This window comes from Pseudoalteromonas sp. DL2-H2.2 (assembly GCF_021532535.1).
GTDB classification, from domain to species: domain Bacteria; phylum Pseudomonadota; class Gammaproteobacteria; order Enterobacterales; family Alteromonadaceae; genus Pseudoalteromonas; species Pseudoalteromonas rubra_A.
This window is the reverse complement of record NZ_JAKGBD010000005.1, coordinates 115,343-173,013: the sequence shown is the minus strand read 5'-3', so window position 1 is coordinate 173,013 and position 57,671 is coordinate 115,343. Positions and strand designations below refer to the sequence as shown.

Below are 57,671 nucleotides of genomic sequence, written 5' to 3'. Positions count from 1 at the left end.
ATTTAACGATGTATTTGACTTTAAATATGCCCAGGGTCGGGTCCTGTCAGAAGACGGACGCTTTGTTGCCCTGAGTGCGCAGCCTTACCGGGGAGACAGCACGGGCCAGCTGTATAACCTCATCACCCAGAAATTGATAGCCAGTGTAGAGCGCGGCACCAAAGCCCAGCTCAACCGGGCAGCCAACTGGGCCGCCTTTACTCAGGTGCCTAGCCTGCTGACATCAGAAACCACAGACAAAAAAGCCCGTAAAGAGCTCAAGCGCGCTCTGGTTTTGGTGAATACACAAACGGGTGAACAGCGCACCTTTGAGGCCGTCAAGGATTACCAACTCAGCGACGATGGTCGCTGGCTGACCTATCGCCAGGATGTTGAAGCCAGTAAATCAGACAAAGCCGAAAACAAGGCAGACGCTGCCATTCCAGCCGATAAAAAAGACAAAGCATATCCACTGGTCATTGTAGACTTAACCTCTGACCAACAACACAAGTTTGAACAGGTTGGCCGTTACGCACTGAGCCCGGCGGAATATGGCGTACTGATGAGCACGCAGAGCGAAGATGGCGCCGACAACCAAATTCAGTATTTTGATCTGAGCCGGTCTCAGCTCAGCGTATTAATAGACGAGCCTGGCGTGACCCTATCCACTATCGCCTGGCACCCCTATTCCTCACTGGTGGCCTTTACGCAGGGCAATTATGTCAATAGCGATACACGCCGCCGCGACTACCAGGTACGTTTATGGGATGCCAAAGTAGACCGCTTCACCGATGTGGCACAACCACAGGGCTGGTATAGCGCTAAATCTGCAACACTAAGCTGGTCAGAACAAGGTGAGCGACTGTATTTTGAGAACCGTCCGCGCCTTGCGCCTAAGCCCGTCGAGAAAAAATACCAGGATCAGCCATCGCTGACCGACCTGGATACCATTATGGCCCAGTCAGGTCTGAAGGTCTGGCATAACAACGATGCGCAGATCAAACCACGCGAGATCAATACCTGGGAAAAAACCAACCGGGATCGTGACTATCAGGCGGTCTACCATTTAGGCAGTGAACGTGTGGCTCAGCTGAGTGACGAAACGGCACGGGATCTGACCCTCAATCGTGAAGCCCGCTTCCTGCTGGCCAGCAATGATCAGCCTTATCTGCATCAGATCATGTATAAAGGCTTCTATGCCGACTACTATGCCGTGCAGGTTGCAACGGGTGCACGCAGCTTTATCGTTAAAGAAGCACCGAATCGCCCCACGCTGTCGCCAACGGGTCAGCATGCCGCTTATTTCCTGAACGATCAGCTGTGGCTTAAAGATTTACATGCACAAAAAGAAACAGCCGTCAGTCAGGCCGTTCGCGACGCACTGTTTGCTGATGACCGTCACGATTACCCCCAGCCGAATCCGGGATACGGATTTGCGGGCTGGCAACGCGATGGCAGCACGCTGTATGCCTACAGTAAATTTGATATCTGGGCCTTTGATAGCCAAACCGCCCAGGCTAAACGCCTGACACAAGGGAAAGAAACCCAGACACAATACCGGGTGATCAAACTGGACAAAGACTTTGTTGGTTTTGACGCCGATGATCAGGTGTACCTGTCGGCACACAACCTGGCAAACAAGCAAACACACATAGCCAGGCTCAACCTGGCTACGGGCAAGCTCACCACCCTGACCTCAGGGGAAGCAAAATACAGCTTGCTGGAAAAAGCCAAACAGGCGGATACCCTGCTGTTTACCAGACAGAGCTACCATGAGTATCCGGATCTGTGGCAAACCGACAGCGCCTTTAGCCAGCGCAACCGGATCACTAACCTGAACCCTCAGCTCAGCACCTTTGCCTGGGGACAAAAGCCCGAGCTGGTGCAATATCAGGGATACAATGGCGAGCCGTTGCAGGGCGTGCTGATCAAACCTGCCAACTATAAGCCAGGTAAAAAGGTGCCGGTGATCTTCTATTTCTATCGCTATATGAGCCAGCGCATGTATGATTTCCCGCACATGGTGCTGAACCACAGACCGAATTTGCCAATGTTTACCTCGAACGGTTATGCCATTTTCCTGCCCGACATTCGCTTTGAAATTGGTTACCCGGGGCGCTCATCAACGCAAACCCTGGTTAATGCCGCACAAAAGCTGATTGACCTGGGCGTTGCCGATCCGGATAAGATAGGCCTTCAGGGGCACTCCTGGGCAGGTTATCAAAGTGCTTTTGCTGTCACCCAAACCGATATGTTCAAAGCCGTGGTATCCGGTGCGCCCGTATCTAATATGACCTCGGCCTATAGTGGTATTCGCCTGAAATCGGGTCTGGCACGTCAGTTCCAGTATGAGACCGGACAAAGCCGGATTGGTAAAACACTCACCGAAGCGCCTGAGTTGTATATTGAAAACTCACCGGTATTCTATGCCGACAAGGTCAATACACCCATTCTGTTGATGTTTGGTGATAAAGATGGTGCGGTACCGTGGCAAGAAGGGATCCAGTACTATCTTGCACTGCGCCGTCACAACAAAGATGCCATCTTCTTACAGTACGAGGGCGAACCGCATCATCTAAAACAGTTCCCGAACCAGGTGGATTACTCTGTTCGCATGAAGGAATACTTTGACCATTACCTGATGGGTAAACCCGCTGCGAACTGGATCAAGTCCGGGATCCCTTATCGTAAAGAGCCCGAAAACTAAGCCCAAAAAAAGCCGCTATCCAGCGGCTTTTTCTTTGCTCCGCGCTAGCGTTTAGCAGCGCGCCCTGCGGGTTTATTCTTACCTACTCTGGGCTTGGTATTGGCCTGATTAAACTGGCCAAAGCCACTGTGACGCGTCAGCGCTTTGCTGCCCGGCTTACGTCGGGTAGTGCTCTTACCTTCGTTGCGCCCGGCTTCCGGCACCAGGCACTGTGGCCCGCGTCCAATCAGGTTTGCCTTACCCATTTTCTTCAGCGCTTCGCGGATCATCGGCCAGCCAGCCGGATCATGATAACGCAAAATGGCTTTGTGCAGACGGCGTTGTTTGGCCCCCTTAGGGACCGCAACCACTTCTTTGTTGTTTTTGATGTTACGCAGCGAATTCATCTCGGTATGATAAATGGTGGTTGCGTTGGCCATCGGTGACGGATAGAAGTTCTGCACCTGATCCAGCTTAAAGTCATGGGCTTTAAGCCACAGCGCCATATTGACCATGTCCTCATCCGTGGTGCCCGGATGCGCAGAGATGAAATAAGGGATCAGATACTGCTTTTTGCCCGCTTCTTTGGAGTATTTATCAAATAGCTCTTTGAATTTGTCATAGGTACCCATGCCCGGCTTCATCATCTTAGACAATGGCCCCTGCTCGGTATGCTCGGGCGCAATCTTAAGATAACCGCCAACGTGATGAGTAACCAACTCTTTGACATAGCGCGGATCTTCAATGGCCAGGTCGTAACGCACGCCAGACGCAATCAGGATTTTTTTCACCCCTTCGACATCACGCGCCTTGCGGTACAGCTCTATGGTTGGCGTATGATCTGTGTCCATATGCTTACAAATATCCGGATACACGCACGACAGACGGCGACAGGTACTCTCTGCTTTTTTACTCTTACAGCGCAGCTTATACATGTTGGCCGTCGGGCCGCCCAGGTCTGAAATCACCCCGGTAAACCCCGGTACCTTATCGCGGATCTGTTCAATCTCATCAATGATCGACTGCTCAGAGCGGCTCTGAATAATGCGCCCTTCGTGCTCTGTGATTGAGCAGAAGCTGCACCCGCCAAAACAGCCCCGCATGATGTTCACGGATGTTTTGATCATGTCATAGGCGGGGATTTTTTCATTGCCATAGCTGGGGTGCGGCACACGCTGATAAGGCAAACCAAAAACTTCGTCCATCTCATCGGTTTCCAGCGGAAAGGCGGGAGGGTTCACCCATACGCTACGATCGCCATGACGCTGAAACAGCGCTCGCGCACAGCCCGGGTTGGTTTCCTGATGCAGAATCCGTGACGCATGGGCATACAAAGGTTTGTTTACACTCACCTGCTCGTAAGCCGGCAGCTTCACATAGACTTTTTCCCAGGGTTTCAGTTTTGGGGGTTGCACCACAATAGGCTGGGCCTGAGTTGCATCCTGTGCCTGCTCAGCCTGTACAAACTCCGACTTACTACAGCCAACATCGTCGGCCCCATAAGGATTAGGGATAGGATCAATTCTGCCAATTTTATCTATGGCGGTTGAATCGCTGCCGCGCCATTCTGGTAACGGCTCCTTACGGATCACGGCGGTGCCGCGCACATCCTGTATGGTATCAATGGACTCGCCATTGGCGATACGGTGCGCCACTTCAACCAACGGGCGTTCGGCATTACCGTAAATCAGCAAGTCTGCTTTGGCATCGAAAATGATGCTGCGACGTACTTTTTCCTGCCAGTAATCATAATGTGCAATACGACGTAAGCTGGCTTCAATACCACCGATCACCAGTGGCACCTCTTTATAGGCCTCACGACAACGCTGGCTATACACCACCACGGCGCGATCCGGGCGCTTACCACCCACATTACCCGGCGTATAGGCGTCATCGTGACGAATGCGTTTTTCCGCGGTGTAGCGGTTGATCATGGAATCCATATTGCCGGCCGTCACGCCGAAAAACAGGTTCGGCTTACCCAGGCTCATAAAGGCGTCTTTGCTCGACCAGTCAGGCTGTGCGATGATCCCAACTCGAAAACCTTGCGCCTCTAACACCCGGCCTATGACTGCCATCCCAAAGCTGGGGTGGTCGACATACGCATCTCCCGTGACTATGATGATGTCGCAGCTATCCCAGCCCAGCGCATCCATTTCGGCGCGACTGGTCGGTAAAAAAGGGGCAGGACCATAACATTCGGCCCAATACTTGGGATAAGAAAAAAGCGGGCGCTCGGCCTGTAACGCATTCATGATGACGGCTCAATGCTGAAAAAAGAAGCGGATTATACTAAAAAGCGTGATGGCTTCCCAGCCCTAGCTTTTTAAATACGCCAGCAAATCGGCTTCGGCCATGGGTTTGGCGAAGAAAAACCCTTGTACTTCATCGCATCCCAGGGCACGTAAAATATCTGCCTGCTCCTGCGTCTCAACCCCCTCAGCAATGGTTTTAAGCCCAAGGTGGCGGCCTAAAGAGATCACCAGCTCAGCAATGGCGCCGGAATCTTCATGGGGGATCCCTTTAACAAACGCGCGGTCTATTTTGAGTCTGGCCAGTGGTAGCTTTTGTAAATAGCTCAATGAAGAGAAGCCAGTACCAAAGTCATCGATAGCCACTTCAACACCAAAGGATTTCAGTTCGCTGAGGGTGTGCACTACGGTATTAATTTCATCCATCACCACACTTTCTGTGACTTCCAGCTCAATTTTTTGTGGCTCAACATCGTGATCCAGAATGGTCTGCTTGACCTGCTGGGCATAATTAGACACCTTAAACTGCGGCACAGACACATTAACGGCAACACTGATGTCATGGCCCAGCGAGCTCAGTTGCTTTTGCATCACACAGGCCTGCTCCAGCACCCACTGGCCGATTTCCACAATTAAACCGGCGTCTTCTGCCAGCGGCACAAACACCGCCGGCGAAATGTAGTCACCCTTTCCGGTTGGCCACCTTAGCAGGGCCTCACAGCCAATCACGGCACTGGACTCAGACTGTAAACACAGCTGCGGCTGATACCAGACTTCCAGCTTGCCCTGTTCAAAGTCTTGCCTAAGCTGGCGAATAAGGCCCAGTCGCCAGGCCATTTTCTCTTCAAGATCTGAGCTATACCAGTTCAGTGTTTGGCGCGCCTGTTTTGCCTGGTTCAGGGCAATGTAGGCCAGTTTCAGCGTTTCCAGCCCTTGCGATGAAAAGTCGCTCTGGCAGCACACGCCGATATGAAAGTGCATGGTAAGTACATGCTCACCAACCTGATAAGGCACGGTGAGCGCATCTAAAAACAGGGTTTCATCAAAACTTTGCTTTGGCAGCAAGACCCCGAATACATCCGCCCCGATACGTGACAGTAGCTCGCCTTGCGGACACTCCTGTTGCAGGCGCTCTTTCACCGCCAACAGCAGCAAATTGCCCACTTCCTGACCTAAGCCGTTGTTGATATCCGAAAACTGCGCAATATCAATCAGCACAAACACCAGACTATCTTGCCCAGACTTATAATATTGCGCTATCTGATCAACAAAGTTGGCCCGGTTTGGTAATCGGGTCAGGGCATCTTTATAGGCAACATCGCGCAGCTCGTTGATCAGTTTTATGTTATCAAGGCCGACACTGACATTGGTCAAAAAGATTTCCGCAAATTGCATCTGCGCCGCATTAGGTGGCTCTGCCACTTCCAGATAAATGGCTGCGCGACGATTTTTACCTTGCAGTAAAAAGGTCACGTCGTGATCGGTTTGCTGATGGGCATCCATATCAAAGCAGTTTTGCACCTGCATGATCACCCGGCCATTGTCGATTTGCTCCAGCCCCTGGCCAATGTGCGTTAAGTAAGGCTCTGTGCCACCAAACACCAGCACCTTAGCGTCTTTCTCAATTGCGCCAGCCACCAGACCATGGGGTTCGGAGCCGAGAATTTTAGCCAGCTGATTGACGACAGACAAACCAAAAGACGGCATATCTGTGTGGCCTAAGATGGCATGGGAGGCTTCGAGGATGTTGGTCAGTGCCAGGCTTTGTTGTTCAAGTTCGCAGATCTGTTGGTATGAGCGAATGGCAGTCAGTAAAGAGGTGACCAGCTTACCGCGGGTCAGCTCAGTTTTCATTTTGTAGTCATTGATGTCGTATTCCCGAATGACTTTTTCTTCCGGCGCATAGCCTGGCTGCCCGGTGCGCAAAATGATCCGCACGGCGTAATTGCCAAATTCATCTCGTACTTTCTTTACAACGGACAGGCCCGCGTCATCGCTTTCCATCACCACATCGAGCAACAGGATGCAAATTTCGGGATGTTGAGACAACACCTCCAGTGCTTCTTTACCCGAATAAGCATGATGAAATTTGAGCGCACGCCCCCAGAACTCAACCCCGGACAGGGCCAACTTAGTAACCGAGTGGATCTCCGGATCGTCGTCCACAACCAGTACATCCCAATACGCGCTGACTGTTTCTTGTGAGTCATGCGTTGAGTCTTGATCCGCAAACAAAAACTCTTCTTGTTCTGACGCCATCATCAACCTTATGTTCAACTACTTAGTTTCTGCCCACATGACATATTTGCCTATGTGTTATCTTATAAATTATGATAGGTTTTTACTATCAAGATCCATACCCGTTAACACTCAAGTAATATTATAGTCGATGTTCAACAACTTGTGCTCGTTAACTAAATAATATAGCGGCTCTTAGCAGGTTATGACAGCATCAATTTTTCGGGCTTTTACGTTCAGCATTGTTTTGATATTCGGCCTGATTGTGGCCACCGCTTTGCTTCCCTCTGACTATCAGGCCCACACAGCGCAGCGGGTAGCCAATCATGACCTGCCAGTCTTACAAAAGTATTTAAATGCCGAACACTGGCAAGGGCTATTGACGCCCCAACCAGATCTGCAGCTGGTGTTTCTGACGCAGGCTGAGCACGTAGGCGGCTATGGTGAATTGGCCCATCCCTGGGGGTTGGCAGAGGTAACAGTGCTGAGCCTGGAACAACAGCGCGTAGCCATTCAACTGCGATTCAATGCCGAGCACGTCGCCCATATCGAGCTTTTGCTACAACCCCAGGCCGACACCTTACTGGTCCAGTTCAGTGCCAGAGGGGAAAACCACACGCCTTTGGTGGGCGGACTGTATGCCCGCTTTGCGGCTTACTATATAGAACAACAACTCAAAATGATGCTGAACCAGTTGATCAGCCAGTTAAAATTTCACACGCAGGGAGTGGTATGACAATAAAAAATGCCCAGGCACGCTCCAGTTTAGCGCTTCTTATCGAAGAGAAGCTGGGCTACGCCATGATCAAACAGCCAAAAGCCGCGATACACTCCGAAGACCGACGCTTTGCGCAGACCCCCGATGCGAACCAAAATCAATTTATTGTGCGCAGCGAACACGGCGTACTGAAAAGAGCACTCAAGCGCAGTCAGTTGCAGCGGATTGCCCAGCAACGCAATATCGAGTCAATTATGGGCATGTCACTGACTTTATGCCCCGATGTCACCAGCCGGGGGCGCCCCGACCCGGACTGGCTGGAGCACTTTATCGCCCTGGCCGAGGACATTGCCAACAGTGCCATGCAAAAACTCTGGGCTAAAATTTTAGTCGGTGAATCAATCGCGCCGGGCACCTTTTCAATCAAAAGCCTGCAAACGCTAAAACAAATGACACAAAAAGAGGCCGATGCGCTGCAGCGTTGTGCGTCTTTATGCGGCTATCTGGAAAAAGAAGACAGCTATCTTATTTTGCTGGGGTTTTATAAAAAGCCATCGCTGTTCGATTTACTCCGCAAAGGCGCAAAAGAATCTCTGAACCTGGCGCAGGCCGGATTGAGCTTTCCACATATTCTGACCCTGATGGACATTAATTTAATCTATCGCCAGGAGATTGAATCAGCCAACTTGCAAAAAGGTCAGTCGCTGACACTGGCCTATCAGGGCAAACACCTGTCAATTGAAGCAAACAGCAACGATCTGGTCTTGAGCTATTACAAGCTAACCCAAACCGGTGATGAACTGAAAAAGCTCATCAATACCCCTGTGAACAAAACCTACAGGCAACTGCTTGGTAAGGCGTTTGAAGAAGAATTTACCTTGCACTGGAACTAGGCTCCCCTAAGGGAGCCTAAATAGGGAGAAAAGATCTTGCCCCAATTTTGGAGCAAGAGGGTCGGGTTTACAGTTCGTACTTCACCTTAAAGAAGACGCTGCGCCCCGTTACATCATAGGTGTTGCCTTCAATGCCTGAAGGAACAGTCGATATATGTGGAGGCTCTTCATCCAACAGGTTGTCGACCCCCATTGAGAAGGTCCAGTTTTCCTGATACTTATACGCAGCGGTCACATCAAAGCGGGTATAAGAATCGATCATGGTATCCGCTTTAGCCAGATCTTCCACTTCATCCATCCACTGAGTACGCAAGTCAATGGTCAAGTCATCCTGTTTCCAGGTCACAAAACCCGATAGCTTGTATTCAGGTAACAACCCGGCGTTTGAGCCGTTATCGTAAGTACCAACCCGGTCTATAACTTCTGCTTCCGGGTGTGCCTGGTCGTTGTACTTTTCGTACCAGGACAGCTCAGCGCCAAAGTTAAATCCACCTATGCTGGTGTCCAGGGCATAGTTTATCCCCAGATCAAAACCGGACACTTCACGTTCAGAGAGGTTCAGATAAGTGACGTCGACACGATTAATGTTACCATTGGCACTTCGGATGACACGATTGCCCAGCTCAGTATCGCCCGCCGCATTCTTGTCGATAAAGTACTGCTTGGGGTTATCGATGGCGTTTTCTAAGGTAATGCTGAAATAATCCAGACGGATGTTGAAGTCATTATCCACCGCCGGGCTCCACACCACCCCGGCAGTAAAGCTCTCGGACTCTTCTGCTTCAAGCTTAGCCGAATTACCCGCGGTGATTGTCAGAAACTGGAGGATATTAGGATCTGATTGCGTAACACATCCCTGGGTTGCCGGGGTAGACCCGGCATTGTCGGCGCTACAGGGGTCTGTCAACCAATCAAATGCCTCCGAGTCGCCAAGATAAAGCTCCTGCAAGGACGGCGCACGGAACCCGGTAGAGTATGTCGCACGCAGCTTGACGGACTCAACCGGATTAAAGTCAAAACCGATTTTGGGGTTCAGCGTATCACCAAAGTCACTGAAGTCGGAATAACGCAGCGCCAGGTTGATATCAAAATTTTCCGTTACCGGAATTAATGCCTCGGCATAGGCCTCACTAACATCCCGGCTGCCCTCTGTGGCTTTGAGGTTAACCCCGCCTATAGTGCCAAAGTTTTCAATCAGGCCATCCGGTTGCTTGTCGAAACGCTCGTTTCTAAACTCCACCCCGGCAGCAAAGCCAACCGCCCCGGCACTCAGTTCGAATAAATCGCCATTAACGTCGAAGTGATAAGACTCCACATTGGCTTTACCAGCCATCTGTACGTCGGTCAGCACATAACGCCATTGTTCTTCGTTCATGGCACCGGCCGGTGCCAGCGGATCCATCTGCACACACCCTTCAATTTGGGCACAGACGTCTTTATCGCCCACGGCCAGTTTCAGGCGCTCTTTGTTGATCACATTAACATAGATCTGGTGATAGCGGCTCTGTGAGCCCAGTGCCTTCGCACTCCACTGCCAGTTGTCGTTAAAACTGCCCTGCAGTGACAGTACAATGCGGTCAAACTGGGTGTCGTGGGCAAAGAAACGCGGCTCGCCGGAGTCAGTCATACGGCGACGCCAGTCAGCCACATCCTGACCAAAAATATTATACTGGCTGGTGGCCTTCCACGACACATCACCCACCTCTAAAGCAGAGAAGATCGGGGCATAAGCCCAGGTCTCAAACACTTCGGTGTCTGAATGGATAAATTCACCTTTTACAATCAGCTCATCGCTCAGTTCATAGGTGCCACTGCCATAAATAGAGAAACGCTTGTTATCGGGGACTTCTGAAGTGACTTGCTGGTAGTTGTACAGGTCAAACTTACTGCTATAACCGGACAGATCCGTTGCTGAATTGATCCGGGTGACGGTTGATGCATCCTCCTCATTGCCGGTAAATACCACGCTGCCATCGTCATTGGTTTTATAACCTGAAATTGCCGCCAACCCGGAAGGGATAGCTGAGCTTAGCCGCGGCGTGACCCGGGTCGCATCACGGTCCCGAGAATATACCGCGTCCTGCTTATAAATATTGGCCCCGATCACAAATGAGCCTTTATCCGATGCGCCACCAAACAGCAGGTTCATACTGGTAGAGTCGCCACCATCTTCTTCTGATACCGATTTGTTCACGTCGACCGAAAAGCCGTCATAACGCTCTTTAAGGATAATATTCACTACCCCGGCAACGGCATCGGAACCATAAATGGCCGACGCACCGTCTTTGAGCACCTCAATGCGTGCAATCGCGGAAGGGGGAATGCTGTTAATGTCGACAGTTTCGCCATCCGAGGCATTATTGGCAGCGCGCTGGCCGTTGATCAAAACCAGAGTCGCCGTACCGGGCAGACCCCGCAGGTTAATACTCGATGTGGCGCTACCGGCCTGGGTAGTGTTGGTGATCCCGGTAATGGCTGGTAGGCGGTTGATAAGATCGGCCACGTTTTCAACGCCGGAAATCTCAATCTGAGCGGCATCAACAATCGACACCGGGGCGGATTTTTCCAGATCATGGCGTTTGATCCGCGATCCGGTTACTTCAATGCGCTCAACCTCAGCGCTGCTTTCTTCACTCAGTGCGGGCAGGGCCACCACACTACTGGCCAGAACAGAGCCACCAATGGCATACTGCACGGCGCGCAACAGTTTATTCTTATTCATTTCCTTACTCCTGAATACTAACTTTCGTTGTGTTTTTTTAAGTTGTCCGTACTACTTAACCGGCAAAGTGCGCAGGCTGATCCCAAAGTTAGGGTCAACACACATTTAGTAACACAAATGTACACAATTCACAAACAAAGAGTGTGAGTATTGAAAATTTACAACGAAACGTTCACGTGTTAACTGGATAGCACCGACGGATCTCCAGGGCAGCAACATAAATGCGTTGAACATCAATAAGAAATCACTATAAAAAAGTGAGCTATTTAAATAACTTGGGGGGTTATGCTCTGCTGCTGGATTGCAGCGCTTAGGCGAGGCGGAGTGTAGAGCCATTGTTACAGGCTATCTAAGTAAACCCGGACCAGGGCGTTTGCCAGCGGTGGGCAGGATAATGAAATCACCCAAACGTATAAAATCAGTTGTTTAAATAAGCCACACCGTTGTTACACGGAGCATTAGGCAGTAACAACCAGAGCGGGGACACCCGCTCTGGTTTTATTGATTTAGAAATGAACCTGTACGCCTGCAAACGGGCCCGATGCATCTAAATCGGTAGTGATATCATCGACATCGTCCAGTTCAACCACCATAGAGCGATAACCCGCGCGAACTGCCACATCCACAGCCATATTATCGATAAACTCCCAGGCAACGCCAATCTGGAAGTCCTGGATTTTACTGTCATCAATGGCCAGTAAGCTGCCTTCGGCAAACACACTCAACCCGGTCAGTGGTAAGCCTACTTCGCCTCTGAGGTAACCCAGCGGGATAAAGCCTGAAAAGTCCACCGTTTCTGTGGTTGATTCGCCGTTAGCAAAACCGGTCACGCTGATATCGCCATCAAAGTGTTTGGCATTCAGACCGAAATCAAACGACACCAAATCGTTGTCGAACAGCTCATAATACAGGATGTAATCCATGTGGTTCAGATCGCCCACTGTATTCACTGTACCGCCCACGGTGAAGCTTTTGTCACCGAAGTCGAAGGTTTCATTCAGTACTGCTGAACCTTCCAGTTTTAACTCGGTATACTTGAGCTTGACGTTCGGCACTAAAGGCACCGGATGCTCGAGCGCTGCATAGAAGCTCGAGAAGTTTTTATCAACAAAGTCAAAGTCTTGCTGATTGCCCTTGTTCGCAAAGCTACCTTCTGGCTCTGCGCCCCATGCTTCACCACCCAAATATAACCCTAACAGGGTGTCTGCTTGTGCTGCAGGTGCGAGGCAGGCCAGAGATAAGGCTGCCGCTAAACAGTACTTTTTCATTTATTTATCCTTGCGCTAAAAGTTCACTGAGTTCAATAAGAGCCGCATTGGCCCGGGAAATATAGTTCGCCATCACCAGCGAGTGATTGGCGACCAATCCAAAACCACTACCATTTAAAATCATCGGGCTCCACACGGTTTCCTGCGTGGCTTCTAATTCCCGGATGATCTGTTGCAGGCTCACTTTTGCATTTTTCTTCTCGAGCACATCCGCAAAGTCGTATTCTACCGCTCTTAAAAAGTGTAACAGAGCCCAGGTGGCACCGCGGGACTCATAAAATACATCGTCAATCTTCCACCAGGATGTTTTCACTTCATGGTGATTGGCGGCAGAGGTTGCCTGATTCGCTGCGCTGTCGCCAGCCAGGTCAGTGTTCAGCCTGTCCTGGCCAACACTGGCACTCAGCCGCTGACTTAGGCTACCCAGGCGTTTTTCAGCCTCTTTCAGCCAGCCCCTGAGGTTATCTGCCCGGGCGTAAAATTGACTGCCCTGATCGGCGGGATTAGAAATTTGCAGCAAATAGTCATTCAGATGCGCAATACCGGTGCGATACTCGCCTTCGGCGCTGGGCCATAACCAGGCCGTTGAGCTGATATTAAACTGCGGCTGGGCCTTTTTCAGACTGGGGTGCTCGGTTGATTGCGACTGAGAACGACTAAAATCTTTGCGCATAGACAAGGCCATGTCACGTACCATTTCCAGCGCGCCATATTCCCAGGCCGGCATATTGTCCATGATCACACTAGGTGGTAGCACATCATTAGATAAATAGCCGCCCGGTTTATCAAGCAAGGTTTGCGATACGGTAATAAGCGTGTGGGTAGTGACGTAACCGGTCACCAGCTGAGTGTTAGTCTGCTCGGCGTGGCGCTGCGCACTGCCCACCACATCAAACTGCTCAGGCTCCGCACTCCAGTAAATTGCCAGGCCATAACCGAGCAACAGGATTGCTGCCAGTGCAGCCCAGACTTTCCCCACATGACTGTGTGTTTTGTGATCCATCAAGACTCCTAGTGATGCTGATGTCCATTTTTCGCGTTATGCATCTGCGCCTTTAGTGACACCACTTCAATCAACCCATAGACGCGATTGCCATCAGCAAAATATAGTGTAAGTTTACGATTTTCGCCCACTTTTAATGGTTTTGTCGGCTCAAAGGCCATCAGGTGGTAGCCGCCGGGCTTAAATTCAACCTGGCTAGCTGGCGCTATCTCAAGTTTGTCTATCTTTTGCATGCGCATCATGCCATTGACGTGGGTGTGTTCGTGGATCTCAACTCGCCCCAGCCCTTCTATTTCGGCCTTAACTAAGGTCATAGCCTGCTGGCTGGTATTGGTCAGGGTAAAATAGCCGGCGGTCGAGCTGGCTGTAGGCAGAAAGTCTCGCAGCCTGGCGTGCATCAACTGCATCGAGCCCGGTTCAGCATGGGCATGGTGTGCCGCCTCGTGGGTATGGTCCGGATGTGCCTGTGACACCCAGGGCAAAGTACACAGTAAAAAGAAGGCTAAATTTTTGATCATAAGCGCTTTCCTTGTTGAGTATAGTCCATTGACTATACCACATTAGCCTTAGTTTAACGCGCTTTCATCACCATTTCTTTACAGCCTGCTGCTGCGTTCAATTTAGCGCATAATGCCAAAAAGAGCGCAAAACAGGCGCCTTAGCACAGCGCCTGTTTATCACTCACCAACCAGCCGATTGCAACCAAAAATAACAACGGAATGGCAATCAGTACCGAGTTAAATAGCAGTGCCAATACTAGCCCAATGAGCACAACTAACATAACGCCAAGCAACCCTATGCTCAGCAAAGCCAATAAAGCAAAAACGGCGATCATAGCCACAAACAGGCTCAGCATTTCGATCCCAACCCAGCTAATATCCAGGACAATCTCAGGGACACTGAACCAGGCCAGTGGCGATGACACCCAGGACAAAGCGGATAGCATCACTAAACCAATCAGTAAGATAAATGCCGCTTTCATAGTGCCTCCTCAGGTGCGCTCCGAGAGCACAATCCAGGCGATAAAGTACGCCATCACGACCAATACCGGTGCTTTTAGTGCCAGTAAGACGGTGATCACACGGACCAGCCAGGTTGGCATATCCAGCCTGTTTGCGACATTGACACATACCCCGGCCACTTTTTTGCGCGGTTGCTGCGCTCGTGTTGTACTGTAATAAGTATCATGTTCTGTCATCAGATCTCTCCTCACTATAACTACCTTGCGGGGCCTGCGGGCACCGATATTGTTTTCACCTAAGCGGGTTGCGTTTTTTGTTTCAACTCGGCCAGGGCTTTATCTACTTGCTCTTCACGTGCCAGTGTCTCCAGCGCCTGCCATTGCGCTTGCTCTTTGCTGACCAGCTCATAACTGTCAACTTCGGCTTCGACCCGCTCAACCTTACGTTCAAGGTGTTCAAATCGACTTAAAGCGTCTGCTATCGACTGCTGACTTGCTACACTGCGTGCTTTCAGCTGGGTGGTGGCTGTGTCTTCACGGCGTGCCAGCTGCGCTTCTTTGTGGCGTAGCTGATTAAGCTTTTCAGTCAGGGTTTGCGCGTCCTGCTCCAGCTTGTCATAAGCCTGCTGTAACTGCGCCGCCTCATCTTCAATATGCTGCTGGGCTTGCTGACATTTTTGCTTTTCCAGCAACGCAGCGCGGGCCAGATCTTCGCGGTCTTTTTGCAGCGCATACTCAGCCTGCTGTTGCCACTGCTCGGCTTTTTTAGCCAGCGTCTGATTGCGGCGCGCCAGCGCTTTTTGCTCACAGATCACCTGTACCACAGTGCTGCGACATTCACTGAGCGCCTCCTCAAGCTGAGTCAGAATCTGACGCTGGTTTTTTTTCGGGTCATCTGCTTTGTCGAGCAACGCATTAAACTCGGCTTTGATTAAATCTTCGATTCGGTCGATTAAGGCCATGACAGGCTCCTTGAGTAAGCTAATGTTGATTAACTTATTCCAAGGTTTATGCCAAAAAACATTTATGAATAAAAATCAGATGGTTAAATAAAAGTATTGATTGTAGAGACAAGAGATAAAGAAAGGGGTGTGGTCAAAAAAGCACATTGTTAGCTTTTTTGACCAAAATTAGAACTACAGTTCCGGTACAAAGCTCAGCGCTTTTTCCATCACGCTGATATCGGCGCTTTTACCATGGCCATTTTCCGACAAATGACGACGGAAACCACGGGCACCCGGCTGGTTTTGGAAAATCCCCAGCATATGGCGAGCGATATGCCAAAAGTTCGCACCCTTAGACATTTCAGCCTCAATGTAGTCGTACATGCTACGGACAACCTGATGACGGGTCTGGGTAAAGGCCGGCGCACCATACAGGGCACTGTCAACCTCAGAGAGCATAAACGGATTACTGTAAGCTTCTCGGCCTATCATCACGCCATCCAGGTGTGCCAGGTGATGCTGACATTCCTCAATGGTTTTAACGCCACCATTAATACTGATATGAAGATCCGAATAATCCTGCTTGAGCTTATAGACACGAGGGTAATCCAGCGGAGGAATTTCGCGGTTTTCCTTAGGACTCAGGCCCTGCAACCAGGCCTTGCGGGCATGAATGATAAAGTCATCACAGCCGACGGCTTTTGAGGCTTCAATCAGTCGGGTCAGGAATTCATAGGAGTCCTGCTCATCAATCCCGATCCGGGTTTTCACCGTCACCGGGATAGAGACTTCGCTTTTCATCGCTGCGACACACTCAGCCACCAGCTCAGGTTCTGCCATCAGACATGCACCAAAACGACCATTTTGCACCCGATCCGACGGACAACCTACGTTGAGGTTCACTTCGTTATAGCCGTATTGCTCAGCGCGCTTTGCACATTCAGCCAGGGCTTTGGGGTCTGAGCCGCCAAGCTGCAATGCCACCGGCATTTCGTGCTCACCAAAATGCAGATAATCACCCTTACCAAAGATAATCGCGCCTGTGGTGATCATCTCAGTGTAAAGCACCGCGTGCTGAGTCAACTTACGGTGAAAAGTCCGGCAATGGCGATCAGTCCAATCCAGCATGGGCGCAACGGAAAAGCGGCGAAACGCCGGATTGCTTGTGTCTAGAGGGCTTGCGCCTGAATTATCTGTGTTTGTCATACTACCTCTGAACGCTCAAATTAACAGCTCGAAACTGCCAACAAGACTAATACCAAACTACATGCGGGCCCGTCTGTCGCAAATAGTGGGTCGCGAGTGGCCATCAATATAATACCAATTTGCTTAATTAAGTGTTCTATTTTGAGGCGAGAAAATAGGGTCGATAACAAGACAAAAATTTTGCTATTTAGTTGTTCTAAATGAGAAATTTTTAACATAGTTAGCGTCATATTTGCTCAGTCAAATTGAACAGGTATTAAGTGAAATTGGTATAGCTAAGGGGGGAATTATACACGCTGTTGTGATGAGTTTCATCCAGCGTTGACAGGGGGTGGGGTAAGCGGCCACGCCGGGCCGCTTATTGAGGGTTAACCTTCATACCCGTTCGGGTTTTGGCTTTGCCAGCGCCAGGTGTCCTGCATCATCTCATCGATGCCACGTTTCGCGCGCCAGCCTAGTTCATTCAGGGCTTTTTCAGGGGCGGCATAACACGCGGCAATGTCGCCATCGCGTCGCGGTTTTATTTCGTAATTGATTGGTTTACCTGCGGCTTTTTCAAAGGCTTTGACCATGTCCATTACCGAGTAGCCGTTGCCTGTGCCGAGGTTATAGACATGCGCGCCGGATTGCGCTGCTATCTTGTCCAGCGCTTTCAGGTGACCAATGGCCAGGTCAACAACATGAATATAGTCGCGTACACCGGTACCATCATGGGTGTCATAGTCATTGCCAAACACGCCCAGCTTTTCTAGTTTGCCCACTGCAACCTGTGCAATATAAGGCAGCAGATTGTTTGGAATACCATTAGGGTCTTCACCTATCTGGCCTGAGATATGTGCGCCAACCGGATTAAAGTAACGCAAAATCGCAAACGCCCAGCGCGTATCTGATTTAGCCAGGTCTTGCAGGATCATCTCTACCATCAGTTTAGAGGTACCGTACGGGTTTGTTGTGCCACCCACAGGAAACTCTTCACGGATCGGTAAACTGGCGGGGTCGCCATAAACGGTTGCAGAAGAGCTAAACACCAACTGAAATACACCGGCATCGCGCATTGCATCGAGTAAAGTCAGCGTGCCCTGCACATTGTTTTGATAATACTCGACTGGCTTTTGCACTGACTCGCCGACCGCCTTTAATCCGGCAAAGTGGATCACCTGCTCTACCTGATGTTTTGCAAAAACCCCGTCGAGAAATGCTTTGTCGCAGATATCACCCTGATAAAAGGTCGCAGCGCGACCTGTCAGCGACTCTACGCGCTGCAAAGATTGCTGCGAGGCGTTACTCAAGTTATCGACAACAACCACATCCTTGCCTTCATTTAGCAACTCCAGCACAGTATGCGAACCAATATACCCGGCACCACCGGTAACTAAGACGGTCATAGTTCTTTTCCTAAAAATATAACTGTGCTCATTGTAAACGATCACGTCGGATGTGTCAGTGCTTTGCCGATAATGACCGCGCCTGTTTAGGCCCTGTCACACACAAACACCAGTCGTCGTCCTTGCTTACTCAGGCGCGAAATATTCCCGGCACAATAAGCCGACAGGTTGCGCCATAATTGCACTTTATTTGGATTATCCAGCTGACGGGTATAAATACGACCATCAATGGCATAGGCAAGGGTGTTGTTATCAAACCAGGTGTAATACTGAACACTGTTTGGCAGCGCAAAGTGTTGCGTCACCAGCTGTGTTTTCGCATTGAAACTGGCAAACCACTGCTGGCCTTGGGTGGTATAGGTGAAGCTGTATATCGCTCGCGCAGGATTATAAGCCAGGGTCCGGCCGATATCACTGGCCACTACTTTAGGTAAATGCCCTTTTAAATCGGTGAATTGCAAAGTGTGTGGCGCGCCAAGAATGAACATTACCAGTTGCTCGTCTTCGCCCCAGGCGTGGTAACCCACAGGGGCAATATGCTCAAAAAGCCGCCTCGGTGAGTGTGCTTCAGAAAATGGATAAAACCACAATTTTTGCGAGCCATCGGCTTCAACGACCACCGCAGAAAGCCCGTCATCATAGGGGTATAGAGTAGGTGAATATTCAGACACCGGAGTATTGGTGAGATTACGGGCCTCTTGAGTGGTAAAATCATAAAAAAACAGGTCGGTTTGGGCCCCTTCAGGACTTTGAACCTGCTGCGTAAAATAGACGCCATTGTCGACAACCAAAGGCTGGTTGTGATAGCCATCCGCTGCGCTAATCGGTTTGACCGAGAGCGTACCGGCGTGTTCTTCCGCCAGCCACAGCTGGGAGGCTGGCATCGCATTGAGCGCGCCCGTTACGCCCCATAGCAACCCGATTGTGATGATCTTTTTCAGCAGTGTCATTGTGTTATATCCCTTGTTTTTTTCGCTATCATACCGGGCGAGCGTAGGAACTCAATCATCGCCATGCAAGTCGCCGCGAAATGCCTTGCGAATTTTCCCTTATCGAGTAACATCGAGAGGTGTTAATCGGAAGTTACGCTCAGGCCAGCTGAGCCAGGTAAGGGGACAAAATGTCTGCAAAGCATCCAATCATCGCGATCACGGGCAGTTCTGGTGCCGGGACCACCACCACCACAGCCGCGATTAAGCACATTTTTCGCAGCCTGGACGCCAAAGCTGAATTTGTCGAAGGCGACAGCTTCCACCGTTATACCCGCCCGGAAATGGATAAGTTAAAACGCGAGGCCCTGCAAGAAGGTAAACACCTGAGCTATTTTGGTCAGGAAGCCAATGACTTTGCCGCACTCGAAGCCCTGTTTGAAAGCTATGGCCAGACCGGCACCGGCCAGGTCCGACGCTACCTGCATACCTTTGATGACGCAGTGCCTTACAACCAGCTACCTGGTACCTTTACGCCTTATCAGGAACTGGACAGCAACAGCGACATGCTGTTTTATGAAGGCCTGCATGGCGGCATAGTGACCGAAGAGCATGATGTGGCCCATCATGTCGACCTGCTGATTGGCATGGTGCCGATCATCAACCTGGAGTGGATCCAAAAACTGATCCGCGACACCCATGAGCGTGGCCACTCCCGCGAAGCCGTTATGACCTCAATCGTGCGCAGTATGGATGACTACATAAACCATATCACGCCTCAGTTCTCACGCACTCATATAAACTTTCAGCGTGTTCCAACGGTCGATACTTCCAACCCCTTTAGCGCCAAAGATATTCCTTCACTGGATGAGAGCTTTGTGGTGATCCGCTTTCGCGACATCAAAGACGTTGACTTCCCCTATTATTTGCAGATGATCCAGGGCAGCTTTATGTCGCGCGTGAACACTTTAGTGGTCCCGGGTGGTAAAATGGGGCTGGCAATGGAGCTGGTGTTAACACCGCTTATCAAAGACTTACTTACCAAGAAGCGGGCACTGGAGCAAATTGTACCGCTGGATTTACCCGTTTAACGCACAGTTACACTTCACCGCTTGCGACCTGCCCGGCGAAGCCGTTACACTAGCGCTTTTTCAGGGCATCGCACATGGCAGTTATTAAGGTACTCGTCGGGTCAAAGAACCCGGTTAAGATCAATGCCGCAAGGCAGATATTCACGCAATATTACCCAGACAGTGACATCCAATGTGAAGGCTTAGATGCGCCAAGCGGGGTTGCCAACCAACCACTGGGCGAAGCCGACACACTACTGGGCGCACAAAACCGCGTACGATACCTGGTTGACCAACACACAGCCGACTATTACTGTGCAATGGAAGGCGGTGCCCATCAGTTTGCCTATGGCCCCGCTACCTTTGCTTTTGTGGTCATTTCTAATGGTCAGCATGAGAGCATTGGCCGCAGTGCCAACCTGCCTTTGCCGCAACGGATTTATGATGCGCTGCTGGCGGGAGAAGAACTGGGTCACGTGATGGACCGCCTGTTCAATACCGACAATATAAAACAAAAAGGAGGCGCGATAGGTTTGCTGACCAACCATCTGGCAACCCGAGAAAGCGCCTATACTCAGGCCCTGTTACTGGCCATGGCCCCCTTTAACCATCCAGAGCTGTACGCATGAAATATACCCATATTCTCTTTGATGCCGATGAAACCCTGTTCAGTTTCAATGCCTTTTTAGGCCTGAAGGCCCTGTTTGCCCGTTACAATGTCGAGTTTAGCGAAGCCGATAACGCCGAATACCAACGTATCAACAAACCTCTGTGGGTGCAGTATCAGAACGGTGAAATTGATGCAAAAACCCTGCAGATCACCCGCTTTGCATTTTGGTCTGAGCGCCTCAATGTACCCGCTGAAACCCTCAACCTCGGATTTTTAGATGCCATGGCCGAGCTCTGTAACCCACTGCCTGGTGCAGCTGAGTTATTACATGCTTTACAGGGCAAAGCGACTCTGGCCATCATCACCAATGGCTTTACCGCATTGCAGGAAAAACGTCTGGCACACACCGGATTCAAAGATTATTTTCACAGTATTGTGATTTCTGAGCAGGTGGGTGTGGCTAAACCCGATCCCCGCGTTTTTGAGCACGCACTGTCATTGCTGGGCAATCCAGATAAGTCTCAGGTATTGATGGTTGGTGATACACCTGCCAGTGATGTGCTCGGTGCCAATCGGTTTGGTATCGACAGCTGCTGGTTACGCCACCCGGGTGCCGAGTGCCCGCCTGAAATCAAGCCAACTTATACGGTCGATAATCTAACGCAGCTCAAGGTGTTATTGCTGGACCCAGAAACACAAAAGGCAAGCTAAGCTTGCCTTTTTCATCTCACTGAGTGCCAAGCGGTTACTGATTATTTCGCTGGCGTAATACCTCAAATAAGCAAATCCCGGTGGCCACCGAAACGTTCAGACTGGATACAGTGCCCACCATAGGGATTTTCACCAGTACATCACAATGTTCGCGCGTCAGACGACGCATACCGTCGCCTTCTGCCCCCATCACAATGGCGATTGGGCCGCTCAGGCTGGCATCAAACAGTTCAGTATCGGTTTCACCTGCGGTGCCAACCACCCAGACACCGGCTTCTTTAATGTCTCTTAGTGTCCGTGCCAGATTAGTCACCTGGATCAGTGGCACGGTTTCCGCCGCACCACAGGCCACTTTACGGGCCGTACCGTTGAGCTTGGCCGACTTGTCTTTGGGCACGATTAAAGCGTGCGCACCGGCGGCATCCGCACTGCGCAAGCAGGCGCCAAGGTTGTGCGGATCCGTCACCCCATCGAGCACCAAAAAGAAAGGAGTAGACTCTCGGGCTAAGATCTCATCCAGATCGCGCTCGTTGAGCACTCTGGCCGCTTTAACGTTAGCAATGATCCCCTGATGCTGCTCACCATTGGCTTTATTGTCCAGCGCCTTGCGCTGCATAAACTGCACAGAAATGCCAAACTTACGCGCCTCATTGACGACGGCATTGAGACGCTTGTCGTCTCGTCCTTTGAGCGCATAGATCTCTAAAAAGCGCTCAGGGGTGGTGGATAAAATGGCTTCAATGGAATGGAAACCAAAGATTAATTCATTACTCAAGGTTTAAGCTCCCGCACTTGGTTTGTTTCTTTTACGCGCGTTTTTGCCAGGTCGTTTTGCCTTGGCTTTCTTTGCACTTTTCTTGGCTTTTTTCTTGGGGCTCAGTGTCCCTGCCTGCTTGGCTTTTTTGGCGCTGCCTTTGGGCGTAGTCTTCTTACCCTTTTTCGGCTTTTTGCCTTCGCTGTTGGCCGATTTCGCGTCTTTATCGGCTTTGCTGTCTTTGCCTGGGATCTTGCCGTCTTTCAGCTGCGCGCGGACACTGCTGGGGGCACCGCCAGCCGCTTTACGGCGTCGTCTGGCATAACGATCCGACACGGCTTCTTCCGCCAGTGCCAGATTAATGCGTCGCTCATCCAGGCTGACGGAGTTCACCACGACGCTCAACTTGTCACCCAGCCTGAACACGCTGCGGCTGTGCTCACCTATCAGACAATGCTTGGCACCATCAAAGTGAAAATATTCATGGCCCAGGTTGCTGACATGGATCAAGCCGTCAATTTGCAGTTCATCGAGCCTGACAAATAAACCGAAGTTAGTAACCGATGAGATCACCCCGGTAAATTCATCACCCACGTGATCTTGCATAAACTCACACTTCAGCCAGTCCGCCACTTCGCGGGTAGCATCATCGGCGCGGCGCTCTGTCATAGAGCACTGCTCGCCGAGCTGATTGGCTTCGTCATTTTCGTAGGCATAAGCCCCAGACACCTGCTGCCCCTGCTGGGCTAAAATGCCTTTAATCGCACGGTGTACCACCAGATCCGGATAACGTCGAATAGGCGAAGTAAAATGTGCATACGCTTTTAAGGCCAGGCCGTAGTGGCCGATGTTATCGGGCTGATAGACAGCCTGTTTCATCGAGCGCAGCAGCATGGTCTGGATCAATTCAAGCTCAGGGCGCTCACCCAGACCGGCCAGGGCCTCGGTGATCTCCAGCGGTGTGGGCTCGTGGCCTAGCGTGCTTTCAATGCCCAAATCTTGCAGGAATAACCTGAACTGACTGAGCTTTTCCGGATCCGGCTGGTCATGTACCCGATACAGCGCACTGGCTTCGTGTTTTTCCAGTAAACGCGCTGCCGACACATTGGCGAGGATCATACATTCTTCGATCAACTTATGCGCATCGTTGCGTACCACAGGCACAATGGATTCGATCTTGCGATGGGCATTGAACACAAAACGGGTTTCGAGGGTTTCAAACTCGATGGCACCGCGAGCCTGACGCTCCGACTTCAGCGCCATATACATCTGATGTAATTCGCTGATATGCGGGTAAAGTTCGCGATATTGCTCGCGCAGACCTTCATCACCCTGCAACATGGCGTGGACCTTAGTATAGGTCAGACGGGCATGAGAATTCATCACTGCTTCGTAAAAACGATAGCCCGACAGACGCCCCGCTTCGGACACCGTCATTTCGGCCACCATACACAGGCGATCGACCTGCGGGTTTAACGAACACAGGCCATTTGATAAGACCTTGGGCAGCATAGGCACCACCTGCTCAGGGAAATAGACCGAGTTCCCCCGCGAGATGGCTTCTTTATCCAGCGCACTGCCTTTTGGCACATAATGAGAGACATCCGCAATGGCGACCCATAAACGCCAGCCTCCGGACTTTTTGCGCTCACAGTAAACCGCGTCATCAAAGTCCCGGGCATCTTCCCCGTCTATGGTCAGCAGCGGCAGCGCCCGTAAATCAACCCGCCCCTGTTTATCCGGCTCGGCAACAAACTCGCCATGTTCAGCGACCTGATCCAGCACCGGCTGTGGCCATTCATAAGGGATTTCATGGTTGCGCAACGCCACTTCAATTTCCATCCCCGGCGCCATGTGATCGCCCAATACTTCGGTGACCTTGCCCACGGCGTTCATTTGCTTGCTGGGGCTTTGGGTAATCTCCACCTGCACCATTTGGTTATGGCGCGCACCATTTTCGCTGCCGGGTAAGATGATAATGTCCTGGGTGAGGCGCGGATCTTCCGGCACCACCACGGCCATACCGTGCTCTACAAAAAAGCGCCCGACCAGCGGTGCCCGTTCTTTTTCGAGCACCCGTACAATGCGCGCGTCTACTTTGCCACCTGAGCCACGTGAACCCGCTTTCGCCAGCACCCAGTCACCGTGCAATACTCTGTCCATCTGATACTTAGTGATAAACCAGTCTTTGGCTTCCCCTTCGACCTCCAAAAAGCCAAAGCCATCGCGATGCCCGATCACCCGGCCTTTTACCAGGCCATCGTCGGTTGGGATCACGTAGCACTTAAACTTGTTGAAAAACAGCTGGCCATCACGCTCCATCGCTCTGAGTCGGCGCTTGAAGGCAATCTGTCGGTCATCTTCAAAAACTTTGAGGTCCTGACATAACTGGCTGAAATTGTTTTTGTTATTGCTTTTTTGTATGTGGTCAAGAATGAACTCACGGCTGGGTACCGGGTTATCGTATTTTTCTTGTTCTCGGCTGAGATAGGGATCCTGTTTAGACATTCACTGAGTATGTAGAGAAGTTATACCTGTATTCTAACTCAAATCCTGCCAATGGCCCACCTAACCTTGCGCTTTTTCAAGTGCTCAGGCATTCAGGCGCTGATGGCAGGATTGCAGCGCCGAGGCACTTTGTTTAGCAAACTGATGCAAGGCAGACCAGTCTATGTCGCGCTCCTGTGCTGCACGGCGTCGGGTCTGATGTAATGCCTGACGTAAAGCATATAACCCCAGCTGCTCCACCTCATGCTCCAGTTGCAACAGTTTTTCGCGCAGCGATTCGTCGGCCTGAATATCGGCCAGACCACGTAACTGAGCAAATTCATAATCCAGTCGATCACTGAGATAAATTAACCGCGAGGAAAAGTCGGAACGCTCGGATGACTCGCTTAACTGGCGCTCAACAAAGGTCAGATCCACATAAGCGGCCTCGGTTGCCGCCAGGCCGCTGTTGTTCTGCTGTACAATGCTTTCGAATACCCGACGCAGCGCAGTAATACGTAAGGGCTTTTCCAGACAGCTGTAAATACCAGCCTGCTGATAGGCCTGACGCGCTTGCTGATCAACGTCACCGGTGAGCGCCACCACCACCGGTGGGTGTGCCAATCCCAAGTCTGCAAAACGCGATTGATACCATTCTAAGCCATGGCCATCCGGTAAGTGCATATCCAACAGCAGCACGTCAAACTGGCTTTCTGTGAGCTGCTGCTCCGCTGCGGCCAGAGTTTCAACCATCTGATAACCCAGGCCCAAAGTATCGAGATACCCGCGCACTACTTCACGATTCAGGTGATTATCTTCAATCACTAAGACAGACATATCGCCCAGCGTCGTCGGCCTGCTTTCGGGCAATTCGCTTTGTTCGCTGCGCTGCGAATTGACCTGCATCTCAAAGAAAAACTCACTGCCCTGGCCTGGGACGCTTTCGACCTCAAGGTCGACACCCATGTTTTCCAGTAGTTGCTTGCACAAGGCCAGGCCCACCCCGGCGCTATCGGCAATCGCACGCGGCGCGCCAAAGGTGACAAAGGGCTCAAACACCTTTTGCTGCTGCGCGCGGCTCAGCCCGACCCCGGTATCTTTAACAGCGATACGCAGCTGATGACGATTCGGATTCAGCGCATAGCCAAAGACGATTAATTCCACCTCGCCGCGCTCAGTGTATTTTATCGCGTTGGATAACAGGTTTTTGATCACCAGAGTAAAGGGGTCTTTATCTATCATAACCTGCAAATTGGCATCTATGCCTTGCATGGTCAGCGACAACTTCAGCTGCTTTTTCTCGGCCAGTGGCCGGAAGAAGGTCATTTGCTCTTTCAGGTGACTGGCGAGGTTAACCGGTTCTATAATGGTGTTTGGCACAGCGCCACGTGCCTGCAACAAGATTTGATTAGCCAGGTCCGACATCGACATAGCGGTGGCAATAATCACATCACAAAACTGTCCGTGCTGTTGTGGCTCACGCGGGGCCCGTTTCAGTAACTCTGCGTGACCAACAATGGCATTTAACGGGGTTCTGAGTTCATGACTGAGCAATGTGAGCGAGCGCTCTTTGTGCTGCGCGGCCAGCTCGGCCCGGTGGCGCAATTCATGGAGCTCTTTTTCACGCCGTCCGCTACACAACAAGCACAAAGAAAAACACAAGATCAAAGGCATTACGATGACAGACACCGAGAAAAACTGATTAACCCAGTTATTGGTGATCAGGCTGTCGTGCTGAGAGTAATGGTGCAGCATCGCCAGGCGCACGGTAAAGACGATAAACAGACAAACACAGGCCAGTGCAAAGGTCCAGTGTGCCGGAGAAAAGCTCTGCCACAACCGTCGCTGGCCCAGCCATAACGCACGTAGACATAAAATCATACTCAGCGCCCACCCCAGATAATTTAAAATCACCCTGGCAATAAAATTGGCATCAAAGTAGGTGTAATACAGATAACCCGGGAAAAATACCCCCGCCAGTAAAACCCAGGGCCAGGTCAGCTTTGGCACCGAAAAAAATTGCTCACTGCCCCGGCTTAAACAATACAAGCCAATAAAGATCAGGCTGTTGGAAATAAAGATGGTCCAGGTCACAGACAGCGAAAAGGAGGCGATGAAAATACAGCCAAGCGCAGTACAGACAGAAAAGCCAGCCCATAACCGGGTTCCGAGCAAACGACGATGAATAAACCAGTTGACCAGCATAAACAGCGCACACACGCACGACGTCAAAGCCAGGATCTGTAAAAGTTGTTTCGGATCGCCCATACTTCATCAAACATCGTCAAAAAGAACTACTAGTATAGTATTAATTTTGTCCGCTCTGGAAGCAAAATCTAATCCATCTGACATTACACGGCATTACACCTCATACTTTTATCTTGAAAAGTGCCTCGCCAACTCAGGCCAGCTTATCCGAATGGATGGATAAGCCATCACTGCCCGGTGTTTATCATAATACTTTAGCAACCGTCAGTTACCGTGATAAGCTAATGAAAAACAAGCCGAGTTCGCCATGCGCCCGGAACAATCCTCTCTCGTTAATTTACACCTGGCTGTGCTGCTGTTTGGCGGTACCGCGTTATTCTCCAAGCTCATTTCCCTGTCTGCGCTCGATATCACGGTCTATCGAACTGCCATTGCTTTTGTCACCTTAGCCTGCATTTTGAAATTTAAAGGCAGTGTATTCAAACTCAATGCCCGCAAAGACTATGGCGTGGTGTTAATACTGGGGATCTGCGTTGGACTGCACTGGGTGACCTATTTTGCCGCCATGCAAATGGCCGGTATCGCCGTGGGCGTGATTGCCTTTTTCACCTATCCGGTGATCACTGTGCTACTGGAGCCGCTGTTTTTTCACAGCCGATTAAAGCGCAAAGATGTCTTTACAGCGCTCGTCGTAATGATCGGCATTTATTTACTGGTACCCACCAGCGACCCCGGCAATCAAATTACCCTGGGCATACTGACCGGGGTGTTTTCTGGTGCCTTATTTGCGCTAAGGAACTTGCTGCAAAAGAAGCTGTTTTCCGGCTATGGCGGGCCACACACCATGTTTTATCAAACTCTGATAGCCAGCCTGATGCTCTGCGCTTTTGTTGAAGTGCCCCCCGCCGAATTAAGTACTGACAACCTCGTTCTTATCGTCCTGGCAGGCTGCGTATTTACAGCCATTCCGCACGCCTTATTTGCGTCCAGTTTACGTTACTTATCAGCCACTACCGCCGGGCTGATTTCTTGCTTGCAGCCCTTGTACGCAACTGTATTGGCTTATATGCTGTTGGCAGAAACCATAACTCTCACCACCCTGGCAGGGGGCGTCCTGGTTGTCAGTGCAGCCTGCTATGAAACGTGGTCGATCACAAGGAATAAGCTATGATCCAGGTTTATGCACACCGAGGTGCCAGTGGCAACTATCCGGAAAACTCACTCAGCGCAATTAAAGCAGCACTGGAAGTGGGGGTCGATGGCATAGAACTCGATGTGCAAAGTTGCCTGGATGATTATGCCATTATTCACGATACCTGGCTGGATCGCACCACCAACGGCCGGGGCAAGGTCAATGAAACCACGCGAGCGGCGCTGTCCCAGCTTAAGCTCAGTAACAACGAAGCTGTACCAACGCTGCAACAGGTGCTCGATACCATAGGTCAGCAAACGACGATTAACCTGGAACTAAAACATACCTTCAGCCTGGATAAATTTGTTGCAACCATAGAAGACAATGTGCAGCGCGGCATCATTGCCAGACACCAGCTACTGCTGTCTTCTTTTGATCACCACCAGCTATTGTGGCTTAAGCAAAAGCTTCCCTGGGTAAGGATCGGCGCACTCACGGCGTCTATTCCGCTCACTTTTGCTCAATTTGCCCAGCAACTGCATGCCGAAAGTATCCATATGGACAAGAACTTCATTAACCATGAATTTGTTCAGGATGCCAAACAGCGCGGTCTTAAAGTTCTGGCTTATACCGTCGATAAGGCAAAAGACATTGAATTAATGTTAGATTATGGGGTAGACGGCATATTCAGTAATTATCCCTGTTACGCCAAAATGGTGGTGCAGCAACAGCTAAACCAGACCTCAGCGGCAAAGTAAGCAGGCAAAACGCGCTTAGGATTATGCCGCTGATTAAAATAAATTGCTTAACCTGTAAACAGTTGCACCTGCCAGGTTTACTCTATACTGTATGCTAAACGGCACAGTGAAGAGCCTAATATGAGTTTGTACATGCGCATCTATAATTTGATCGAAGAATCTTTGTTCTTCACCCTGACCCGCAAGATTTTTGGTAATCTGGGGTTTTTATTAATTTTTCAAATCATTACCTTACTGTGGCTACACAGTGAGCTGGCCGAACAAAATGGTTCAACCGGTGCATTCTGGTTGCTGGCCCTGGTGTCGGTGGGTGCCTTTATTTTTACCTTCTTTTATATGCGCTACCTGATAGTGCGCCCCGTACAGGCCATGCGGGACACGCTGGAGCAAATTAACCGTCAGGACGGCGACCTCGATGCCAGGTTACCGCAGTTCACTTATGACGAATTTCGCGACCTCAGTGAGCAATATAATGCCTTTACTCAGCACCTCAGCGAACTTCTGGCTGCCACCTACCAAAGCGCAGAAGCGGCGAATCGCAGTAACCAGCAGGTTACTGACTCGATGAAACAAACCGCTCTGCTAGGTGGCCAACAGATCGATCAGGGCGATACCATTATTGCCGCCAGCGATCAGGTCACGCACAGTTTGCAAAGCATAGTGCACAACACGGATCAGGTTTATCAGGCCAATACGGAAAGCCTGCACTTTGTGCGTGGCTCGTCACAGTCACTGGCGACGCTGGTGAAAGAGGTGCAGCAAATTACCCATCTGCTTGGCAGCTTTTCTTCTACCGTGGCCGGACTTAAAGAAAACAGTGAGAACATCCGCAGTATTTTGAAAATGGTCGAAGAGTTTTCCGATCAAACCAACCTGCTGGCGCTCAATGCCGCCATCGAAGCGGCGCGGGCAGGAGAAGCAGGCCGGGGCTTTGCCGTGGTCGCGGATGAGGTGCGTAATCTGTCGGTTAAGGTGAACGACGCCACCCGCCAGATCAGTGACTTTATTAACCAAATGGATGTGCTGGTCGGTGAAACTCATCAGGAGTCTGAGCAGCTGATCGATCACTCCAGCTCTGCCGAGCAAGCCATTCGTACTACGTCGCAGGGCTTTGCCGATATGTCTGAGGACTTTGAGCGCAATCAGTCGCAGCTCGAAGAGATTGTCAGCGCCGTGCACCAGCTCGAGTCCACTCAGCAGCACACCCACCAGTCAGTACAACGTATTGTTGAGCTGGGCCAATCCGCCAAAGCGCAGATTGATGCCGCCCTGACTGACTGTCAGGATGCACAGCAGCGCTCGACCAGGACACAGCAAGAGCTTAAGCGTTTTGTATAGGGCCTGCTCAGGCCCCTAACTACTCACACTCGCCTTATGCCCTGTCAACGTCAAACGCGATAACCTCTTTGAGCTGGGTCTTGCCAGTCGCCAGCATGACCAGGCGATCGACGCCCAGTGCCACCCCGGCACACGCAGGTAGCCCTTGCGCCAGCGCCGCCAAAAAACGCGGGTCTTTTGCCACAGGTGCCAACCCCATTGCTACGCGCTGCGCGTTATCTTCATCAAAACGCGCGCTCTGCTCAACTTCATCCGTTAATTCATTGAAGCCATTGGCCAGCTCCATGCCACGGTAATAAAGTTCAAACCGCCCTGCCACTCTGGGATCCTCGGCATTGAGCTGTGCCAGTGCGGCCTGAGAGGCCGGAAAATGATAAACAAAGCACGGTGCCTGCTGACCAATTAAAGGCTCAATCTCCATACAGAACAGCAATTGCAGTAGCGTATCGCGGTGTTGCTCCTGCTCTGCAATGTGACCATGGCCGCGCTGCGATGCCAGCTGTCTTAATTCATCCATAGAAGCGTTCAGCGGATCCAGGCCCAGATAGGTGATAAAGGCCTGCTGATAACTCAGTGACTCGGCTTCAGGACAGTCCAGAATAGCCTGCATTAAGTCGTTCACTTCCGCCATCAGCGCAAATTCATCAAACCCGGGCCGATACCACTCCAGCATAGTGAACTCGGGGTTGTGATGTCTGCCTGACTCTTCATTGCGAAACGCTTTGCCAATCTGGTAAATCGCGCCACTGCCGGCAGCCAGCAGCCGCTTCATGGCAAATTCCGGTGAGGTTTGCAGATACAGAGGCGTACCGCTGGCATGACCCGGTCCGACAAATGTGGTTGAAAAGGTGGCAAGATGAACGTCCGTCACTGAGGCTTGGGCCAGACTCGGGGTTTCGACTTCAAGGACTTCGCGCGCGGCAAAAAAAGCACGAATTTTAGCGAGGATAGCGGCACGCTGACGCAGGGTGTCGATACTGGCACTCGGTGCCCAAACAATATCAGACGCCCCACCATATGCAGAATGACTCATAATTACTCCAGACAAAAAAATCCCGGTCAGGACCGGGATTTACAGGTGACTTGTCGATGCAGGCTCACTTAGTAACAAAGCGAGACTGCAACACAGCGCACTGGCTTACTTAACACGACTCACGTATTCGCCGCTGCGCGTATCTACTTTGATCACTTCACCGATTTGTACGAACAAAGGAACACGTACCACAGCGCCTGTGCTCAGCGTCGCAGGTTTACCACCGGTGCCTGCTGTATCGCCTTTCAGACCTGGATCTGTTTCAGTGATCTCCAGCTCAACGAAGTTAGGCGGCGTCACAGCAATTGGACTGCCGTTCCACAATGTGATGGTACACACATCGTTTTCAACCAACCACTTCACGCTATCGCCCAGCGCTTTTTCATCTGCCGCGATTTGCTCGAAGGTTTCGTTGTTCATAAAGTGCCAGAACTCACCATCTGTGTACAGGTAAGCCAGGTCAGTGTCCATGACGTCTGCACCTTCAACCGATTCACCAGACTTAAAAGTTTTCTCTAAAACTTTACCTGAGATCAGCTTACGGATCTTAACGCGGTTAAACGCCTGGCCCTTACCGGGCTTGACCACTTCATTTTCCAGGATGGAGCAAGGCTCTCCATCGATCATAATTTTTAGGCCGCCCTTGAATTCGTTGGTGCTATAATTCGCCATCGTATCCTCTAATCTTTGTATTTCGAGTAATAAACCCGCTAATGATACAAATAAATGAAGTAAATTTGCATACTAACTGGCAAAAAGAATTGGCGAATGTGGTCACCAGTGCAGACGAGCTGCTAAAACTGGTGGGCCTGGAGGGCCATTTCAGTGAACAAGACCTGGCCGCTAAGCGATTGTTTCCGCTCAGAGTTCCACGTCCCTTTATCGCAAAAATGCGTTATGGGGATGCCAAAGATCCCTTGCTGCTTCAGGTGCTGCCTCAGCATCAGGAATTCATAGCCAAAGCCGGTTTTCACAAAGATCCCCTCGACGAACAACAGGCAGCGCTGCCCGGATTGCTGCACAAGTACCGCTCCCGTGTGCTGCTGATGCTAAAAACCGGCTGCGCCGTAAATTGCCGTTATTGCTTTCGTCGTCATTTTCCTTATCAGGATAACCAGCTCAATAAACGTTCTTTACAGGCCGTATTCGACTATCTGAGCAGCCATCCCGAGATCAATGAAGTGATTTTAAGCGGCGGCGATCCTCTGATGGCCAAAGATGACATGCTGACCTGGCTGCTTGAACACCTCGATGAAATACCTCACCTGACACGCCTGAGAATTCACACCCGCTTACCTGTGGTGATCCCGGCACGAGTAACCGACGGCTTATGCGAAACGCTCATTAGAAGCCGGTTGAAACCGGTTCTGGTAAATCACATTAATCATGCCAACGAAATCGATATACACTTTACAGCGGCAATGCAAAAGCTAAAACGTGCCGGCGTTATGCTGTTAAATCAGGCGGTATTACTCAAAGGGATTAACGATAGCCTGGCTGCTCAACAGGCGCTAAGCGAAGCCTTATTTGACGCAGATGTACTGCCTTACTACCTGCATGTGCTGGATAAGGTAGAAGGTGCCAGTCATTTTGAGGTGCCAGAACAAGAGGCCGTTACATTGATGCATGGACTACTGGATGCCTTGCCCGGCTTTTTGGTGCCTAAGCTGGTAAGAGAAATCGGCGGCCAACCTAGTAAGACGCCGATTGATTTGGGACTGAGCCCGGCCTGATACCACACACAAGCCAAGACTTGCGAATTCAGGTTAGGCACAGCATATCAATGCCTACACGTAGACGTTGATATTATTGCCCATAGTGGCCGTGGTTGACTTTGCTGGAGCTGAATTTCCAGCAGACTCAATTAAGGCCAGGGCGGCTTGTCCATCTGCTTTTTGCTGTTTTTTGGCTAGCTGCGCGCTCATTACTTCGCCGCTTTGCCCTGTCCCAGACATAGCAGGTAGGTTACTTCCGGATATATTCATAAGCTTATACCTGACAAGATTGATGGATCCAAGTACAATATCGGCCAGTTCACGTAAGTCTTTAGGAAAAATATGCAGACCGTTATCGAAAAGCTGAATGAAAATCTAAAACTTGTTTACCGTCAAGCACTTGATGCCGATAAAAAATTAGACGAACTACAGCAACAAGGTCACGGAAAATTCCAGGCATTATTTGCCGAAGATGCCGGTTTTGATTTTGCTGCCAAGCGCTTCAAGCCTTATGTGCTGGATATTGCCGCTGATGTCGAAGCACTCAGCCAGTCAGAGCAACTAGACGAGGCGCTACTTACAAAAACGGTTTTTAAGCTGCAGCAGCTCATCCAGTTACTCGCCACATTTAAGTAGGGCGCACCAAAACCACTGGCCGGGTGAGTCAACCCGGCGATGGTGCAATTACCCTTTCACTTTGTCTGCGATCTCTTCTTTGTACCAAGTGCTTAACAGCCGTTTATCATAGTAAAACTCACTGTCTCGCCCGGTTCTCACCCGGTCCATAAACGACAGATCTTTAAGCACCTTCTCCTGCGCCTGCGCCACAACCGCACCATTGTTGTCGGTGAGCGTGTAGCTGATTTTCAGACGCGGAAAGAAAATCGGTTTAACAACCCGGATGTCGTGCATGTTAAAGCGCACATCACCCGCCAGATCTATGTCGTCAAAGGTAATATTAAGCTGATAACCCTCTGGGGTCTCTGTCATCAACTTGCTCAGGTGCTTTTCAAGCTGCGCGGCCACCCGTTTGTGGTATCCCGCTTTACTTTCATTGGCCGGTACCACATCGCGATAGTCATTAAAGTCGCGCCAGGTGATATTGGCTTCACCGGCCTGCGCAGCCAATGGACTCAGGCAAAGTAACGCTATTGCATGTAAAAGTTTCATGGTGTTCTCCTCACGATTGCCAACCCATCTGTGGTCGATGTTAACTATTCAACCCCTAAATACTGTGCATTTTTTGCTGAACACGCAATGAAAGGTAACATTTGACGACAAATTGATACCAATCCACCGACTTTGGCGGATTGGTATCTGTCATGTGTTACGATTTCACCGAAATACGATATAGCAACGCATATAAGACGGGCACAATGCCTAATGTCAGTATAGTTGAAAACAACAGGCCACCCATAATCGCCAGCGCCATGGGTTCCCACATTTCTCCCCCTCCCAGATAGAGCGGCACCAGTCCCAATACAGTCGTGGCTGTGGTAAGCAATATAGGCCGCATGCGCTGTTGCGCGGCCTGAATAATCGCCAGGACCGGGTCGTCTCCCTGATCCAACTCGTACTTAATCCGCTCCAGTAATACAATGGCGTTGTTAATCACAATGCCTGCCAGTGAGATAATCCCCAGTAAGGTCATAAAGCCAAAAAATGACTGCCCAATCAGCAACCCGGCAACCACCCCAATAAAGCCCAGTGGCACAGTGGTCAGGACAATGGCCGATTTACGGAGTGAATTAAACTGGCCAACCAGCAGGATCACAATAATGAAAATGGCAATGGGCATTTTCTCGGCGATAGACTGATTGGCTTTGCCAGAAGACTCGGCCTCGCCACCCAGCTCATAACTGTAGCCAAAGGGCCAATTTTTTTGTTGCTCTTCAAGCCAGGGCTTGAGCTTAGAAAAGCCTTCATCGGCAGTGATACCATCCAGCTGAGCGCCCACCGTGACCGACTTCAGGCGGTCGCGCCGCAAGATCTGGGCATTCTCCCACACCACTTCAATATCAGCTACCTGCTTCAGCGGCACCGATTTACCCGAAGCCTGAGAATACACCACCATGGCTTCCAGCTTACCGATATCCTGTCTGTCAGCAGCCACCGAGCGCAGAGTGACCGGAATAAGCTCATCCCCTTCGCGATAACGGGTGAGCTCCAGACCACTGAGACCGGTTTGCAGTGAACTTGCAATGTCTTTGCTGGAGACACCCGCACGCCGCGCGCGCGTCTGATTGATTTTGATCTGTAGTTTCTTGATTGGCAAACCCCAATCGTCACTCACGGCTTTCAATCCCGGTGTGTTACGCATTTGTGCTTTAAGCTCATTGACCAGTCCCGTCAGCACGTCGATATCACTGCCAGATAAGCGTACTTCAACCGGATTATCGATGGGTGAGCCGTTTTCTATCTTACGCTGCTTGATGAGCAAATCGGGATGGCGCTGTAATGCATATGTCTCGATTTTTGCCATCAGCTCATCAATATGCCGATAGGAGGTGGTCGACACTATCATCAAAGCATAGTTTGAGCTGGCCGGCTCCGGGGTATGGGTCAGCAGAAATCTGGGTCCTCCGTTGCCCACATAAGTGACCCAGTTGGTGACGCCTTTGTCACGCGACTCGTTGACCGTTAAATCGCGCTGTAAAAAGGCTTCCATATCCTTAACCATGGCCTCAGTGGCACTCAGGCGCGTGCCAACCGGCAGCTCCAGCTCAACCTTAAAGTAATCCCGGTCCGAGGGCGGGAAAAACAACTTAGGCACCAGCTGCAAGCCCTGTAAAGCCAGGAAAAACATCAATACACACCCGGCAAGTGTCATCCAGCGATGCTTAATCAGCCCCATCAGGATCTGTTTATAAGTTAAATAGATACCTGCATCGTAATTGGCAGCCTGAGATTTAACCCGAGTAAACAGCACACACAGCATGGGGATCATAGTCATTGCCAGTAACCAGGAGCACAGTAAAGTGATGGTCACCACTTTGAACAGGGATGCGGTGTATTCTCCCGTGGCGGATTCTGCCAGAAAAATCGGTAAAAACGCAGCACCTGTGGTCAACGAAGACACCAGCAGCGGCACTTTTAGCTCATCTGCCGAGTCAACCGCAGCATCAACCGCGGACTTGCCTCGTTCCATCTGCACCATGATGCTTTCTGACATCACAATCCCGTTATCAACCAGCATGCCCAGCGCAATGATCAGCGCAGCCAGCGAGATCTGATCGATGCTGATGTCAAAAAAGGACATCGCCAGTATGCCGAATACCATGCTCATTGGGATCAGGCTGGCGACTATCAATCCAGTTCGCAAACCCAAGCTGAACAGCATCACTACGGTCACCACCAGTACCGCTTGGATCAGGTTCGACACAAAATCATCAACCTTTTGCTCAACCTCTCGCGGTAGAAATGACAGTAGCTTAAAGTCCACCCCTATCGGGTAAACAGATTCAAGATAATGGATCGCATCGAGTACTTGCTCACCCAACAGCAGGTTATTACCGCCGTGGCGCATGGAAATGGCAATCGTCATCCCCTCTTTGTCTGCCACTCGCACTTTAACCTTTGCTGGGTCGACATAATCGCGGTACACCCGGGCGATATCACTGAGCAGGATCACCTGCTCTGACCCTGTGATATTAATGATGGTACCGGCAATGTCTTCCACCGATTCAAAGTTACCACTGGGCTCAAGCGCCAGGGTTTCATCATCAATAAAAATGGAGCCGCCTGGATTAACAATATTGCGCGCTGCCAGTTGATCTTTCAGTTGTCCGGGCGAAATCCCGAGTGATGCTAGTTTGGCATTTTCAAATTCAATGAAGACGCGCTGCTCCTGTGCACCGAAAATGTCGACCTTTGCGGCTTCCGGCAACCTCAGCAGCTCATCTCTGACCTGCTCGGCCACTTCTTCCATCTCACGATAGGAGTAACCCTCCGCAGTCAGCCCGATGACAACGCCAAACACATCGCCAAATTCGTCGTTCACTATGGGTTTTTGCGCATCGCTGGGGAGGTCATTTTCGACGGTTTCAATCTTGCGGCGTAAATTATCCCAGATAGGCCGCATTTCCTTGTAGCTTTCTTTGATATTAACACTGACGATCGAAACACCGGTTTTAGAAGTACTTTTAACAAAGTCCAGCTCCGGAATTTGCTGTACCACCTTTTCAATTTTGTCGGTTACCAGTTCTTCAACCCGCTGCGGGCTTGCACCGGGAAAGTAAGTAACAACCTGTGCGGTTCTGATAATAAAGCCAGGATCATAGTCTTTAGGCATCTTATTGAACGCCACGATGCCGAAAAACACCAGGGCAAAAATCAAAACCCAGGTTGTGCGATTATTCTCTAATGCTAATCGGGTGATGTTCACTCACGACCTCCCTGGAATTTCACAACCAGCTGATCGGTCACTTTGCTCATACCTGCGGTCACCACGTGTGTGCCAGCTGTCACACCGGAGATCACCGGGAAGCCCAGCGAAGAGACCTCTCCAATCTGCACCGGCGTTTTGGTCACTTTACCTTTGCCGTCACCGAGCGAGGTAACCGTCCATACATAGTGGCCTTTGTCGTCTTTCAGCACCGTAGATAAAGGCAAATAGAGGCGGGATAACGCTTCACTGGGTGCACTGGCCATGACTTTGGCCGTCATTCCCGGCAAAATGTTATATCCGGGAGGAGGTAACATGCCGAGCGTGACCTCATAGGTTTTTGTCACCTCATCGGCCTGGGTACTGACCTCTACAAAAGTCAATTCAAAGCGCTTGCCTTCTATCGCCGCAAATTCTGCAAATACCTGCTTCGGTGTGTCTTTGCTGACGTGGATCATAATACTTTCCGGTACATTTACCTTCAGATTAATATGCTCTATGTCCTGTAAAGTCGCCACAACTTGCTTGGCCTGCACCTCTTCGAATTGTTCAACATGTGTGCGCGCAACAATCCCGGAGAATGACGCCCTGAGCTGGGTATAGTTCAGGTTGTTTCTGGCATTGGCCAGCTTCGTTTTGGCACTGGCAAATTGAGATTTAAGCAGGTCATAATCTGATTGGCTGATGGTTCCGGTCACAATCAGTTGCTCACCCCGCTTAAAATCGGCTTCTGCTTTTTCAAAAGCCGCTTGCGCTTCCTCCACCGCTAGTTTGTAGTCGGTATCATCTACCTTTGCTATCACATCTCCTTGCGTCACTTCCTGGCCTTGTTTTACATTCAAATGCGTCAGTTCTCCAGACACTTTGAACGACAGATCAGCGGTGCTGGCTGCATCGACCACAGCCGGAAATTCCTGGAGCGGCCCAAAATTATTAACACTGAGCTCGATCGTTCTCACTGGCCGCAATTGTGGTGCTTTATCAGCCGTGGTCTGTGGCTCAGAGCACGCGGACAGAACAGTCGCCATAACGCCGGCTAAAAGGAAGGTGTGCTTTCTTATCATAGGTGATCACCACTATATCGTTTTTGATTTACTGATTGCTGTAACAAAATTATCTATCCAGACGTCGAGTACTGCTTTTACAGCCTGGGCATTTTCATCGCCATTTTGCTTTACGACTGACTCTACCGCTTTGTGGGCAGACATCATCAGAACAGGTTCCTGACTGTCCCCCAAATAAAACATGCTCTCCAGTGACACAGATGTCACCACCTCTGACTGTTCGGTTGCCATCAGATAGGCACTTTTGCCGGCGCTATATACCAAGCGAACCGGAATAAAGTCGCGTACTTCCATTTCACTCGGTGCAAACTCAATTTGCGTAAACGCACCGCGGATCGTCAGTACATCCGGACCAAGCACCTGTGGCTGCTCAAGCAAAACCTGATAATGCACAGAGAGCTTTTGTTGTAGCTGAGCCTGCATATAGATGCTTAACTTGGCCACATCTGCCGGGCTGAGTGAAACTTTGGCTTCGTCATTGAGCTGCAGCCACACTTCAAAATGCGGCAAGTAAATTGTTTGCACCCGTTTCAGGGCACCATTTTTAAGTCGTTCCGATACATATAACGCAGTATCGGGATAGGTATCAGAAGGTTTTAAACGCTGGTAGTCGGGTAAAAACCCTGAACGCGTTGTCTGCTGAGTGCTGGTGCAACCGGTAATGAACAGGGCCAGGACAGCCCAGATCGCAATGTGACGCATCGCCAAGTCTCCATTTGATATTCAGTCTGTAGTTAATACATCAGTCCCGCGCAACAGTCTGATCTAAGGTGTTAAATGATGTTTTCACAGCTAGGTTAAAAGCTTCTTTTAAAAATAGCAGCCTTTTGCCAGTGTGTGGCAACAATTACCAATAATAGTTCAAATTACCGTGCCACTTTTCCTTATCTGGGGACGAATGATGTGGCACAGCCTTTAGTCATTTTTGCTGTCCCCAGCTTTTGCAATTCACAAAGCGCGAACCCAAAGTCTGGGACCCTGAGTCTCCTTCCACCTAAGGCTCGCGCATCCATATTATGGATTGGAATGCGAGTTAAACGCCTTCAACAATCAAACGCGTATCTGGTAAACATGCCAGATGCGGGATCGCCAAATCCGGGCGCTCCATGCGATTAAGCGCATTTAGTGCCGCGGCAATGGCCCCCTCCTGCCAACCAGGTAAAGACGAAAGCTGATCACCAACGATGAAGAAGTTGGGTTGTGTTTCACTGCCGTCTGCCGCTTTCACTGTACTGCCCTGCGCCAATACGTTGAAATGGTGTACAGCCTGATCGCCGACCACATGCCACTGGGCCCAGCCACCTTTGATATATGGCATATTTTGCCAGGCAATCGCCAGACCATGCTCCAGACCATCACCAAATGCCTGACCGAACAGCTTCGCACCTTCACGCGCTTTGTCCAGACGCGCCTGCACCGGTAACTTACCCCACTCATAAGCAATTTCAGAGAAGTTATAGGCTCCGGTGAGTACGCCTTTTTGATCATGGTAGGCCGTGGAGGGATACCAGATCTGTGTAATATCGTTGTCCGTCCAGGAGATCCCGCCAAAGATAGGCACTACACCAATTTCAGAGTCCGGCACACTCAACACGTCAACGTTCGCACAATCATCATGCACTTCTTTAACCTGACTACCCTGCCATAAATAACGATCTGCCTGCCAACCCACTTTGGTCGTACATGCCAGGAACTTAGCCTTGTAGCCACCATGATCATCGACAAACTGAGACTGATAGACAGCCTGTAATGCAGATTTAAATTCGCTGTTGAGGCCCACCTGGCTATTTGGATCCTGGAGCGTTTCTGACAAGATCTCTTTCAAGAAAGGCATGGCCATGTTGCTGAAGCAGTAATCCGCATACACAACGTCAAGATCGTCAGTACCTACTTTCGCGATAGAAATCGCAAACTGCTGACGCGATGCATCCCAGTCAATCTGTTTTACCGGACTGTTCAACAAAATGGTGCCACCCAAAGTAGCGACTTGCTGGGCAAAGGCATGCTGCACCTGATCCATCCCGCCGACCGGCTGAAACAGCGTCGACTGCCAGAGGAAATCAACAGGCTGATAAAAACGGGTTTTGTCCCAAAACTCGGAGCCAAGTAAGCTGTCGAAACTCAAAGGCTCCGCAATCGTTCCGGCATCAACGCCTGGCAATTCAGTGTAGCCCGCACGAGAGCGGCCATTTTCCATGCCATCTTCACCCGCCGTCACAACGTATTTCCCCTCATTGGGACCACTGGGTACCAGCTCACCAAAACTGATCATTAACTCCCTCAATTGCTGGGCACGACGCTCAATATCCTGTGTGCCTACGCCACATTCAGTGGTTTTGATCAGCTGCTCAGCATTTTCAAACACCATCTGAGCCAGCCACCCCCGGGTATTGTGATCAAGACGGCGATAAACCAGCGGCAAACCCGCAAAGCTGTCTGACATCTGCACTAAGTTCGACTCGCTGTTCATGACATAGACTTCCACATCCACACTGAATTGCTTCAGATAAGACAGCAGACGTTTGTGGCTGGAGGGAATGCGGCCAGGACCTGCATTGAGATAAGGTTCTGCATCACCCTGAGGTCGGTCAAAACGCACCACCTGTGGCTGTCCGGGTTTAGAATGAAACAACTGACTGTCAACATCTTCAATTAAGGTATCCCCAGTGCGCAGGCTCAAACAACGTCCCCCGGTGCGGTTTTGTGCTTCCAGTACCGTTACTTCCATACCCGACTGTTGCGCTAACAGTTCGTAGGCCGTCGTCAGGCCGGATACACCCGCGCCAATGATCACCGCTTTCTTGCCCTGATATTTGTGTTTGGTCAGGGTCACCGGACCCGGTGTGACTTTAAGCTGCTGATTGGTCGCGTCATCGAGCGCAGCATGGGCTCTGGCTTTGGGGTGCTGTTGAAAAAAACGTGCGCGTGATTGGTGTTCTGCCATGAGTTGCTCCTTAATAAACACCTGCTCCAGGCCAACTCGATACACACAATGGCAAGGTTACACTGTCGCTCCACTGAGGGCCGACCTGGAGGTCTGGAAAAATAATTTATCCCTACTACCCACAGACTCCAGTAAGGTTGACGACCTGTGTCATAGACTTAATTAAACGATAAGCCCAACTGCGATACGCGGCTTAGTAACTCTAGTCCAGTCTGCCCAGCTTTGCCTGCTGCTCAGATAAATATCTATACAGGCGGATTGGTAGGGCATCATGCTGGTGCGTTGTGACACATTGAGCGGCACTTGCGCAAATCTGGCGCCTGGTAAAACGCAGATTTTTGCTATTGTGGTGGTGAGTCTTAGCAGAGAAATCGGGGTTAGCTTGGATAGCAGATAAGGCCGCTTTGCTGTGAGTGGAGCGGTCCTGCCGTTTATCGGTGTGGTGCGAGTGCTCTGGTAGCGGTTTGTCACTGGACCATCAAACCATTGGCTTGAGATATCCAGTGCAGGCGCGCATCAGCTAAGAGCCCTGCGCGTCTGTGTAGCGATTGATCAATAAGCTGGCGACCTGCTGCTTAACCGCGCGCTTGTCGCTGGGGTCTACACCAAAGCGTTGCGCCAGCAGGGCAATTTCTTCGTCTGTAAGATTGAATGACAAACGTTGTCGGGTTTTTTTCGATTTGACTTCTAAATCGAGGATTTTGCGGATCATATCAGAAGGCGTTAACTCTTCGTCTATAGCCTGTTTTTTCAGACTTTTCTGCACCTCTGTGGTTAAGTCAAACGCCATTTGAGTCGCCCGCAGCGCCCGTTCCTGACGCTGCCATTTGGCTTGTTTATCTGTCACTCGCCGGCTCCGGGAAACAAGTCAACAATATCACTCAGCGGTCGCGTCAGCGTTAAAGACACTTCCGTTTCTCCGCCGTCCCAAACTTCAATATTAATGCTGTGCTTTTCATCGGGCGAAGCCAGCTCAATCACCTCGCACACGTCCCCGCTTTCATCCTGATATCGTGGTAATGTGCGTCCGCGGTAATCCTGCTCATGGTAATAAGCAACATACGGCGCTTCACTTTGCTGGTAGCTCTGCCCCAAAAAGCGTTCGAACTCAGCAGGCTTTGCCTGTGTTTCAATCCGGGTCAGGGATTCTTCATCGAAGATCCGGGCAAACTCGTCAAGAGTAAAAATGGCGTCCACATCATCGCGCTGAATTTTCACTGAGAAGTTGGCAAACTCTTCCCCGTCATCCTGCTCAATCTGTAAAAACACCACCTTGCCCGATTCAGACTCCAGCACAAATTCATATTCAGCACTGCGCTGGTATTGATAGGTTTGCACCGCGACCACCTTCAGGGTCTGGCCTTTTAACCAGTCTGGATAAGCAAACGAATCAATCACACTCAGCATATCACCTACGCGTAAATCACGGGCATGATTGAGCTGGCGCTCTGGCGCTTTCTTAGATTTAAAAAAACCAAACATAACTCACCTTTATTCAATTAGAGCAGGCAAAAAAGGAGGCCAGGCCTCCTTTTTAAAAAAACAAACTCGGTTATTTGGCTTGTTTTGCCTTAATGCGATCCAGAATATCGTTACTCTTTTGCGTTGTACCAATGCCCGCTTCAGCCATTTTTGCTTTCAGATCGGCACCGCTTTCAGCCGCTTCCAGCTCTTTAGCCGCAGCCAGCTGGTCTTGTCTGTCCAGCTGACGCTGCTTAATGCGCTCCAGTGACTGACGTGCGTTGACCATAGACGATTCGTTGGTGTTGAGTGTGCTGTTGACCGCCATTGTAGCCTTTTGCACGCTTTCGGTGGTTTTCACCATAGTTAGTTGACGCTGATTTTCTTTAATCGACTTTTCAGCGTCTTTCACTTGTTGTTTCAGCAAAATAACGTGCTTGGTAAAGCCGTTAAGCACTTGCTGATGCTCTTCTTTCTCAGTTTCGAACTCACCAATTTTTTCCGCAATTTCGACCGCCAGCGCTTCGTTGCCCTGTTGCAATGCCTGACCTGCATACTCTTCATGCTCGGCAATGCTCTCGTCCAGCGCCGCCAGTTTGCGTTTGGTTTGCATTTCTTTCGCCATCACTTCAGTCAGGCTCTTTTTCGCTTTCGCCAGGGCATTTTTTGCGTCGGCAATTTCCTGCTCAAAAATACGGATGCCATTGGCATCAACAATCGACTCACCCACTTCACGGGCACCGCCACGCACAGCAGTAAATAATTTCTTTAAAATACTCATCTCACTTCTCCACTATTAGTCTTTCAAGTACACAGTCACAGCGTCCAGCGCTTCGATGGCATTGTCTGCCAGCGTGACCAGTTCGTGCGTTATCTCATCGATGGAGGAGGAAACAGCCAGCGCGCCAAAGATAGCGTACTGTTCATCAATTTTAGCAAACGCACTCAACGGGATCGGCACATTGAGTTTTAACAATGCTTCGTTTAACTCATTCAATAACTCAGGCTTCACTTCATTCTCGTTGAACAAATAACTGATACACACCAGTTGCTCTTCTGTCTGAGTTACAAAGATCGGTAATTCGTCATTTCCCTCTACAATCACTTGTAATACATCCTGCTCACCCTCATTGGAGATCAGAAAGGATTCGAAGTTAGCACCTTCTGTTTCAAACGATGCCAATTTGATTGATAACTCATTTAATTCCATCTTTCTTTACCTTTTGATTTTGACATATTATGTCTGAGTTAAGATTTGCATGTGCGACATAATATGTCAACACTGTTGCGTTAATTTTTATACAGCTCATCTTCGGTTTGCCATGCCTGGCGGTAATAATCGTACAGTACACCGGAGCCTAACCGGTTGACTTCAATCTCTTTATTTTTGTCAAAAAAGCGATTAGGAAAAACAAAAGAAGACAGTAAATAGTTTTTACTGACCCAGTTACTCGCCACCGGCAGCCCCTCAACGGATGCAATTCTGGCACTGGCAGGTTGACCGGTACGCGTCGCTATAGTCCATCCCCACTGACCAAAGGAAGGAATATTTTGCTGGTACTGTTCCACATGGGCAAAGCCCGCCTGCTTAGCGGTTTTTGCAATACTGATAAAGGCCTTTTTGGCATGATAGGGCGAGGTTGACTGGATAGCCAGCGCCCCATCTGGTGCCAGTAATTGCCTGACATGATTATAAAAATAATCACTATACAACTTATTCAGATCCGGGTGGTTAGGATCAGGCAGGTCAATGATGATGGTATCGAATTGCAGACCACGGTCCAGCATGCGCTCAACTTCTAAAAAGGCATCTGCAACTATCACCTCTGCCCTTGGGTCGTTCAGCGCGTTGTGATTCAGCTGCACTAGCTTAGTTGTGATCTCAGGGCGCGCCTCAAACCCTTGCCCCTGTAAACCAAACAGCGACAACAACTGGCCGTCCAGGTCAATCAAAGTAGCGCTTTGCACCGGCCACTTAAGCACGTCGCGCAATGCTAGCCCATCTCCGCCACCAATGATCAACACCCTGTCGTGCCGGTTTGATGCCAGCATAGGCGGATACACCAACATAGTGTGATAGATTTGCTCATCCATAGATGAGAACTGTAAGCGGCCATTTAAAAATAAATCGTGTATGGGCGTGGCCTGGGTGCGACTAAGCCGTTCGGTGATCACTACATGCTGATACTTGGTCGATTCAGAGTAAATAACCTTGTCTTTGTACAGCACATTGCTGAGATCTTTCATCCAACCACTGCCGTGCACCAAGATGACGGCAAATACCCCTAATAACAGGATGTGGCAGGCCAGCAGGAGTTTGGCAAAACGCACATAGCTAAAATAGCGCCATAAGAAGATCAGCCCGGCAACGATATTGAATAAAGCCGTCCAGGCCGCGGCCTGCATAATCGGCAAAGCCAGCATGATCATCACCCAAATTGCCGCCCCGACGCCGGCGCCAATGTAGTCAGCCCCATAAATGGTGCCGGCATTATTCTCCAGAAAGCGGCCATACACCTGCTGGCGAATGCGGGCAATTAGGGGGATCTCCATGCCAATCAGGATCCCCAAAATAAGCCCGAATATATAGGGCAAAAGCCGGGCGACATCCTGTAGCTGCTGAAATGGCATGCCGTCGAGCAGGCTGTCTGGAGGCAGATTGTAATGACTGGATAGAGTGTGCGGTAAGGTGTAGGTCAGCGCTATGATACTGGCGATGATCAGGATACTACTCATGCCCAGCAATGCAATCACGCTTTCCAGCCAGGCAAAGGCTGTAAAGGGATCCTTAAACCAGCGCGCCAGAAACGCACCGATCCCCATGGCCACTATCATAGTGCCTATCATGGCATAAATGGCGCTTTCCACTGAGCCAAGCACTCGCCCGGCATAGTGAGAAAGTAAGTACTCGTAGATCAGGCCACAGCCAGCCAGAATGGCCATCACGCCGATCAGTAAAACATCGTGACCCAGCAGCGATAAACTGCCGGTCACTTTTGGCTGATTAGGGGGAACAGACACACTCAAGAATTATGCACCTAACAGGGTTGCCATGGTCACGCCCACGGCAAACGACACCGCCGCTGAAATGGTCGCCACACCAATGTTTTTCTGACGATTGACCTCATCAGAAATGTCGGTGCCTGCGAGAATGACTTTGATCATAACCAGGTGCAACAAAGTAAATAACACAATGCTGCCCAGCGCCGCCACACTCCAGTAGATTAAACTGCTGGTCATGTTATCGGCCACATAAGGTGCCAGGCCGGAAGCCGCTGTCAGGGCCAGTGCCGCACCAATCAGGAATCCGGCATAACGAATACCCACAGCCACATTGTTATCTAAAATAGCCTGCTGCAAACAGTCGCCGTTACGATTGGTTCGTTTGAACAGCTGTACCCGGTACTGGCTTACCAACAACATACAGATATTGCCGATGACAAAGGCAATGGCAACAATCGGCAGACCGTACCAGCCCTCGGTCAGCACCCAGAGTAACGCCGAGCGGATCACAATCGCGACACTGACCACATGGCCAAAGTCAATTAATGCCGAGGTAATATTGCCCTTAATGATTTCACTGTGCAGGTCTACTTTGCGCAGCGCGACTTTATCCTGAAAAAAATGACCCAGCTTGATCAACACAATGCCCACCACACCATAGCCCGCCATTTGCAGTGCTTCCTGAGTCAGCGTGCTGGCAAAAGCGCCACTGGTGATCCCGGTCAGTACAATGGCCAGGCCAGTAAGGCCGCCAGCAAAGCTCAGGCCAAAGGCAAAGTTGTCTCTTTCGGTAATTTCATCATTGGCGTGCAGGTTAGACACCCACCCTTTGATATATTTTAAACTCACAAACAGGGCAATGATGACCGCCATATCGATGAGAAGTGCCTGTAATGTCCAGACGGTTAATCCGTTAAATTGATACATGTTTAAACTCCGCTATCTGATGCGCTACTTGCCCCGGCTCACGCCACGAGAGGTCCGGTTTGAACTATTGCGAATTGAGCCCGAGCTCGATTTGGCTCTCGAGTAGCTGCTTCGCGATATTGACGATGGGGTATGACTGGCCCGACTTAAGCCGGACGCGCCTGCCTTTCTTTTTGCATACGGGCTGGTAAATTGTCGGCCCTGGCGCTGGTAAGACTGCCGGGTACGTTGCTCGATGGCATTCTGGCGCTTATAACCCTGATAGCTGGTATAGCGCTTGCGTCCATAATCGCTGTAGTAGCTGTATTTTCGGCGCTTGCTCCAACTGCTATATTCTATGTCCCCAACCAAATCGCCCAGCATCCGGTACATGCCATACCACATCCAGAAGCTGGTGCCATTGGAGTTGGTTTGCCATTCACCATAGTTGGCATTGCCAACCAGCTGATTACCGAGTGCAGGTTGGCCATTATTGGCCGCCTGCTCAGCCGACTGACTGACTGCCCCAACCCGGGCCAGCGTGCCGTTAGACATGTCGGCCAGCACATTGATGGGATCGGTCAGCGCGTCATTGAATAAACTCACTGAAGCGGCCTCTTTGAGCAACACCGCTTGTTCAATGATGTCATCACTGCTCATACCCGGCTGAGGTGACTTTAATGCCTGATAGCGGCTCAGCAGACTTTGATATAACGGACCGTTGCTGGTTGCATCCTGTGCTATCAGCTGAGCAATATTACTTAGTTGCGGGTTTTGTTGGCTCAGTACATTGGCGTACTCAGTTAAGAGATTTGCATTGCGCACCTGGTTTTTATCCAGGGCATCGCCCAATGCGTTAATGGCTCGGGAGGCATCCTGCTGCGTGTGGGCAATGGTCTGCTGTATGCGTTCTTCTTTCGATTCACACCCCAGCATTAACACCATGACACAGAGCAGACTTATCAGTTTCCAAACTTTAAAATCGGACATTCATTGTCACCTAGTCTACCTTGCTACGAATTGAGGTTTTCTATTCTACATAATTGCGATGGATAACCAAGCAGCATTCATTGGCACTTGCGGTAATTTTCACAACGCATCACTGATCACGATAATCGCTCACTTAAAATCGTGCCCAAAGCAGTATGCACCTTATTTAATATCAGCGTGTTATGTGATATCAGCCACGTAACTGTGAAGTACACGCGGCTGACTCGAATTGGCAAGGCGTTAACAGTTGTCTTCAAGCAGCTCGAAGATCAAGTCTTCCAAATCTTCAAGGTTGTCTTCATCCACCACCAGGCGGGCTTTTGACTCATCCAGGTCGAGTGCTTCGGCAAAGAAACCACGCAGGCCACGGGCCTTACGGTCAATTTCAAAAATTACTTCAAGCTGTTCTCCACGATTGAAAAACACCAGCTCAACCTCATCAAAACGACCATGGAACTCACCGGCAATGGTTTTAAACTCTAATTCCTGGACAAACGGCAGACGTGAAAAAGACGCTTCTTCTATCCCTTCACAATCGGACTCGTACAGTTTAAAGCCCAGCTCTTCCATTGCATCAATCACTGCCTGCTGCAACTCGGTGGGCACCACCCGAATGTAGTCGCGATCTGACTTATCCAGTGCCATATCGATATCCAGGTTAGTAGCAATCCAGGTTTGCGACTCACCCACCGTGATCGGCGTTTCCAAGTCTAACTCGAAAGCGAAAGGAATATGTTTTTCATCACCGGGCTCAATGGTAAAGCGCTCGTTAATACGAAACTTGGCCAGCGTGTGCTGCTTAGTGAAAGTTTCCGACTCACCTTCACTGTTTTCTCTTTCAACGGTGTAAGTACACATCACTTTAAGATCGATTTTGTTGATCTCCTGTGCAACCTTGCCACCATTGATTTTGACGGTGCCGGAAATTTCTTCACCGGGTGCAAATTGATGATAATCTAACAGTGTGTCTACTTTTGCTGCGCCAATACCCACCGCGCCAAGTGCTTTTTTGAAAAAAGACATAGTCATCCTTATTGATTTTGCCTCCCTCTACCAGTGAGGGGTTTCGGCGTCGATTATAAAAAAGAACATTGGCGCGTCAACCGCCTTTTATTTTAATCTGCTTAACAGAAACAAGCCCCTTAAAAATACACTCACTGAAAAAATACCAATATATAATGCATTTTTGAAAACCTTCAGTTAGTTTCCAGCTTATAAAATATTATTTAATTTATACAGGCTAACCAATTTAATTCAATTCACACCTGTTGAAAAAGAAATATCGCACAACTGTGATGTTCAATCTCTCAAACACAGACAAAGCCTTTGTATTCCAACCTGCCAGATAATAAAAAAGTCGGCTCAGTAGCGCTTTAGAAACGTCAGTCTTTAGGGGCTGAAGGCAGCAAATTGCCTATCTAAGCAGGTAACAACCAGATTGGTATTTTAAGAATACAATTGAAAGGAGGCGCAGCTTCGTACCTACCACCACAACAAACAGATGGCTCATTGACTAATCGCCAATTGAGCCCCCATTACTCTCAGGCACCACTCACAGCCATCACATTTTACAAAGGTGTAAGGCAAGTCTACCTGGGGCTCAGATACATGACTAACCACTCAACGACAACCATAGTTACCTGAGTTTGACCAAAAAAGACCATTTTGTTATTAAATATACTCAAGATAAAAGGTAACATGTCGATAACAATTTAAGAATACAACGTACAAGGAAAAAATTATGAAAATTGGTACAAATGTGAGTAGTTTAACGCAGCAAACTATATCTCCAGCAAAGGAGAAACAAACATCATCAGTCAATACGAAATCCGAGCTCTCAGATAAGCAGGCAGGTATGCTCGCGGATGTTTATCATAGTAATTCTGCTAAAGAACTTCCTTCAACTTATGAGCGACCAGCGTCGATCACATCTAATGCAGAAGCGGTTACAAAAACAGTCGATGAAGCGCTGGATGATATTGCACTTGCAACTGTTCACCTGTACACACCGGGCGGAGAACTTTCTCAGTCAGTTGAGCGAATGACGAAACAATATGAGGAGATCATGTCTGAGCTAAATGAACAGCAACCTCAACTAGCAAATAAAAACTGGGGCATGTCGATAACAGAGTCTGGTGAATTGCAAGTCACAGGCTCTTTGACTGAAGATGAGCGAAAGCTGGTAGAGCAGACACTCAATAGCAACGATGAATTTGTTGCTGCTGCAAATGATTTTAAGTCCAGCTATTTAAAGTATATTGATATGGAAGTACGTGGCTGGGCAAGGTATGACGTTAACGAAGAAAACTTTTCTGAGGTTTTTGATCTTAAAGATATGTTAGATAACTCAAAGGCCAATGACGAGTTTAAAAGTGCATGGGGTTATGAAAGTAACTGGATGAGCTTACACGATAATATTTCCGCGCAACTGAGCAGTAAAGCAAGTAAATATTGAGTGAGTTAGGGCTTCTAAACGTAGAAGCCCTTGTATGGTTATGATGGGTTGCTAGAGATCAGATCTTGATCACAGATGTGTCCAAAATAAACATAAGGTACATTATCACCGCCAATGCCGATGGTATCTAACTTGCCGTTCTCATCCACGCCTCTGTTTGTTGGAATGTCTAAACGCCATAGACCCACTTCAACATCAGAACGCCACTCATTCTTATAGCCAAGGCTATATTCAGTATGTTCGATACCTCTGGCATTTGGATTACAAGCGCCTAGGTTGATTTGCTCCGAGATGGCTCCGTTACCATCGGAGTTTACTTTGTAAGTTGTCAAAGTGCTCTGAGGATCATTGGCATTCTTAATAAAGGTGAATTGTGCGATAGCTCCCTCAATTGGCGCACCGGTTGTATCTTTAAGTACCAATGACCAATTTAACTTCCTATACGCTTGCGTTGTAAGATACGGACCTGAGTAGTATTTTGCAGAATAAGGAATGCGATTAACATTACTCTCACCCGTAATAACATGGCTATCAAAAGATGCGACAATAGACGCGATATTTAATGTATAGCTATTTGCCGGGTTAACAGGTAACGCTTTGTTTGCACTCACCCTTAAGTTAATTGACTGATTTTCCTGTAAATTAGAAATAATTTGATAGGTATTAGGAGCTATAGGCGTCCATCCGCTATTATAGATCTCGACAACATATTCATTGCTTAAACCATCAAAAAAGCTCAGTGATAAGTCTTGCCCTCTAACTGCCGTGAATTGGTAATAGTCAACATCGTTAATACTGTCCATGTTACCAACAAGCGAGTTTTGTCTGTCAGGCAGTACTGTTGATAAAGCAACAGTATCGTTAAACTCGTAAGGGTCAAGGTTGTTAGCAACGGCTGCACCGAAGTTATACTCGGCCCCATCTGATTCTACAACCTCCATAAACCAGTAGTAGTGTCCCGGCTCAGTGAGCGCTAAGACGACCTCGTCTTGGTTGCCAGGGTTTGCCGAGCTACCAATAGCAGTAAAGGTATTATCAGGGTTATGTTTGATGATACTTAAATTGACATTGGTTCCCTGAGATTGCCCCACTAACAAAGCTGTAGTTTTACTTCTTTCAGTAATTTCAAAGTGATAGCAAATACTCTCACCCGCGCTAGAGTTGCTAAGGGTATATAGGCTACCTGTCGCAAGCGTTGGGCAGACTGGCGTGATGGCAGCTGTCGTTTCAGACTGAACTGACGCACTGGCAACTCGTTGAGATTGCATAACCGCTACAGGCGCATTTAATGCATTATTTACGAATTTCTTAACCTGACCTGCATGTTCCAGGTCATGGTCAATCGCAAGTGCGTGCGTTGAAGCAAGAATTGAGAGAAGAGAGAGTGTAAGTGTATGTTTTTTCATATTGATATCCTTATTGAGTTTACATTATGCCATTAAAGTAAACATAAAGTTAAACATTTGCAATTGTTTATTCCCTTAAATAGACAAAGTACGTTTTAGATCAATCTTTCTAATCTAAAGGCACGTACCCAAAAATAACTAAGCTTTAGAACCCAGGCCGTTCAGTACTCTAGGCGTCAGGTGATAGAGCTTTAACCCCCAGCCACGCTTGGAATAAAAGCATAAACATCTGTTATTTATAAAAAAATAAAAGTTATACGTGTAATTTATTTCGAAGGTGAAGCGCACTTTTATGTCCAGCTACGCATAGAGATTAACGTAACCTGGCGTTGCTGCGACTAACTGCTTATAGTTATCAGGGTGAGCAAGCCCTTTGCTCCCCCAGTAAGTGCCCATCTTGAATAACGCAGACTGTTGATCGCGCAGTGCGACAATCTCTTGTAAAATTTCCTTTGAAGACTTTCCAGCTTGCTCACCTTTATTGATGATTGCCAGTTCCTGAGTATGGTATTGCTGTGCCTCAACCTCAAAATGCTCAATTGCTCTACCGATACGGCCATGTATTTCATCTTGGTTAGCCGCAGTGACAATATCGCTCATCCTGAACATGGCCACGGGCGGTCCATATTTTCTTATAGCATCAATAGAACCCGCCAATTGTTCCTCAGTGGCTGAGTTTATGTATTTGACGTAACTTTCTCGGTTATCTGGTTCAGGTGCAGAGCCGCCACTTTGTACTTGTGGGCCAGGCGTGCGTTCAGTTGCGCCCACAGTTGGAATAGTCACTCTGTGAACATGGTTCGGTGCCGTGTATCCATTGATATACATAACAATTCCCTCTTACTTATTAACGCTGACTTAGCCGATACTTTCAGTCTCTTTGCCGTTTCAGGCAATCCATTGCCACTTGACTATCAATACTGCAATCAATGGATACCAAAGCCATTCCAGGCTCAAGTTATAAGCAATTTATAAACCAGGTAGCGGTTCGGTTTAATACAAATAGCCGCACAGTAGCAGAGCATAAATAAAGCGTCTGCCTTTGCACATTAACCCTTTGCCAAATATCTAACTAACCAGCACCTTTATATTTTTTGATGCTTTAGTTTAATATACTCAAGAGAATACTTACCGTGTCGGCGACGAGTGAAGGCTGAAATATACGAGGAAAAAGTATGAAAATTGGCACGCATTGCGCAGTAATTGTGTCGTAAGGCCCACAACTTTGCCGCCTCTGAATAAGACGCTTATAAACGCCAAAATCGGGGTTATTAAGCCCTCACACGCTTGCCAATTATACGCAACCTGAAATGTAAAAACCCGGCCAAAGCCGGGTTTTTCAAAGCGTTAAGTGCTTAGGGGGCAGATTACATCATGCCGCCCATACCACCCATACCGCCCATGCCACCCATGTCAGGGGCACCGGCTGCTTCTTCCTTCGGAATTTCAGCAACCATGGCTTCTGTGGTGATCATCAGGCCAGCAACAGACGCTGCGAACTGTAGGGCAGAGCGTGTTACTTTCGTTGGGTCAAGGATACCCATTTCGATCATGTCGTCGTACTGACCGTTTGCTGCGTTGTAACCATAGTTACCTTCGCCGCCTTTCACTGCATTAACAACCACAGATGCTTCGTCACCCGCGTTTGATACGATTTGACGTAGCGGTGCTTCCATCGCGCGTAGCGCAACTTTGATACCGTGGTTCTGATCTTCGTTGTCGCCTGTTAGTGATTCGATCTTGCTCGCTACGCGAACCAGTGCAACACCACCACCAGGTACCACGCCTTCTTCAACCGCAGCGCGCGTTGCATGCAGGGCGTCTTCAACGCGGTCTTTCTTCTCTTTCATTTCAACTTCAGTTGCGGCACCGACTTTGATCACTGCAACACCGCCGGCCAGTTTAGCCATACGCTCTTGTAGTTTCTCTTTGTCGTAATCTGAAGTCGCTTCTTCAATTTGTGCTTTGATTTGCGCAACGCGACCATCAATGCCTTCCTGCTCGCCCGCACCATCGATGATAGTAGTGTCATCTTTAGTGATAACAACGCGCTTCGCAGTACCCAGGTCTTCAACCGTTGCTTTTTCAAGCTCCAGACCAATCTCTTCAGAGATAACTGTACCGCCAGTCAGGATAGCAATATCCTGTAGCATTGCTTTACGACGGTCGCCAAAACCTGGCGCCTTAACCGCTGCAACTTTTACGATGCCGCGCATATTGTTCACAACCAGAGTCGCCAGCGCTTCGCCTTCAAGGTCTTCAGCGATGATCAACAGAGGCTTACTGGTTTTGGCAACCGCTTCCAGAGTTGGCAGCAGTTCGCGGATGTTAGATACTTTTTTATCAACCAACAGAATGTGCGGGTTATCCAGTTCAACCTGGCCTTTTTCAGCATTGTTGATGAAGTAAGGAGACAGGTAACCGCGGTCAAACTGCATACCTTCAACAACGTCTAATTCGTTCTGTAGTGACTGACCTTCTTCTACAGTGATAACACCAGATTCGCGACCTACTTTTTCCATTGCTTCTGCAATGATGTCACCAATCTCTTTGTCAGAGTTTGCTGAGATAGTACCTACCTGAGCAATCGCTTTAGCGTCTGAACAAGGAACAGATAGCGCTTTAAGTTCTTCAACCGCAGCAATCACTGCTTTGTCGATACCGCGCTTCAGATCCATCGGGTTCATGCCCGCAGCCACTGACTTAAGGCCTTCGTTCACGATAGCTTGTGCCAGTACCGTTGCAGTCGTAGTACCGTCACCCGCCGCATCGTTTGCTTTAGACGCCACTTCTTTCACCATTTGTGCGCCCATATTCTCGAACTTGTCTTCCAGTTCGATCTCTTTTGCAACAGATACACCATCTTTAGTGATGGTAGGGGCGCCGAATGACTTATCCAGTACTACGTTACGACCTTTTGGACCCAAAGTTACTTTTACTGCGTCTGCCAGTACGTTTACGCCTTTAAGCATTTTAGTGCGGGCATCGCCTGCAAAACGAACTTCTTTAGCTGCCATGATATTTATTCCTCTAAATTCTTTTCGATTAACCGTTAAATGTTGAGTGCGACGACCAGGCTTATTCTACGATGCCCAGAATGTTATCTTCGCGCATGATCAGATATTCCTGACCTTCGATTTTTTCTGTTTTCTCAACGTACGAGCCAAACAAGACTGTGTCGCCCGCTTTAACTTGTAATGCTCTCACTTCACCATTGTCCAACACGCGGCCGTTGCCTACTGCAATCACTTCACCACGGGTTGATTTTTCAGCAGCAGAACCAGTTAAAACGATACCGCCAGCAGACTTAGTTTCTTCTTCAAGACGCTTAACAATAACGCGATCATGTAAAGGACGAATGTTCATGTGTCAGTTCTCCAGTGACAGAATACATAGTGTAAGATGTTTGCCCGCTCAAACTGAATTGTTTACAAGGGGCTAACTAATTAATTTCTAAGTTGCTTCACTTTATGGGGATGGGCAAAACAAAATCCAAGCATTTTTTTCAAATTTTTTAGTCCTTGCGCTTAAACTCGCCTTCTAACGTGGTATTCCCCTCATCACGTTGCGATTGGCCATGACCAGAAGAACGACCGGCAAACGGGTCGAACTGCTGTTCTTGTTGCTGTGTGGTGTGCTGGCTGAACATACCACCACTTTGCACCTGCACGGTGGCACGTTGCAGCAGCGCCTTCGCTAGTTTCTGGCGAATGGCCGGCGTGAGCAGCATAAAGCCTAATACATCGGTCATGATCCCTGGTGTCATCAGTAATACACCGGCAATGATCACACAAATACCGGCAAACAGATCGCTGGCAGGCAACTGGCCGCGTGCCATTTGTTGTTGCACGTTGGCGTAGGCACCCAGACCTTGTTGCTTAACCAGGCGCGCCCCGAATACCGCGGTCAGGATCACCAGTGCCAGGGTGGCAAATCCGCCGATGACTTCACTGACTTGCAGTAACAGGGCTATTTCAGCGATGGGAATAACAATAAAGAGTAGAAAAAGGACTTTAAACATAGGATCTCCAAAATAACTGAAATAGATGTATGGGTCCTCGGGTCTTATTTCAAGTCCGCGCATCAGGCACGGCAAAGCACACGACTAATGCGCTGAAACGACAGGTGAAGCGCTTGGGATACCCGGCATGTTTGGTTACACTAGAGCAAATTTAGCTCAAGTGAAAGGATAACCATGACGACGCCTTACCGATTGGTCATGACCACCTGTGGCACTCATGCGCAGGCCCAAGACATTGCCAGGCATTTGGTGGCAAATAAACAGGCAGCCTGTGTGAACATTTTGCCAAACGTTGAGTCCATCTATGTGTGGCAGGGTGAGGTCACGCAGGACAGCGAGTACAAGTTAATGATTAAAACGCATGTTGACTTGGTCGAGGCCGTCATGGAGACCATTCACCGTTTGCACCAATACGATGTCCCTGAAATTCAGGTCATCGAAGTCTGTGCTGGATCGCGGGACTATTTTAACTGGATTGATGAGGTACTGAATTAATGCGAATGCTGACGCGCTTTTTACCCAGCGGCATACTGGCCGTTTTGACCGCCCTGTTGATGCTGCTAAGCACCAGCAGCCAGGCGGCAGGCAATGCCACTGTGCTCGATAGCTTGCTCGCTCCCAAGCAGCAAACATTTTTACCCGTCGAAGAAGCGTTTAAGTTCGACTTCGACCAGCAGGGCAAAGTGCTGTTTACCGGCTGGGATATTGCGCCTGGCTACTACTTATATAAGAAGAAACTGGAGATCATCGCCAAAGGGGCAGACATTTCAGTGCCCGAATATGCACAGGGTGAAATGATCGAGGATGAATTTTTTGGCAAAACCGAAGTGTATTTTGATCAGTTTGCCGTGATCTCCCGACTCAGTAACATCACCGACGATGCAGTCGTCAAAATTCGCTATCAGGGCTGTGCCGAAGCCGGGCTGTGTTACCCGCCCGAAGTGATCACTGTGCCTTTAACTGTACTCGTCAGTGGCGGCGATGCTGATGCAACCCCACCCACCAAAGCAACCAGCCAGCCTGAAGCTGGATCCGCAAATAGCGACGATTTGAGCTTCACAGAGCGACTGGCGCAGCAATCACTGCTCACCAACCTGGCAGTGTTTTTTGCGGTGGGCGTGGGCCTGGCGTTTACGCCGTGTGTCTTCCCGATGTTTCCAATCCTCTCCAGCCTTATTGCCGGGCAGCAGCATTTGTCGACCAAGAAGGCCTTTAGCCTGTCTTTTGTTTATGTTCAGGGCATGGCCGTCACCTATGCCGCACTTGGCTTAGTGGTGGCCTATTTTGGCGGCCAGGTACAGGGCTATCTGCAACACCCGGCGGTACTTATCAGCTTTAGTTTATTGTTTGTGTTGCTGGCCTTTGCCATGTTCGGCTGGTACGAAATCAAACTGCCCAGCGGCATGATGAGTAAGCTTACTGAGATCAGTAATCAGCAAAGTGGCGGCAACTATGCCGGGGTATTTTCCATGGGCGTGTTGTCAGGCCTGATTGCCTCACCTTGTACCACGGCCCCCTTGTCTGCAGCCTTGCTTTATGTTGCTCAAAGCGGCGACTTTATGGTCGGTGGCCTGACTTTGTATGCGCTGAGCCTGGGGATGGGTCTGCCGCTGCTGCTGCTGGGTACTTCAGGTGGTAAATTACTGCCCAAGGCAGGCGGCTGGATGGAGCAGGTCAAAACCCTGTTTGGTTTTGTCATGCTGTTTGTGCCGCTGATCCTGCTGGAGCGGATCCTCGACTTTAATATCATCCTGGGACTGGCGTCGGTGCTTGCGGTGGCAACCGCATTGTATCTGCACCACTGGCAAAGTGGTCAGGCACAAGGCAAAGGCAAAACCCTGCTCTGGGCAATGGCAACCAGCTTATTCGTAGTTGGCTTGCTGACAGCCAGAAGCGTGGTTTTCCCGGCCCCTGAAACAGCTCAGACAAGCGTGGCGCAAAATGACACCAAGCAAGGCTTCAGACTGCTGGACGACCTGGCTGCGCTGAATGTGGCAGTCGAGCAAGCGAACAGTAACGGTAAAATCGCCATGGTAG

At 49.7% G+C, this 57,671-nt stretch carries 50 protein-coding genes (2 of these 50 running past the window's edge); 14 read left to right on the top strand and 36 right to left on the bottom strand.

What is annotated here, in order from left to right; all coding sequences use genetic code 11:
* Nucleotides 1–2,686: the 3' portion of an alpha/beta hydrolase family protein gene (locus tag L1285_RS10655; RefSeq protein ID WP_235412314.1), read on the top strand. The gene continues 74 nt to the left of window position 1, outside the view; only the last 2,686 of its 2,760 coding nucleotides appear in the window; its start codon lies beyond the left edge, outside the window; its stop codon occupies nt 2,684–2,686.
* Between the two features lie 44 nt (nt 2,687–2,730).
* On the opposite strand, the gene L1285_RS10650 is transcribed toward L1285_RS10655, so the two are convergent.
* Both L1285_RS10650 and L1285_RS10645 read right to left on the bottom strand, forming a co-directional pair.
* A complete protein-coding gene (locus L1285_RS10650; RefSeq protein ID WP_235412313.1) occupies nt 2,731–4,920 on the bottom strand; it encodes a YgiQ family radical SAM protein in 2,190 nt (729 codons plus the stop codon).
* A 63-nt stretch (nt 4,921–4,983) separates the two neighbouring features.
* A complete protein-coding gene (locus tag L1285_RS10645) occupies nt 4,984–7,176 on the bottom strand; it encodes a bifunctional diguanylate cyclase/phosphodiesterase (protein ID WP_235412312.1) in 2,193 nt (730 codons plus the stop codon).
* A 184-nt stretch (nt 7,177–7,360) separates the two neighbouring features.
* Here L1285_RS10645 and L1285_RS10640 point away from each other — a divergent pair, with 184 nt between their 5' ends.
* Nucleotides 7,361–7,891, top strand: coding sequence for a hypothetical protein (locus L1285_RS10640; protein ID WP_235412311.1), 531 nt, complete (start codon nt 7,361–7,363; stop codon nt 7,889–7,891).
* Nucleotides 7,888–8,766, top strand: coding sequence for a TIGR03899 family protein (locus L1285_RS10635; protein WP_235412310.1), 879 nt, complete (start codon nt 7,888–7,890; stop codon nt 8,764–8,766). Before L1285_RS10640 ends, L1285_RS10635 begins: the two co-directional genes overlap by 4 nt.
* A 67-nt stretch (nt 8,767–8,833) precedes the next feature.
* Here L1285_RS10635 and L1285_RS10630 read toward each other — a convergent pair whose 3' ends face one another.
* From L1285_RS10630 to L1285_RS10585, 10 genes are all read right to left on the bottom strand, one after another.
* A complete protein-coding gene (locus L1285_RS10630) occupies nt 8,834–11,488 on the bottom strand; it encodes a TonB-dependent receptor (RefSeq protein ID WP_235412309.1) in 2,655 nt (884 codons plus the stop codon).
* 506 nt (nt 11,489–11,994) lie between these two features.
* On the bottom strand, nt 11,995–12,756 hold the full coding sequence (locus tag L1285_RS10625; protein ID WP_046004827.1) for a TIGR04219 family outer membrane beta-barrel protein: 762 nt from the start codon (nt 12,754–12,756) through the stop codon (nt 11,995–11,997).
* Between the two features lie 4 nt (nt 12,757–12,760).
* The gene (locus L1285_RS10620) at nt 12,761–13,759 is read right to left on the bottom strand and encodes a DUF2333 family protein (RefSeq protein ID WP_235412308.1); all 999 of its coding nucleotides are present in this window, start codon (nt 13,757–13,759) and stop codon (nt 12,761–12,763) included.
* A gap of 8 nt (nt 13,760–13,767) precedes the next feature.
* On the bottom strand, nt 13,768–14,277 hold the full coding sequence (locus L1285_RS10615) for a copper chaperone PCu(A)C (protein WP_235412307.1): 510 nt from the start codon (nt 14,275–14,277) through the stop codon (nt 13,768–13,770).
* Between the two features lie 140 nt (nt 14,278–14,417).
* The gene (locus L1285_RS10610; RefSeq protein ID WP_235412306.1) at nt 14,418–14,741 is read right to left on the bottom strand and encodes a hypothetical protein; all 324 of its coding nucleotides are present in this window, start codon (nt 14,739–14,741) and stop codon (nt 14,418–14,420) included.
* A gap of 9 nt (nt 14,742–14,750) precedes the next feature.
* Complete coding sequence (locus tag L1285_RS10605; protein ID WP_235412305.1) at nt 14,751–14,957, bottom strand: PspC domain-containing protein; 207 nt, start codon at nt 14,955–14,957, stop codon at nt 14,751–14,753.
* Between the two features lie 59 nt (nt 14,958–15,016).
* Entirely contained in the window at nt 15,017–15,682 is a 666-nt protein-coding gene (locus L1285_RS10600; protein ID WP_235412304.1) for a PspA/IM30 family protein, read from the bottom strand.
* 174 nt (nt 15,683–15,856) lie between these two features.
* Nucleotides 15,857–16,870, bottom strand: coding sequence for a tRNA dihydrouridine(20/20a) synthase DusA (gene dusA / locus L1285_RS10595; protein WP_209052809.1), 1,014 nt, complete (start codon nt 16,868–16,870; stop codon nt 15,857–15,859).
* Nucleotides 16,871–17,238: 368 nt separating this feature from the next.
* A complete protein-coding gene (gene galE / locus L1285_RS10590; RefSeq protein ID WP_235412303.1) occupies nt 17,239–18,255 on the bottom strand; it encodes a UDP-glucose 4-epimerase GalE in 1,017 nt (338 codons plus the stop codon).
* A gap of 86 nt (nt 18,256–18,341) precedes the next feature.
* Nucleotides 18,342–19,205: a hypothetical protein gene (locus L1285_RS10585; RefSeq protein ID WP_235412302.1), complete on the bottom strand. Its 864-nt coding sequence runs from the start codon at nt 19,203–19,205 to the stop codon at nt 18,342–18,344.
* A gap of 170 nt (nt 19,206–19,375) precedes the next feature.
* Here L1285_RS10585 and L1285_RS10580 point away from each other — a divergent pair, with 170 nt between their 5' ends.
* From L1285_RS10580 to yjjG, 3 genes are all read left to right on the top strand, one after another.
* Entirely contained in the window at nt 19,376–20,275 is a 900-nt protein-coding gene (locus L1285_RS10580; RefSeq protein ID WP_046004835.1) for a phosphoribulokinase, read from the top strand.
* A gap of 74 nt (nt 20,276–20,349) precedes the next feature.
* Nucleotides 20,350–20,883: an inosine/xanthosine triphosphatase gene (yjjX, locus tag L1285_RS10575; protein ID WP_235412301.1), complete on the top strand. Its 534-nt coding sequence runs from the start codon at nt 20,350–20,352 to the stop codon at nt 20,881–20,883.
* A complete protein-coding gene (gene yjjG / locus L1285_RS10570; RefSeq protein WP_235412300.1) occupies nt 20,880–21,575 on the top strand; it encodes a pyrimidine 5'-nucleotidase in 696 nt (231 codons plus the stop codon). The genes yjjX and yjjG overlap by 4 nt, the downstream gene beginning before the upstream one ends.
* Before the next feature lie 34 nt (nt 21,576–21,609).
* On the opposite strand, the gene rlmB is transcribed toward yjjG, so the two are convergent.
* The 3 genes from rlmB to L1285_RS10555 all read right to left on the bottom strand — a co-directional run bounded on the left by rlmB (nt 21,610) and on the right by L1285_RS10555 (nt 27,084).
* On the bottom strand, nt 21,610–22,350 hold the full coding sequence (rlmB, locus tag L1285_RS10565; RefSeq protein WP_046004838.1) for a 23S rRNA (guanosine(2251)-2'-O)-methyltransferase RlmB: 741 nt from the start codon (nt 22,348–22,350) through the stop codon (nt 21,610–21,612).
* A gap of 3 nt (nt 22,351–22,353) precedes the next feature.
* Nucleotides 22,354–24,837, bottom strand: coding sequence for a ribonuclease R (gene rnr / locus L1285_RS10560; protein WP_235412299.1), 2,484 nt, complete (start codon nt 24,835–24,837; stop codon nt 22,354–22,356).
* An 84-nt stretch (nt 24,838–24,921) separates the two neighbouring features.
* Entirely contained in the window at nt 24,922–27,084 is a 2,163-nt protein-coding gene (locus tag L1285_RS10555) for an ATP-binding protein (RefSeq protein WP_235412298.1), read from the bottom strand.
* A gap of 247 nt (nt 27,085–27,331) precedes the next feature.
* On the opposite strand from L1285_RS10555, the gene L1285_RS10550 reads away from it, so the two are divergent.
* The 3 genes from L1285_RS10550 (at nt 27,332) to L1285_RS10540 (ending at nt 30,252) form a co-directional block, all read left to right on the top strand.
* Nucleotides 27,332–28,195, top strand: coding sequence for a DMT family transporter (locus tag L1285_RS10550; RefSeq protein WP_046004841.1), 864 nt, complete (start codon nt 27,332–27,334; stop codon nt 28,193–28,195).
* A complete protein-coding gene (locus L1285_RS10545; RefSeq protein ID WP_125716997.1) occupies nt 28,192–28,914 on the top strand; it encodes a glycerophosphodiester phosphodiesterase in 723 nt (240 codons plus the stop codon). Before L1285_RS10550 ends, L1285_RS10545 begins: the two co-directional genes overlap by 4 nt.
* A 120-nt stretch (nt 28,915–29,034) precedes the next feature.
* Complete coding sequence (locus L1285_RS10540) at nt 29,035–30,252, top strand: methyl-accepting chemotaxis protein (protein WP_235412297.1); 1,218 nt, start codon at nt 29,035–29,037, stop codon at nt 30,250–30,252.
* A 34-nt stretch (nt 30,253–30,286) separates the two neighbouring features.
* On the opposite strand, the gene epmA is transcribed toward L1285_RS10540, so the two are convergent.
* Complete coding sequence (epmA, locus tag L1285_RS10535; protein ID WP_235412296.1) at nt 30,287–31,285, bottom strand: elongation factor P--(R)-beta-lysine ligase; 999 nt, start codon at nt 31,283–31,285, stop codon at nt 30,287–30,289.
* Nucleotides 31,286–31,390: 105 nt separating this feature from the next.
* On the bottom strand, nt 31,391–31,957 hold the full coding sequence (gene efp / locus L1285_RS10530) for an elongation factor P (protein ID WP_046004845.1): 567 nt from the start codon (nt 31,955–31,957) through the stop codon (nt 31,391–31,393).
* Between the two features lie 41 nt (nt 31,958–31,998).
* Here efp and epmB point away from each other — a divergent pair, with 41 nt between their 5' ends.
* The gene (epmB, locus tag L1285_RS10525) at nt 31,999–33,018 is read left to right on the top strand and encodes an EF-P beta-lysylation protein EpmB (protein ID WP_235412295.1); all 1,020 of its coding nucleotides are present in this window, start codon (nt 31,999–32,001) and stop codon (nt 33,016–33,018) included.
* Between the two features lie 54 nt (nt 33,019–33,072).
* Here epmB and L1285_RS10520 read toward each other — a convergent pair whose 3' ends face one another.
* Nucleotides 33,073–33,270: a hypothetical protein gene (locus tag L1285_RS10520; RefSeq protein WP_040644570.1), complete on the bottom strand. Its 198-nt coding sequence runs from the start codon at nt 33,268–33,270 to the stop codon at nt 33,073–33,075.
* 72 nt (nt 33,271–33,342) lie between these two features.
* Between L1285_RS10520 and L1285_RS10515 the strand changes: the two genes are divergently transcribed.
* Nucleotides 33,343–33,636 (top strand): hypothetical protein, encoded by a 294-nt coding sequence (locus L1285_RS10515; RefSeq protein WP_046004847.1) that lies wholly within the window; start codon nt 33,343–33,345, stop codon nt 33,634–33,636.
* Between the two features lie 48 nt (nt 33,637–33,684).
* Here L1285_RS10515 and L1285_RS10510 read toward each other — a convergent pair whose 3' ends face one another.
* The 13 genes from L1285_RS10510 to L1285_RS10450 form a co-directional block, all read right to left on the bottom strand.
* Nucleotides 33,685–34,170: a DUF3016 domain-containing protein gene (locus L1285_RS10510; RefSeq protein ID WP_235412294.1), complete on the bottom strand. Its 486-nt coding sequence runs from the start codon at nt 34,168–34,170 to the stop codon at nt 33,685–33,687.
* 157 nt (nt 34,171–34,327) lie between these two features.
* Nucleotides 34,328–37,384 (bottom strand): efflux RND transporter permease subunit, encoded by a 3,057-nt coding sequence (locus L1285_RS10505; protein WP_235412293.1) that lies wholly within the window; start codon nt 37,382–37,384, stop codon nt 34,328–34,330.
* A complete protein-coding gene (locus L1285_RS10500) occupies nt 37,381–38,448 on the bottom strand; it encodes an efflux RND transporter periplasmic adaptor subunit (RefSeq protein ID WP_235412292.1) in 1,068 nt (355 codons plus the stop codon). Before L1285_RS10500 ends, L1285_RS10505 begins: the two co-directional genes overlap by 4 nt.
* A 12-nt stretch (nt 38,449–38,460) precedes the next feature.
* The gene (locus L1285_RS10495) at nt 38,461–39,150 is read right to left on the bottom strand and encodes a DUF3313 family protein (RefSeq protein ID WP_235412291.1); all 690 of its coding nucleotides are present in this window, start codon (nt 39,148–39,150) and stop codon (nt 38,461–38,463) included.
* 331 nt (nt 39,151–39,481) lie between these two features.
* Nucleotides 39,482–41,392 (bottom strand): flavin monoamine oxidase family protein, encoded by a 1,911-nt coding sequence (locus L1285_RS10490; protein ID WP_235412290.1) that lies wholly within the window; start codon nt 41,390–41,392, stop codon nt 39,482–39,484.
* 520 nt (nt 41,393–41,912) lie between these two features.
* Nucleotides 41,913–42,182, bottom strand: a complete 270-nt coding sequence (locus L1285_RS10485) for a hypothetical protein (RefSeq protein WP_268836033.1) — start codon at nt 42,180–42,182, stop codon at nt 41,913–41,915.
* Nucleotides 42,183–42,235: 53 nt separating this feature from the next.
* Nucleotides 42,236–42,874 carry a DUF4178 domain-containing protein gene (locus L1285_RS10480; protein ID WP_235412289.1) on the bottom strand — a complete coding sequence of 213 codons (639 nt, stop codon included), beginning with the start codon at nt 42,872–42,874 and terminating at the stop codon, nt 42,236–42,238.
* Between the two features lie 70 nt (nt 42,875–42,944).
* Nucleotides 42,945–43,634, bottom strand: coding sequence for a PspA/IM30 family protein (locus L1285_RS10475; protein ID WP_046004855.1), 690 nt, complete (start codon nt 43,632–43,634; stop codon nt 42,945–42,947).
* Between the two features lie 15 nt (nt 43,635–43,649).
* Nucleotides 43,650–44,063: a DUF2170 family protein gene (locus L1285_RS10470; protein WP_046004856.1), complete on the bottom strand. Its 414-nt coding sequence runs from the start codon at nt 44,061–44,063 to the stop codon at nt 43,650–43,652.
* 80 nt (nt 44,064–44,143) lie between these two features.
* Nucleotides 44,144–45,874, bottom strand: coding sequence for a polyamine aminopropyltransferase (locus L1285_RS10465; RefSeq protein ID WP_328285032.1), 1,731 nt, complete (start codon nt 45,872–45,874; stop codon nt 44,144–44,146).
* Nucleotides 45,875–45,883: 9 nt separating this feature from the next.
* Complete coding sequence (locus tag L1285_RS10460; protein ID WP_046004858.1) at nt 45,884–46,783, bottom strand: DUF350 domain-containing protein; 900 nt, start codon at nt 46,781–46,783, stop codon at nt 45,884–45,886.
* A gap of 24 nt (nt 46,784–46,807) precedes the next feature.
* Nucleotides 46,808–47,752: a CHAD domain-containing protein gene (locus tag L1285_RS10455; RefSeq protein ID WP_235412288.1), complete on the bottom strand. Its 945-nt coding sequence runs from the start codon at nt 47,750–47,752 to the stop codon at nt 46,808–46,810.
* A 240-nt stretch (nt 47,753–47,992) separates the two neighbouring features.
* Nucleotides 47,993–48,775: a sporulation protein gene (locus L1285_RS10450; RefSeq protein ID WP_235412287.1), complete on the bottom strand. Its 783-nt coding sequence runs from the start codon at nt 48,773–48,775 to the stop codon at nt 47,993–47,995.
* Nucleotides 48,776–49,493: 718 nt separating this feature from the next.
* Here L1285_RS10450 and L1285_RS10445 point away from each other — a divergent pair.
* Nucleotides 49,494–50,207, top strand: coding sequence for a hypothetical protein (locus tag L1285_RS10445; RefSeq protein ID WP_235412286.1), 714 nt, complete (start codon nt 49,494–49,496; stop codon nt 50,205–50,207).
* A 38-nt stretch (nt 50,208–50,245) separates the two neighbouring features.
* Here the strand turns inward: L1285_RS10445 and L1285_RS10440 are convergent, their stop codons facing one another.
* The 5 genes from L1285_RS10440 to L1285_RS10420 all read right to left on the bottom strand — a co-directional run bounded on the left by L1285_RS10440 (nt 50,246) and on the right by L1285_RS10420 (nt 55,634).
* Nucleotides 50,246–51,613 carry a hypothetical protein gene (locus L1285_RS10440; RefSeq protein ID WP_235412285.1) on the bottom strand — a complete coding sequence of 456 codons (1,368 nt, stop codon included), beginning with the start codon at nt 51,611–51,613 and terminating at the stop codon, nt 50,246–50,248.
* A 300-nt stretch (nt 51,614–51,913) separates the two neighbouring features.
* Nucleotides 51,914–52,441, bottom strand: coding sequence for a hypothetical protein (locus L1285_RS10435; protein ID WP_235412284.1), 528 nt, complete (start codon nt 52,439–52,441; stop codon nt 51,914–51,916).
* A gap of 539 nt (nt 52,442–52,980) precedes the next feature.
* Nucleotides 52,981–54,630: a chaperonin GroEL gene (gene groL / locus L1285_RS10430; protein ID WP_054014886.1), complete on the bottom strand. Its 1,650-nt coding sequence runs from the start codon at nt 54,628–54,630 to the stop codon at nt 52,981–52,983.
* Between the two features lie 61 nt (nt 54,631–54,691).
* Nucleotides 54,692–54,979 (bottom strand): co-chaperone GroES, encoded by a 288-nt coding sequence (locus tag L1285_RS10425; protein ID WP_054014887.1) that lies wholly within the window; start codon nt 54,977–54,979, stop codon nt 54,692–54,694.
* Between the two features lie 148 nt (nt 54,980–55,127).
* On the bottom strand, nt 55,128–55,634 hold the full coding sequence (locus L1285_RS10420; RefSeq protein ID WP_130244187.1) for an FxsA family protein: 507 nt from the start codon (nt 55,632–55,634) through the stop codon (nt 55,128–55,130).
* Between the two features lie 174 nt (nt 55,635–55,808).
* On the opposite strand from L1285_RS10420, the gene cutA reads away from it, so the two are divergent.
* Together cutA and L1285_RS10410 are read left to right on the top strand one after the other, a co-directional pair.
* Nucleotides 55,809–56,129, top strand: a complete 321-nt coding sequence (cutA, locus tag L1285_RS10415) for a divalent-cation tolerance protein CutA (protein WP_235412283.1) — start codon at nt 55,809–55,811, stop codon at nt 56,127–56,129.
* On the top strand, nt 56,129–57,671 hold the 5' portion of the coding sequence (locus L1285_RS10410) for a protein-disulfide reductase DsbD (RefSeq protein ID WP_442960492.1). Its footprint extends 287 nt past the window's final position; the window shows 1,543 of its 1,830 coding nt (coding positions 1–1,543); it begins with the start codon at nt 56,129–56,131; its stop codon lies off the right edge, out of view. The genes cutA and L1285_RS10410 overlap by 1 nt, the downstream gene beginning before the upstream one ends.

What these genes read in the sequence shown, in the direction of transcription:
- L1285_RS10650 (WP_235412313.1), bottom strand. Translation starts at nt 4,920, where the DNA reads ATGAATGCGTTACAGGCCGAGCGCCCGCTTTTTTCTTATCCCAAGTAT.
- L1285_RS10645 (WP_235412312.1), bottom strand. Translation starts at nt 7,176, where the DNA reads ATGGCGTCAGAACAAGAAGAGTTTTTGTTTGCGGATCAAGACTCAACG.
- L1285_RS10640 (WP_235412311.1), top strand. Translation starts at nt 7,361, where the DNA reads ATGACAGCATCAATTTTTCGGGCTTTTACGTTCAGCATTGTTTTGATA.
- L1285_RS10635 (WP_235412310.1), top strand. Translation starts at nt 7,888, where the DNA reads ATGACAATAAAAAATGCCCAGGCACGCTCCAGTTTAGCGCTTCTTATC.
- L1285_RS10630 (WP_235412309.1), bottom strand. Translation starts at nt 11,488, where the DNA reads ATGAATAAGAATAAACTGTTGCGCGCCGTGCAGTATGCCATTGGTGGC.
- L1285_RS10625 (WP_046004827.1), bottom strand. Translation starts at nt 12,756, where the DNA reads ATGAAAAAGTACTGTTTAGCGGCAGCCTTATCTCTGGCCTGCCTCGCA.
- L1285_RS10620 (WP_235412308.1), bottom strand. Translation starts at nt 13,759, where the DNA reads ATGGATCACAAAACACACAGTCATGTGGGGAAAGTCTGGGCTGCACTG.
- L1285_RS10615 (WP_235412307.1), bottom strand. Translation starts at nt 14,277, where the DNA reads ATGATCAAAAATTTAGCCTTCTTTTTACTGTGTACTTTGCCCTGGGTG.
- L1285_RS10610 (WP_235412306.1), bottom strand. Translation starts at nt 14,741, where the DNA reads ATGAAAGCGGCATTTATCTTACTGATTGGTTTAGTGATGCTATCCGCT.
- L1285_RS10605 (WP_235412305.1), bottom strand. Translation starts at nt 14,957, where the DNA reads ATGACAGAACATGATACTTATTACAGTACAACACGAGCGCAGCAACCG.
- L1285_RS10600 (WP_235412304.1), bottom strand. Translation starts at nt 15,682, where the DNA reads ATGGCCTTAATCGACCGAATCGAAGATTTAATCAAAGCCGAGTTTAAT.
- dusA (WP_209052809.1), bottom strand. Translation starts at nt 16,870, where the DNA reads ATGACAAACACAGATAATTCAGGCGCAAGCCCTCTAGACACAAGCAAT.
- galE (WP_235412303.1), bottom strand. Translation starts at nt 18,255, where the DNA reads ATGACCGTCTTAGTTACCGGTGGTGCCGGGTATATTGGTTCGCATACT.
- L1285_RS10585 (WP_235412302.1), bottom strand. Translation starts at nt 19,205, where the DNA reads ATGACACTGCTGAAAAAGATCATCACAATCGGGTTGCTATGGGGCGTA.
- L1285_RS10580 (WP_046004835.1), top strand. Translation starts at nt 19,376, where the DNA reads ATGTCTGCAAAGCATCCAATCATCGCGATCACGGGCAGTTCTGGTGCC.
- yjjX (WP_235412301.1), top strand. Translation starts at nt 20,350, where the DNA reads ATGGCAGTTATTAAGGTACTCGTCGGGTCAAAGAACCCGGTTAAGATC.
- yjjG (WP_235412300.1), top strand. Translation starts at nt 20,880, where the DNA reads ATGAAATATACCCATATTCTCTTTGATGCCGATGAAACCCTGTTCAGT.
- rnr (WP_235412299.1), bottom strand. Translation starts at nt 24,837, where the DNA reads ATGTCTAAACAGGATCCCTATCTCAGCCGAGAACAAGAAAAATACGAT.
- L1285_RS10555 (WP_235412298.1), bottom strand. Translation starts at nt 27,084, where the DNA reads ATGGGCGATCCGAAACAACTTTTACAGATCCTGGCTTTGACGTCGTGC.
- L1285_RS10550 (WP_046004841.1), top strand. Translation starts at nt 27,332, where the DNA reads ATGCGCCCGGAACAATCCTCTCTCGTTAATTTACACCTGGCTGTGCTG.
- L1285_RS10545 (WP_125716997.1), top strand. Translation starts at nt 28,192, where the DNA reads ATGATCCAGGTTTATGCACACCGAGGTGCCAGTGGCAACTATCCGGAA.
- L1285_RS10540 (WP_235412297.1), top strand. Translation starts at nt 29,035, where the DNA reads ATGAGTTTGTACATGCGCATCTATAATTTGATCGAAGAATCTTTGTTC.
- epmA (WP_235412296.1), bottom strand. Translation starts at nt 31,285, where the DNA reads ATGAGTCATTCTGCATATGGTGGGGCGTCTGATATTGTTTGGGCACCG.
- efp (WP_046004845.1), bottom strand. Translation starts at nt 31,957, where the DNA reads ATGGCGAATTATAGCACCAACGAATTCAAGGGCGGCCTAAAAATTATG.
- epmB (WP_235412295.1), top strand. Translation starts at nt 31,999, where the DNA reads ATGATACAAATAAATGAAGTAAATTTGCATACTAACTGGCAAAAAGAA.
- L1285_RS10520 (WP_040644570.1), bottom strand. Translation starts at nt 33,270, where the DNA reads ATGAATATATCCGGAAGTAACCTACCTGCTATGTCTGGGACAGGGCAA.
- L1285_RS10515 (WP_046004847.1), top strand. Translation starts at nt 33,343, where the DNA reads ATGCAGACCGTTATCGAAAAGCTGAATGAAAATCTAAAACTTGTTTAC.
- L1285_RS10510 (WP_235412294.1), bottom strand. Translation starts at nt 34,170, where the DNA reads ATGAAACTTTTACATGCAATAGCGTTACTTTGCCTGAGTCCATTGGCT.
- L1285_RS10500 (WP_235412292.1), bottom strand. Translation starts at nt 38,448, where the DNA reads ATGATAAGAAAGCACACCTTCCTTTTAGCCGGCGTTATGGCGACTGTT.
- L1285_RS10495 (WP_235412291.1), bottom strand. Translation starts at nt 39,150, where the DNA reads ATGCGTCACATTGCGATCTGGGCTGTCCTGGCCCTGTTCATTACCGGT.
- L1285_RS10490 (WP_235412290.1), bottom strand. Translation starts at nt 41,392, where the DNA reads ATGGCAGAACACCAATCACGCGCACGTTTTTTTCAACAGCACCCCAAA.
- L1285_RS10485 (WP_268836033.1), bottom strand. Translation starts at nt 42,182, where the DNA reads ATGGCGTTTGACTTAACCACAGAGGTGCAGAAAAGTCTGAAAAAACAG.
- L1285_RS10480 (WP_235412289.1), bottom strand. Translation starts at nt 42,874, where the DNA reads ATGTTTGGTTTTTTTAAATCTAAGAAAGCGCCAGAGCGCCAGCTCAAT.
- L1285_RS10475 (WP_046004855.1), bottom strand. Translation starts at nt 43,634, where the DNA reads ATGAGTATTTTAAAGAAATTATTTACTGCTGTGCGTGGCGGTGCCCGT.
- L1285_RS10470 (WP_046004856.1), bottom strand. Translation starts at nt 44,063, where the DNA reads ATGGAATTAAATGAGTTATCAATCAAATTGGCATCGTTTGAAACAGAA.
- L1285_RS10460 (WP_046004858.1), bottom strand. Translation starts at nt 46,783, where the DNA reads ATGTATCAATTTAACGGATTAACCGTCTGGACATTACAGGCACTTCTC.
- L1285_RS10455 (WP_235412288.1), bottom strand. Translation starts at nt 47,752, where the DNA reads ATGTCCGATTTTAAAGTTTGGAAACTGATAAGTCTGCTCTGTGTCATG.
- L1285_RS10450 (WP_235412287.1), bottom strand. Translation starts at nt 48,775, where the DNA reads ATGTCTTTTTTCAAAAAAGCACTTGGCGCGGTGGGTATTGGCGCAGCA.
- L1285_RS10445 (WP_235412286.1), top strand. Translation starts at nt 49,494, where the DNA reads ATGAAAATTGGTACAAATGTGAGTAGTTTAACGCAGCAAACTATATCT.
- L1285_RS10440 (WP_235412285.1), bottom strand. Translation starts at nt 51,613, where the DNA reads ATGAAAAAACATACACTTACACTCTCTCTTCTCTCAATTCTTGCTTCA.
- L1285_RS10435 (WP_235412284.1), bottom strand. Translation starts at nt 52,441, where the DNA reads ATGTATATCAATGGATACACGGCACCGAACCATGTTCACAGAGTGACT.
- groL (WP_054014886.1), bottom strand. Translation starts at nt 54,630, where the DNA reads ATGGCAGCTAAAGAAGTTCGTTTTGCAGGCGATGCCCGCACTAAAATG.
- L1285_RS10425 (WP_054014887.1), bottom strand. Translation starts at nt 54,979, where the DNA reads ATGAACATTCGTCCTTTACATGATCGCGTTATTGTTAAGCGTCTTGAA.
- L1285_RS10420 (WP_130244187.1), bottom strand. Translation starts at nt 55,634, where the DNA reads ATGTTTAAAGTCCTTTTTCTACTCTTTATTGTTATTCCCATCGCTGAA.
- cutA (WP_235412283.1), top strand. Translation starts at nt 55,809, where the DNA reads ATGACGACGCCTTACCGATTGGTCATGACCACCTGTGGCACTCATGCG.